A 57,671-nucleotide genomic window follows, 5' to 3' on the forward strand; every position below is an offset into this window, starting at 1 on the left:
TGAAGGTGCGGTGGATTTCCCCGGGTTGATCCATCAGGCGGTGAATATTCTGGAAAAGGGGCGCTTTATTACCCCCTGGAAGCATATTCTGGTGGATGAGTTTCAGGATATTTCGCCACAACGTGCGCAATTGTTGGCGGCGTTGCGCAAGCAGAATAAGTGCACCAGTTTGTTTGCCGTAGGTGACGATTGGCAAGCGATTTATCGTTTCAGTGGCGCTGAGTTGTCGTTAACCACTGCGTTTGCAGAGAATTTTGGTGAGGGAACCCAATGCGCGTTAGATACCAGCTATCGCTTTAATGACCGCATTGGGGACGTTGCCAACACCTTTGTTCAGCAGAATCCTTATCAATTGAAAAAAGCACTGAATAGCCTGAGCAAAGGGAATAAAAAGTCGGTGGTTATTCTGCCGCAGGAACAACTGGAAGCCTTATTGGACAAACTCAGTGGCTATGCGCTACCCGATGCGCGTATTTTGCTGTTGGCCCGTTATCACCATCTCAAGCCTGAAATCTTGCAAAAAGCGGTGACACGCTGGCCCAAATTGAATATTGAGTTTATGACTATCCATGCCAGCAAAGGGCAGCAGGCAGACTACGTAATTATTACCGGTCTCTGTGATGGTTATGATGGTTTCCCGGCGGCGGCGCGTGAATCTATTCTTGAAGCGGTATTATTACCTCAACCTGAGAATTTCCCTGAGGCGGAAGAGCGGCGTTTGCTGTATGTCGCGTTGACCCGTGCCAGGCACCAGGTTTGGTTAATGCAAGATCCCGCTAACCCTTCAGTATTTGTTGAGCAGCTACAGGATATCGGTGTACCGGTACAGCGAAAACCTTAAATGACTGGTCTAGTGACCAGATAAATTCAAGCTGCAGCAACTGCAGCTTGAATGGTGATTGGCCTATTTCTGCAGGCGTGCTGCGAGGTACTTATCATAATCAGGTATGGCTATATCGACTTTGCTATTAAAGAAGGATGAGTCAATAAGAAAGTCAGCAGTTGAGCGGTTGGTGGCTACCGGAATGTTCCAGACTGTCGCCAAGCGCAGCAAGGCTTTTACATCAGGGTCGTGGGGTACTGCATTGAGCGGATCCCAGAAAAAGATCAAAATATCAATCTTGCCTTCGGAAATCAGTGCACCAACTTGTTGGTCTCCCCCCATTGGGCCACTCAACATGCTTTGCACTGGAATACCGCTGGCCCGCTGGATCAGACCGCCGGTGGTACCGGTGGCATAAAGTTTATGTTGCATGAGTTGAGCTTGGTGGTCTTCAACCCATTTCAGTAAGGCATGTTTGCAATGATCGTGTGCAACCAGCGCAATATGCTTGCATACAGCGAGTGTGCGAGTGGTTTGTTCCATGTTGGTTTCCTTGGCAAATCAGATGGTTTTCCACAGATTACTGAAACTGTATTTCACTGCCTAGCATTAACCGGGGCAAAACGAAAATAAACAGAGGGAGGCTGAGGAAAAGTCGAGTATCTGTGCGTAGCAAGCACCACCGCCCTTGCATGAACGGGATACAACAAATTTTAGCAGTTACAGTTCCTTCGGTTACACTGAATGGACAGCATTCTTATCAAAGTACCAGGAGCTAAACATGCAAGATCAAGAAATTGCAGATGTACTGAAACAAGTAAAGACCATTGCGTTGGTCGGGGCCAGTGATAACCCAAGCCGCCCAAGCTACCATGTGATGGCTTATCTGCAGGCTCAGGGTTATCAAATTACGCCAGTGAGCCCAAAATTGGCTGGGCAAATATTACTGGGTCAACAAGTTTATGCCACCTTGGCGGATATTCCCTATCCTGTTGATATGGTAGATGTGTTCCGTAATGGGGAAGCGGCTTACGGTGTGGCGCAAGACGCAATTGCCATTGGTACCAAGGTGTTGTGGTTACAGATTGGGGTGATCAACGAACAGGCTGCGGTACTGGCAAGAGCGGCGGGAATAAAAGTGATTATGGATCGTTGCCCGAAAATTGAGATCCCACGTTTAGGTCTGGAACATTGATTGAACAAATAATAAGGGCTTAACATCATTAAGCCCTTACGTTTGTATGTCAGGTTTTGGTGTTTAGTTGCGTAATCGCGGTGCCAGTAATTGACTGCGAATGGATGCCGCCAATTCGTCTAATGACGGTTGCTCTGGGTGGGCATCTTGCTCTTCACCGGCCAATTGCACCTCTGCCAGATAGGTATGAACGGGCATCCCTTCTTCATCTTCCATTACGACGTGATACCAAGGAGCAAAACGTAACTCATCATTAGCAGCGATCTCGTCTGCTTTGGGTTGTTCTAGCGAGTATTGTGGGTCGATATCAATAACGACACCTAAATACCCAAGCAGTTTATGACGAACCTGCTGTCCGATACCAAATTTGCTGGCAATCATGATGGCCCCCTGAGGAACAATGTTTTGCATTTTATACCTATGATAATTCAAACTGCCGGTCGCCGCCTTGCAGCATACAAAGCGGAGCACACCTGGCACAACTGAAAACTCATAAGTTATACATAAGGGCAAAACAACGTATTTCAAGTCACATCACCCGGCAAGCAAACCCTTTTAGGTATAACCCTTCAGGATAGGTCGCAATCACTGGGTGATCTGCAGCTTGTCGGAACTGCTCTATAAATTGTATATCACATCCGGCATCTAGAGCGGCGTCAGCCAAAATTTTCTGGAACAAGTCTGTTGGCATCAGGCCAGAGCAAGAGAAGCTGAGCAGGGTCCCGCCTGGGTTTAACAGCTGTAGTGCTAACATATTGATATCTTTATAACCACGACAAGCACCCGCCAACTGATTTTTGTTTTCCACAAATTTAGGTGGATCCATGATGATCAGATCAAATTTTTCGCCTTGCGCACGGTAATTACGCAGCAGTTGAAAAACATCATCACGTATAAACAGGGCTTTGTTGAGATCCAATTGGTTCAGTTCGACGTTCTGCTGGGCAATATCCAGTGCCGCCTGTGAGGTATCGACACTAATGACTTGCTTACAACCGCCCATCAGCGCAGCAACAGCAAATGCGCCGGTATAAGAAAAGCAGTTCAGTACACGGCGACCAGAAGAATAGTGACGTGCCGCTAAACGACTATCACGTTGGTCAAGATAAAAACCCGTTTTATGGCCTTGCTGAATATCAACCAATAGCTTAAGGCCATGTTCAGTAATCGGCAGCAGAGCAGGGGGGAGCTCACCCAAGATAGGGCCTTGTGCCAGTGGCAAGCCTTCTTTCTTACGCACGGCAACATCTGAACGATCATAGATGGCACAGTCCGGGTAGCAATGCTGTAGCGCAGAGATGAGAGTGGCTCGCTGGTATTCTGCTCCGGCGGAAAGTAACTGCAAAACCAGAAAGTTTTGGAAGCGATCAATGGTTATCCCTGGCATCCCGTCAGACTCACCGGCAATCAGACGATAACTGTCCAGCCCATCACGTTGGGCCAGCCAATCACGCCAATGTTGCGCTTGTTGCAAGCGGCGAACAAAGAACGCCATGTCGATGGCTTCATCCGGTTGAAAACTCCAGATACGAGCACGGATTTGCGATTGCGGTGAATAGGCCCCCCGAGCCAGCCATTTTCCTTGGTGATCGCAGATGTCGATGGTTTCACCAGAAAGCGGTTTGCCTTCAACACGCTCAACAGCGCCTGAGAAAATCCACGGGTGGTGGCGAAGTAAGGATTTTTCACGTCCTTTAGCAAGATACAGGCGCATAATTTTTGCTCTTTAAATTAAATTTTTCAAATAGATAGATTAACTACCACTGACGGAACCTGATGATAAAGTCAATCAATACCGTCAACAGCACGAAAGATGAGAAGGGCTAAAAACGGACACCGGAACCAACACCAATGGTGGCCGAACTACCGCCACTACCACCAGAAGCCGATACCCCCACCGAGGCACACCCCGTAAGCAGCATGGCTAAAACCGCACAGACTATGATTTTCATAAAATCCCCTTTGGTTGATGGCGGCCATACAGCAAGTAACTGGGGATTAAGCGCATATAACAGCAATAATCCTGCGATAGCCTACTATCTTCTATTTTAACTGCAATTATGCCCATACTCTAAATAATTCGAGTATGGGCATAAAAATCTAAAAATCGTCAGCTATAGAGTCGGCTATGCTGAGAGGGTCGCCTCTAGCGGCAAGCATTTTTGACGTCACAGTAGTCCTGCATTTTCTAAATGTTTTCATGGTAGGGAAAGGGGTTAACTGGCATAAATAATAGCCAGACGATAAATAGAAGACATTGAGTAGGAGCCGGTCATGCCACAAGTTTGTATCGCTGCTTATATCTACGGGGTCGTACAAGGGGTGGGATTTCGCTATCACACCCAGCACCAAGCCACCGCTTTAGGACTTACGGGTTACGCGCGTAATCTTGACGATGGTAGTGTAGAAGTCCTCGCCTGTGGTGATAGAGAGGCGGTTGATCATCTAATAGCCTGGTTAGAAAATGGTGGCCCCCGCAGCGCCCGGATAGAACGTGTGCTGGTGGAGCCGCGAGGGGTAACTGAATATAAGGGGTTTGGTATCCGCTATTAGCGTTTAGATGCATTTTACCGGTTTAGGTAACCCGGCAATTTTGGTTGCCTGTTTGGCTGGCCCCTTTGGGAACAGGCGATAAAGATAACGACTGCTGCCTTTCTCTTCGCCATATTTTTGCGCCATGGCTTTTACCAACATACGAATGGCGGGTGAGGTATTGAATTGCTGGTAGAAATCACGTACAAACCACACCACTTCCCAGTGTGCTTCGCTGAGTTCAATCTCTTCCTGTGCCGCCAGCAGAGGAGCAAGCCCTTCATGCCAGTCAGCGCTATTCTTTAGATAACCTTGGGCGTCAGTTTCAATAGCCTGACCTTCAAACACCAACATAATGCCTCAGCTAGGGATAATTTATCGCGGCCACCAGTTTAGCAAACTTTTGCGCAGGCAAAAATAAAGCCCCATATAGGGGCTTAGAGAAGTCGCTGATGGTGATCAGTTGCTGCGTGCAAAACCGAGGATGCTCAACAGGCTGATAAACATGTTATACAACGACACATACAGGCTTACTGTTGCGCGAATATAGTTGGTTTCGCCACCATGGATAATGTTACTGGTTTCCCACAGCATGGCACCAGCAGAGAACAGAATAAACAGGGCGCTGATTGCCAATTGCAGGGCAGGAATTTGCAGGAACAGGTTAGCGATAACCGCTACCAGTAACACCACAAAGCCAGCCATCAACATACCAGACAGGAACGACATATCTTTACGCGTCGTCAGTACATAGGCTGAACAGCAGAAGAAAACCAGTGCTGTACCACCGAGTGCCACCATAATCAGGTCGCCTGCACCTGCATTGAGGAACGAACTCAGAATCGGCCCAAGGGCATAACCCATAAAACCAGTAAAGGCGAAAGCAGCAACAATACCCGCTGGGCTATTGGCCAATTTATGGGTCAGGAACATCAAGCCATAAAAACCAGCCAGCATGAGTATCAGCCCAGGAGCAGGCAAGCCCAGCATGGTACTGGCGGTGGCGGTCAGCGCTGAAAAAGCCAGGGTCAGTGACAGTAGGAAATAGGTGTTACGCAGAACTTTATGCGTGCTTAGCAGCGAGTCGCGCGAGGAGGATGAGACGACAATACGGTCCATAATGATCTCTCTTATCAGGTCATCACAAAATTGTATATAATGATAGTCAGTGTTATCCGTTGATCATAGATTGTTTACTAATCTTTACCCTAAAGTAATCATAGAGTAAGTAATCAGCAATGGTTGGTGACTTCACCAGCAATCACTGACTAAAAGCGAGTTTTTCGTCTATTTGAGTGGTTTCAGGCTTTACAAGTGGATCAGCTCTGTTTATAGTTCGCTTCGTTGCGGAGGGGTGGCCGAGTGGCTGAAGGCAACGGTCTTGAAAACCGTCGACGGGAAACCGTTCCAGAGTTCGAATCTCTGCTCCTCCGCCATATTCTGACCCCAAGCTTTTAATGAGCTTGGGGTTTTTTGCTTTTATAGGTTTTAACTATTTCATTGGCTATTGGTTCTGGTTATTCTTGCTTGCTGTACATATGCTGACGAACTGGAGCACATTACGGCAAAAGCCTTTTGCGAAGGTAACCAGTCTGAGCCAGAGTCTCGGCACCGAATTCAGCAAAAATCCTCTCCGATATGGACAAGAAAATCCATACCTTGCATCCATCTCTGAAGAAAACACACCAACTAAACAGGGGATGAGGTAGGCGTTGTTAACCGGGAAAACCCGCCTAATATGAAAGGGAAATCTATGGCTTATGACTACAGTGCCAGCCTCAACCCAGGAAAAGCCTTGATCTGGCGCATTGTTCATCGGGACAATATCCCATGGATACTGGACAATGGCCTGCACTGCGGCAACAGCCCGGTGCAGGCAGAAAACTGGATCAATATCGGCAACCCGGAGCTTATCGGCAAACGCGCTGGACATCCAGTGCCTGCCGGGATGAGGGGAACTCTGCATGACTATGTGCCATTTTACTTTACCCCCTTCTCGCCGATGCTGATGAACATTAACAGTGGGCGTGGTGGCATTAAGCAACGCCCCAATGAAGAAATCGTCATTCTAGTCAGCGGTCTGCGGGACGTGGCGGCGCAAAACGTCCCCTTCGTGTTTACCGACAGTCACGCCTACTATAACTGGGTTAACTACTACACCAGTCTGGACGACCTGAACCAGATCGACTGGCCGATATTACAGGGGCGGGACTTCCGTCGCGATCCAGACGATCCCGCCAAGTTTGAACGCTATCAGGCCGAAGCATTGATCTGGCAACACTGTCCCATCACATTGCTGGGTGGGATGATTTGTTACAACGACAGCGTCAGGTTACAATTAGAGCAATGGCTGTCGCAACGTAATCTGACAATGCCCGTTCACGCGCGGGCCGGGTGGTACTTCTCATGATCACATTTACACAAGGTAATTTACTGGATGCGCCAGTGGAAGCATTGGTGAATACGGTTAATACCGTCGGTGTCATGGGTAAAGGAATTGCGCTGATGTTCAAAGAGCGTTTTCCTGACAATATGAAAGCCTATGCTCTTGCTTGCAAACAACAGCAGGTAATGACAGGCAAAATGTTTATTACCGAAAATGGTGATCTCATAGGGCCGCGCTGGATTGTTAACTTCCCTACCAAACAGCACTGGCGCGCCGGCTCCCGCATGGAGTGGATTGAAGACGGTTTACAGGACCTGCGCCGTTTTTTGCTCGAAGAGAAAGTGCAGTCCATCGCTATTCCCCCACTGGGTGCGGGCAATGGCGGCCTGAACTGGCTGGATGTACGGGCGCTTATTGAATCTGCGTTGGGTGACCTTCAAGGTGTTGACATTCTGATATACGAGCCCACTGAAAAATACCAGAACGTCACCAAGAGTATCGGTGTAAAAAAACTCACTCCCGCCAGAGCGATGATCGCTGAATTGGTGCGCCGCTACTGGGTATTGGGTATGGAGTGCAGCCTGCTGGAAATTCAGAAGCTGGCATGGTTATTACAACGCGCCATTGAACAGCACCAGATGGAAGATGTACTAAAACTGCAGTTTGAGGCGCACTATTATGGCCCCTTTGCTCCCAACCTAAACCACCTACTTAATGCACTGGATGGCACCTATCTGAAAGCCGAGAAACGCATCCCGGACAGCCAGCCGCTGGACGTGATCTGGTTTAACGATCAGGAAAAAGAGCACGTCAACCTCTGGCTAAACAACGAGGCCAAAGAATGGTTACCGGCGCTTGAGCAGGTCAGCCAGTTGATTGACGGCTTTGAATCCCCGTTTGGTCTGGAGTTGTTGGCAACCGTTGACTGGTTGCTTACCCGAGGAGAGTGCCAGCCGACGCTGAATTCTGTTAAAGAGGGGTTGGGCCAGTGGCCAGCGGGGGAACGCTGGGCTAACCGTAAGATGAGACTTTTTGACGATAAGAACCTGCAACTTGCCATTAACCGTGTCATGGAGTTCCATGGCTAAAGATTTAAAGATAGCGCTTTTTGAGCACAGTTGGCCGAGCGAACTCACCACATAGCAGCGTCTGGCTATGACTGAGATCATGTGGTCGAGGAGAATCACCCCAATATTATGCAGTGCGCAGAGCATCTGAATTTCACGCTACGCTGTTTTCTTCGTTAATTTCTTCGCTACCAAATAGGCGAGTGGCAAACTTTAAATTTTCTGTATTCCTATTTCCCCCCAGCCAAGTCGATAAAACTACCTGTTACGTATGATGCCTCATCAGACAATAACCATGATATCGCTTGAGCTACCTCGTCAGGTTGACCACCGCGTTTCATCGGTAAACTCTCTTTTACTCGGTCAACTCTGGTTGCTTCACCGCCATCAGCGTGCATTTCGGTATAAATGAAACCGGGGCGAACGGCATTAACGCGAATACCTTGGGCTGCCACTTCCAAAGATAAACCAATGGTTAAGGTATCAATGGCTCCTTTTGAAGCGGCATAATCGAGATATTCATGGGGGGAGCCTAGTCGAGCTGCCGCCGATGATACGTTAACAATGGCACCGCCTTGGCCACCATGACGCCACGCCATACGTTTAACCGCTTCGCGTGCACAGATAAAACTGCCTGTGACATTCGTGGCGAATAGTGTTGCCAGGCGCTGGGCATCTAATTGTTCAATTGATGCCTGGGGCATCAATATTGCGGCATTATTCACTAACCCGGAAATGGGGCCAAATGTTTTATCAATTTGTAAAAATAGCTCGACCACCTGTTCTTCTTGGGAGATATCAGCCTGAACTGCAATGGCTTCCCCACCGAGATAGCGAATCCTTTCAATAACCTCTTGTGCGCAGGCTTCTCGAGTATGGTAGCCAATGCAAACTTTATGTCCCTTACTGGCTAAGCATAGCGCTGTGGCTCGACCAATACCGCGATCGCCACCAGTGATCAAAGTGATTTTATTTTTCATACATTAACTTCCATTTGAAAATCTATTTTATAGTTTAACAAAAGTAAAGAAACAGCACCTAATCAGAATAACTGCATCAAGTTATTTTCCATGGTTTTTACTGTTCCAAGGGCTGCAGTGGTAAGTACTTTCTATACTCCGGGCATTGGTATCAGTGAGTTGTGGCATCACCGAAAAAGTTCTGCAACAATGTTATTTATTTTCCCAAACAGTGCCAGTCTCTTAAACATCAAATGAGCAGCCCCATACTGTCGAGGGCGAAAAATGTATTAGGTATCTCTGAAAGAAAAAGTTTGGCAACCCGTGTCCTCAGATTTAAACTCGCCAAAAAACTTGGAGCGGTTCACTCCCTTTTAAAGCGGGTTTTCATACCATCATGCATCGGGATCAAATACCATTACGCACACTTTGTGACCTTTTATTGGAGTACAAAGGATCGGCTTGTTACGCTGAAGTGCTTACGCCCTGGCTAGCGTCCAATCAGCAGGAAATTGCCTGGCTGCGCTCATTTGCCCAACGAGCTGGAAAACCCATCCCTCAGGCTAGTAACGAGGATCTGTGGCATCTTTATGCGTTAAGTCGTGTATTGGAACTTTTAGCGTTGCGTTTTCAGCAAGGGGAGGTGGATGGGGGGAATTGGTTAGGTCCTGATATTACTCGCCAGCAGTTTGATCTCTTCGCGAAGGCGCTGGGGCTTGATGTGGAATACACCACTCTCTATCATCCATTCTCGCATGAGGTCGTCCAACTTATTCCTGATGTAAACACCAGCCCACAAATTACTTATCATCATTGGTCCGGCTTGATGTTAGGGAATATGCGCCTACTGAGAGCAGGTGTGACAATCTCTGCGTCTTCACATGTATTGCGTCCAGGTGTTGCGGATACCTCAACGCTTTATTGGGCTTATCGCAGAAAAAACAGACCCTATCAGGACCTGTCCCAGGGGTGGGGAAGCAATTCCTCTTGGAGAACACACTTTCGGCGCGATTATAAAATTGGCGATACGCTGTATTTAAATGTGGATGGCGCTAAGGATCTGTTACTTGTTCCACCTGATTCACTTGATGATTCAGGCTTGAACAGAGCGGAAAGAGTCGAGTTGCTTCTTAATCGCTCATTCGTTACGACAGATAAGCCGCATCATGATCTGTGGCCGTATGATGATAAATTTATTATTGAGTGAGTGCGAGTTCAAACAACTGTTGCTTGAGGAAGGTACGCCAGTACCCGCGATGAGTGGGCGCAAACTGAAATATAATAAATCAAAGAATATGATTCAGATGACGATGGGTAAACTCCAAAAAGTCAAAATGGATGACTTCTTTGAAGATCTGAATGCGCATTGGCGTGGTGGTTCAGCGCGTTATCAACTGGCTTGCATGGACGAAGCAGCGGGTAAAAGCAGCAATAAGTGAAGTAATTCAAGTAGCCTGTAACCAGTCAGTCGGCAGAACATTGCAGGCTGACACTTGAGTTAATCAAGGTCGTTACGTTTCATACTTAAAATGGCTTGGGTGTCTAAATAATCGTACCTAAAGCCGCTTCACATTAGCATCTGGCTGGTGGGTATGATGCGGAACGCTGACACGCCGTAAACCCGTCCTTGGGGGCTCGTATCGCGCGTCCATGCGCTCAACGGTCAGCTAACCTGCATCATGCCCATCTGTAGCACAATTAGGCGCAGCTATTTAGTGAAACTATCACCCAAGCAACTTGAATAGCGTGTCACCACTTAAGATACCGGATAGGCTTTGAACCCCAATAATTTTGAAATAGCATAACTATTCGATTTTACTACTTGAATTAATTCAGTAATGGCCGTCCGCCCCATACGGCCACTTGGCCCGGATAATGCAATCCCGGCAATACATTGGCCATGGTTATTGAAAATTGGTGCGGCAACCGCCAACACCCCATGTTCATGAATACCATCGTTAATTGCCAAACCTTCCTGGCGAATTGTGGCGAGTTGTTCAGCGCTAATTTCAGTATATTCGGCGAGAATTGCTTGCCTGATGGGATAAGGCTGCCAAGCCAGAAACACATAACCGATGGCCCCCTGCGTCATGGGCAGAATCTCTCCTGTTTCGACAGTCCGGCGTAAAGCTTGCCAACTCTGCACACTTTCAATGCATACTCGCATATTATTATGAGCAGGAATATAAAGACTGGCGGTCTCATCAAACATGTCTCGCATGTTTTCCAAGAAGGGATAAACGATTTGGCGCAGATCCTTTCTTGAGTTTTGTAACTCCATCAACTTGCTGATTTGGAATCCTAGTGTATATTTTTTATCTGAGTCTTTATAAAGAAAACCTTGAGCAACCAGGGTCATGAGCAAGCGTGATACGGTTGAGTCACTCAGCCCTGTTGCGTCACAAATTTCGGTTAATGAAAAAATCTGTTGTGTTGGATTAAATAAAGACAATATTTGCAATCCACGCTCAAGTGCTCTAACCGATAATTCTTTCACAATAAAACCCCATCATTTTTTATTAATCAGCTTATTTTCCCATGCAGTGGAAGTTGAAATCCCGCGCAGTGGGAAAATGACATCTGTGCTATTTTAATGAATTAAAAATAACTTTTCTATTTAAATAAAATAATTAAGATGGAGTACATTATCGTGGTCATTTCTTAAAATTTCACTAGGAGGAAAAATGATAGAAGCTATCATCAGAAAGGGGGCATACTTCGACTCGGTAAAACTTATGCTGGTTACCCAGCAGGTAAAAAGCATGCCGGGGATCATTGAGGCGGGTGTGGTGATGGGCACCGATCTCAATAAGGACATTTTAGCGCGGGTGAATTTACTGAGTGAAACCGCGCGAGCCTGCTCGCCAGCAGATTTGATTATCGCCATCAATGCAGAAGATCAGAATGCATTTGATGCGGTCATTGCAAAACTTGACGGATTTTTAAACGCCAGTACCTCATCCGGCGACAGTGTGGCCTATAAACCTAAAACCTTGGTAGGCGCAATCACTGCTCAACCCACATCTAATTTGGTCATCATCTCTACACCAGGCAATTTTGCCAAAGTTGAAGCACGCAAGGCGCTGAATGCTGGCCTGCATGTCATGCTATTCAGTGACAACATGCCACTTGCCGACGAAAAAGAACTGAAAGAATTGGCGCAAAGTAAAAACCTGTTGGTGATGGGGCCTGACTGCGGAACATCGATTATTAATGGTGCTGCACTCTGTTTTGCCAATCAGGTTCGTCGCGGAAACATCGGCATTGTGGGGGCCAGTGGTACCGGTATGCAGGAGATCAGTACCCTGATTCATAAGCAAGGAGCGGGTATCTCTCATGCAATAGGCACTGGTGGGCGCGATCTGGTTGCAGAGATTGGCGGGATTACCATGCTGCAGGGGATCCAGGCACTTAATGAGGATGAGAGTACAGAAATCATCGTTCTCGTTTCTAAACCGCCAGCAGTCGAAGTGGTCGACAAAATTCTCTCTTATTTGCAGAAAAACGTCAGTAAACCTGTGGTCATCAATTTCCTCGGGGGGAAACCAGCGGAAAGCCATCCTGGTCGTTTAGAGTATGTCGCAACATTGGAAGAAGCCGCGCTAAAAGCCGTGCAGTTGGCCAAAAAAACCACGCTTTCACCACTGATGACGGCAGATGAAATCGACTCGTTAGTCTTTGGCTTAAAGTCGAAAATAGGTTCTAACGGTAAATACCTTCGCGGCTTGTTCTGTGGTGGCACGCTTAACTATGAGGCCATTATCGCATTGGAGGAGCCTCTGGGTGGCGTTTACTCTAACAGCCCTCTCGATAAAAAATTGAAGTTGCAAGATCCCTATAAGTTAACGGGAAATGCCTGTATTGACCTGGGGGATGATGTGTTTACTCAGGGTCGAGCACACCCAATGATTGATCCGACTTTGCGTTCGCAAATGCTAGCAGAACAAATCAACCAAGATGACGTCGGCGTTATTCTTTTTGATGTTGTATTGGGCTACGGAGCACATGACGCACCAGCAAATGATGTGGTCGATATCCTAAAACGTCATGCAGATAAGTTAGCGAACAAAGTATTGGTTGCATCTATCTGTGGAACGGATGAAGACCCACAAAATTATGAGCAAACCAAGGCAGCACTTGAGAATGCTGGGGTGATTATTGCGCCAAGCAACCGTTGTGCAGCGCTGATTGCAGGGAAACTTCTTGCTTAGCTCGAGACCCAGGTAACTTTATAAGTTAATACCTTTATAACTTTATAAATCTATACCTCTATAACTCGATACTTCTATAACAATAAGCGTCTTTGGATGAGGGAAACCCAATGCTAAAAAACAATATTTTGACTACTGATCTTCAGGTTGTGAACGTCGGTCTCGAGCAATTTTATACGGATTTGCAAAGGCAGAGCATCACCGCGTTACAAGTTGAATGGAGTCCACCTGCGCACGGGGACGAAACGGTTCTGGCCGCGCTAAATACCCTCTACGGTGTAGACAGTGAGCAACGAAATGCCGCTAATGCTGAAGTGCTGCGCCGTATGCAGGATTCTGAGGTGTTCCTTGAAGGTATGGGGCTGGCCGGCGAAGTGATCCCGGGAATGGCACCTAATATGATCTTGCACGCAGGCCCACCCATTGAATGGAGTCGCATGTGTGGCACGATGCAAGGTGCCATTATCGGCGCTCTGCTGTTTGAAGGCCTGGCCAAAAATGAAGATGAGGCGAAAAAGTTAGCTGCCAGCAGCGATATTATTTATTCACCGAATCATGACCACCACACCGTAGGGCCGATGGGGGGGATTATCTCCGCCCACATGCCGGTCTTTATTATGCACAATCGGACATTTGGTAATTATTCTTATTCAAATGTTAACGAAGGCCCAGGTAAAGCGTTGCGCTTTGGCTCCTATGGTCCTGAGGTGATTGAACGTTTGCATTGGATGACAGATTCGCTTTACCCGATCCTGAAGCAAGCTATCGAATTTTCTCCAGGGATTGACTGGAAAAACATTGTTACCCAAGCCTTACAAATGGGGGATGACAATCACAACCGCCATAAAGCTTCTACATCGTTGTTTGTGCGTGAATTAGCGAAATACATTGCGCAAATCGATGCAGATAAAGCAGCGATCCACAGAGTTTTTGAACACATTGAAAAGATCGATATGTTCAACGTCAATATCACCATGGCAATGTGCAAAGCGATGAGTGATGCCGCACTCGGTGTTGAGGGGAGCACTATCGTTACTGTGATGGCACGTAATGGTATCGATTTTGGTATCAGGCTCAGTAGTACCGGCAACCAGTGGTTTACTGCCCCCGCCAACGTTCCTGAAGGGCTCTATTTTACCGGTTATAGCAGTGCCGATGCCTGTGCCGATATTGGTGATAGTGCCATTACCGAAACTTTCGGTATGGGGGGCTTTGCTTTGGCCTGTGCACCTGCAATGGTTCAGTTTATTGGTGGTACCTATGATGATGGGGTAAAAATCACCAATAGCATGTATGAGATCACCGCCACCGAAAACAAGAACTTCAAAATCCCGACAATGGGCTTTAAAGGGACACCCACCGGCATTGATATTATCAAAGTGCTGGAAGCCAATATGACGCCAGTGATCACCACTGGAATATCGCACCGGGATCCTGGTGTGGGTCAAATAGGTGCGGGCATCGTTAATGCGCCTATGGAGTGCTTCACCAAAGCGGCCATTTATCTCGCGGCTGATAAGTGAGTCAGGAGAGTACCATGCGAATGTTGTTGAACTGGAAGTTACACCTTTTTGCCGCAATCATTATTTTTATTGCTGAGCTGATTGGTGTGCGTAAGATTAGCATTTTAGTTTTTATGCCAATCTTGTACGCAATTATTATTGGTGGCTTTATTAGCTATCCGAAATTTAAAATTCTGTCCATAAAGGATATGGATGATGCCAGCAGCATCTTCCCCATCGCGCTAAGTCTGCTTTTGGTCAAGATTGGGCTTGGGGTAGGGCCGAACTTGTCCATGCTGATGGAGTCTGGGGGAACGCTGTTTTTCCAAACTATTGGTCACTTCTTGGGGATCGTTCTTCTGGCTTTACCGGTCGCCATGTTATTGGGGCTAGGGCGGGAATCTATAGGTGGAAGCTATTCGCTAGGCAGGGAAATCCACGTCGCGATTATTGCTGAGAAATATGGCTTGAACTCCGCAGAAGGGCGAGGCGTCATGGGGGTATTTATCTGCGGAACCATGTTGGGGGCCATGTTCTGTGGCATCTTCATGAGTGTTTTTGTCAAGATGGATATATTCCACCCATTCGCTTTGGCGCTAGGGGCGGGTACCGGCTCTATCAGTATGTCTGCAGCAATGATGTCTGTCATTCTGGATACATACCCTCAGTATTCGAAACAAATCGAAATGTATACCGGTGCGTCCAATATTCTGGTCAACGTGCTTAACGTCTATGCGGCACTGTTTGTCACGCTTCCTCTGGCCCGCGTCATGTACAAGTTTTTAGATAAGTTTAGACCCTCATCAAAAAACGCAGACGACATGGTTGAAAGCATAGAAGGTGAAAAATGAAATCATTTGCTTGGGACAAGCTGGCAACCATGAGTGCCGTCCTTATCATTACCGCCATCTTAACGGTTATTGGTAATGTTACCGCTGGCAAGGCCGCGATAGGTCCTTCGGTGGCGGGGATTGTGGTGATTTATGCGATCGCGGTTTTTGCCCTGTTCGTGTGTCACTTGCCAGGGTTCAATAAGTTACCGGTGGTTTTTTGGGTCTGTATCATTGCTGTACTGTTTTCTGCACCGTTCTTTCCTGGTAATGAGTTTATTACACGGACGACGAGTGCGATCTCATTCGTACAAATGGGCCCGCCGACACTGGCTTACGCTGGCTTGGCATTAGGTAAAGATTTGGACCTCTTTAAAAAGTTGTCATGGCGCATCGTTGTTGTATCCTTTGCGGTTTTCTTGGGAACCTTTTTGTTAGGTGCAGTCTTTGCCCAGATTGGTTTAAAAGTAGAAGGTATAATTTGAGGATCGGCACTCTAAATAGCTGCGCGTAAAATGCTACACCGACCAAAAGCGTAAAGTGTAGCGGTATTAGGAACACTTATTTAGGAGCGCAGTGGTGATTCTCTGATGTTGATTTTTATATACCCGTCGTCAATCAAACGGTAGCTTGTATGGGGACGGGTATATTTATCAAGGAAGTAACCATGGAGCGTACGCAAGAGCAGCAACTGACCATTTTCAAAGATCGTGGATATAGCGATGACCTGTTACCAAAAGGGGAAAAGCAACGTAATTGGCGGGCCTTTAACTATTTTGCCTTGTGGATGGGGGCAATTCATAATGTGCCAAACTATATTGCGGTAGGTGGCTTTTTGATGTTAGGGCTATCAACAGTATCAGTGATGATGGCTATCTCTTTTAGTGCACTGTTTATTGCGTTTGTCATGATCATGAATGGCGCTGCTGGCTCTAAGTATGGTATCCCTGGCGTGATGTTGTTACGTGCCTCTTATGGTGTCCGTGGCGCATTAGTACCTGGAGTATTGCGTGGCTGTATCGCTGCTATTATGTGGTTTGGTTTGCAGAACTATGCTGGATCTTTAGCCTTACTTATCTTGATTGCTAAGGTCTGGCCTGGCTTTTTGCAGATAGGAAACGGCACTGTTTGGCTGGGTATATCGATTCCTGGTTTGATCTGCTTTCTTATTTTCTGGCTGTTGAATACGTTGCTTGGCTTTGGCGGGGGTAATGCGCTAAAAAAATTCACCACCCTACTTAACCCCTGTGTTTATATCGTTTTTGGTAGCATGGCGGTGTGGGCAGCTTCACTGGCTGGCATTGACAATATTATTCATTATGCCCCCCAGCATGTTGAACAAAGTGGTAGTGGCATCTTTCTTTTTTTTGTGATCATCAATGCTATCTTGGGGGTGTGGGCCGCACCGGCAATCACCGCTGCCGATTTTACGCAAAATGCGGTCAGCTTCAAACAGCAGGCAATCGGCCAGGCTGCGAGCTATTTTGTGGGTTACACGCTGTTCGCTATTTTAAGCGTGATAATATTGGTCGGTGCCACTATTCATTATGGTGTCAATACTTGGAATGTGATGGATATCATTCAAAAATGGGATAGCACGTTTGCTACACTGTTTGCTGGGCTGGTTATATTGATGACTACCGTCTCCATCAATGCGGCCTGTAATCTGATTCCAGCGGGTTATCAGATAGCCGCCTTAGCGCCTCGGCATCTTAATTACAAAAATGGTATCGTGATTGCCAGTATTATCAGTGTCATTATTTGCCCTTGGAAGTTAATGGAGAGCCAGGATAGCATCTACTTCTTTCTAGACATTATTGGCGGGATGTTAGGCCCGGTGGTGGGGGTTATGCTCGCGCATTATTTTATTGTGATGCAGGGTAGGATTGATTTAAATACCCTTTATTCTAGCCCGGGTGAGACTGGCGAGTATAACAATGGCATTAATTCCAAAGCATTTTATGCAACAATTATTGCGATTGTTATCTCTTTAGGGAGTAAGTTTGTCCCTTATTTTGAAACCTTATCTCGCTTATCTTGGTTTGTTGGGGTTATCTCTGCTGTTATGATTTATTTGTTCATGCAAAGCAGAAGTAAAAAAGGTTCTCTGGGTCAGACTGCAAACAGCTGATCGTTTTTATTATTGATTTTTTGCACCTTGGTTTCAGTTTAGAAACCATTAATAACTATTTATTGTAATAGTGAATAGCCTATTCCCGTAATGGGATTTAAATAAATATCGTAACTCGAAACGTGGTTAATCGCGTTTCCTTTAATGGATTAAATAAATGAAAGAACTTGTTGTGGTTGCCATTGGTGGCAACAGTATCATTAAAGACAATGCCAGCCAGTCGATTGAACATCAGACCGAAGCAGTAAAAACGGTCGCTCACTCGGTGCTGGAGATGCTGGCATCGGATTATAATATTGTGCTTACTCATGGCAATGGTCCTCAGGTCGGGTTGGATTTACGTCGTTCAGAGATTGCACACGAACAAGAAGGGTTACCGCTGACCCCTCTGGCCAATTGTGTGGCAGATACCCAAGGGGGGATCGGTTATCTTATTCAGCAGGCACTGAATAACCGCTTGGCATTGCGTGGTGAACAGCAGGCAGTGACCGTGATTACCCAGGTTGAAGTCGACCGGAATGACCCCGGCTTCACCCATCCAACCAAGCCGATTGGTGCTTTTTTCAGTGCGGAACAGCGTGATAGATTATTGCAGCAGCATCCTACCTGGCATTTTATCGAAGACTCAGGGCGCGGTTATCGCCGAGTCGTCGCGTCTCCTGAACCAAAGCGCATTTTAGAATCCGGTGCAATTAATGCATTGATTAACCAAGGCTTTGTGGTTATTGCAGCCGGTGGCGGTGGGATCCCGGTGATACGTGACCAGCAAGGCGATTATCAAAGCATTGACGCAGTTATTGATAAAGATTTATCCACTGCGCTACTGGCTCAAGAGATCGGTGCTGATGTGTTGGTCATTACCACGGGGGTAGAGAAAGTCTGTATCCACTTTGGCAAACCTGAACAGCGAGCGCTAAACAAGGTTAGTGTGGCAGAAATGACTCGCTATCAGGAAGAAGGGCACTTTCCTGCGGGGAGTATGTTGCCGAAAATTATCGCCAGTTTGGATTTTTTACGCCATGGTGGGAAACGCGTCATAATCACTTCGCCGGACTGTCTGCCTGCGGCGCTGCGCGGTGAAACCGGTACCCACATCGTTAACCAGTAAGAAACCCGTAGCGGCTGTAAGTTGCTCACCGCAAGCAGCGGCAATCAATTATTATCGGGTAACGGGCCTGCATCGCAGGCCCAATTTTTGGCTAGCGTAAAATAACAAATGTTGTGGTGAGTAGATTGAATTGTATTGCTAGGGCCTTGCCACACGCGTAGATGCGTCACCCAAGGTCAGGGGGTTTCAGTTGTGCCGGTGACCAAGGTGGTGACCTCTTGGCTATCCCAAATAAACTGGCCTTGATAGACTGAGCCTGCAGTATGAATAGAGTTAAGGGATTCAGTGAGTTGTAGCTGACAACGCCCTTGCAGCGGTGCAAATTCGATTACTCTGGCGGCATGGCAATCAAAGAATTTATTCACTTGTGGATAGAGTGCCTTATACAAGCTCTCTTTCAGCGAAAATATCAGTGTCAGCGCCAGATTAAAAGGCATGCCACTGTGTGCCAGCAGCTGGTTTTCCTGCTCATTAATAATCATTTCTCGCAGATTCGCCGCCACGTCAGCTTTCATAATCAGCTCAGTATCAATCCCTAAGAATCCATTATCCTGAGCCTGAGAAGTGACAACAATCGCTGAACGGTGATGGTGTGAAATCGAACCAATAACCTGAGCTGGCCAGATCGGGGCACGATCTTCCCCTTGGCGTAACTCAAAGCCGTGGATACCGAGAGCGTCCAGTTGTTGCTGGGCACAATATCGCCCAGCCAAATATTCCGCCTTACGCTTGATGATTGCCTGGCAGAATTGTTCAGGCAACGGAATGTTCCATTGGTTGAACAAGGTATCGTGATAATAGCGGGGGTCGAATCGGATTTGATGAAACCTGACGCTGGGCCGATCACCTAGGTAGCCTTGTACTTCCGCCGTAATAAAACCCGCTGAGTGACTGAGGTTCAAACTAGCTGTGTGGGTTAAGGTAAACATAAAATCGTTCCAACCAGCGATAGCGGCAATATGCCTCTGCCATCTTTTAATAAGAGAGATCTAAGAGCAACTTTATCCGGGCAGCCTCGCCGCACTTACCACCTGATGGCTATCCAACGTGGGGCTAAAACCAGGCCTCACGACCTCTGTTCAGAAGACTTACACCACAGCATTAGTCAGCGTGTTTAGCTGTTGCACTATACCGACATGATAGCACTGTGACAAAAAAGTAAAACAGACGGTCGATGGGAAATTGTTGGCAATTCAATAAGTAGAAAGCAAGATGCTGGATAGTAAAAAAAGATCTTGCGCAATTTTTGCTATCCGGCCCATAGCCCGTGTTGATGGTTGGGCGTAATATGCTGATACCTTGGCTATTTTAAGTTATAGAGAACAGTCATTGCTGGCACTGCTGCTTATACTTTGCAAAGTGAAGCACCAGGGATAAGTGAATGATATGCAGGTGGAGTGCGCTCTTCTCTGCCGCTGAGGGAGTTTTCAAGGAAATACTTTCTTACTAATAACAATGAGGATGGTTATGTATAAAGTGACGATGTTGGCAGTATTGCTTGCAGGGGCGCTCAATGCGCAGGCAGCTATGGTCTATACCGGGGATAAAATTGATGGTCATCCGGTGATCAGCAAGTTGGATGTCGATGACCTACAGGCAGGTAAGGTTTACCGTTTTATGTTCCAAGGGGCGAGTAACGGCATTGGCCAGCATTGGTATGTGCCAGTTTTAGTGGCGAAAGGGGCGACGCCGGGTCCTAAACTGGGTCTGCAAGCGGCGGTGCATGGTGATGAACTGAATGGTATCCGAGTCATACAACAGGTGTTTGAACAGTTAAACCCGGCAGAACTGAAAGGGACTGTTGTTGGGGCGCTGGGTGCCAACCCAACGGGTATGCTGGCGAATAATCGTAATTGGCAGGTACCAACAGATGGCGGTTATACGGTTGATTTTAACCGCATCTGGCCGGGTAAAGAGAAAGGTAACCCAGCTGAACAGCAAGCTTGGTTGTTGTGGAATAATTTGTGGGCCGGTAATGCAAATCTATTTGTCGATATGCATACTCAGAGCACCGGTACCGAATATCCCCTGTTTATCTATGCCGATTACCGTAACCCGCAAGTGAAGAAAATGGCTGAACTGTTCCCGGCGGATCAGATTAAAGCCGATCCCGGTGAAAAAGGCACGGTAGAAACCACGTTTGTCGAACAGAAAATTCCTGCTATTACCCTCGAAATTGGCCAGCCAAAACTTTATCAGCCAGAACTTATTGCACGCAGCCTTACTGGGGTGCGTAACCTGATGGTTGATCAAGGGATGACTCCAGGCAAATTAGGGGCGACTGCGAAAGAGCAAAAAACCTATATCGGCAATGAGATGACTTCAATTAGAGCTGAGATGGGTGGGTTTGCTGAAGTTCTGGTGAAAGTCGGGGATTCCGTGGTTAAAGGGCAGAAAGTTGCGGTGCAACGTAATGCTTTTGGCGATATTCTTCGTGAATATACGGCAACTCAAACTGGCAAGGTATTGGCCATTGGCAATGATCCGCTGCGTGAGTCTGGTGCTTTGCTGGTGCGTATCCTGTTTACCAACCCAGATGCCAAGTGTGCAGACGGTTGCTAATAACTGATTGATAGCGCACAGGTTTAAAACAACTGAACCTCATCCCTGAGGTTCAGTTAGAGTGGCATCACTTCGTTAGCCAGCCGCCGCCTCCCGTAGGCGCTGCTTGATTTTGCTGTACTCCTGCTGAACAAAATATTCCGCTTGCTCCTGATCCTTGATCGTTTCGATCTGCACCGCACAATATTTATATTCCGGTGTTTTGGTAATCGGGCTCAGGTTTTCTGCCACCAGTTCGTTACAGGCACCAATCCACCATTGGTAGGTCATATAAATGGCCCCCCGGTTTGGACGGTCACTGACATTGGCACGGGTGATGACCTTACCTTGACGTGAGCGCACCCACACCAGTGCCTGATCTTCAACCCCCAGGCGTGCGGCGTCTTCAGTGTTGATCTGCGCGTATCCTGGTTCATCAGCCAATGCCACCAGTGCCTTACAGTTACCGGTCATCGAACGGCAAGAGTAATGGCCCACCTCACGCACGGTAGAGAGCACCAATGGGTACTCGTCACTGACCTGATCGATGGGGGGGGCCCAGTCACAGGTAAAAAACTCGGCTTTGCCACTGGGGCGTGAGAATTTCCCTCCCTGATACAGGTAAGAGGTTCCCAGATGTTCCAAGGTAGGGCAAGGCCATTGAATGTAGCCTAAGTCCCCCATTTTCTCGTAGGTGGCACCGTAATAGATTGGGCACAGTTCACGCAGCTCGTCCCAGATTTCCTGCGTGTCGTTGTAGTGCATGGGGTAACCCATAGCGGTAGACATCAGGCTGATAATCTGCCAGTCGGTCTTCACATCACCTACGGGTTCAACGGCTTTATAGAAGCGCTGGAAGCCACGGTCTGCAGCGGTATACACCCCTTCATGTTCCCCCCAGGAGGTTGCTGGGAAGATAACATCCGCAATGGATGCGGTTTTGGTCATAAAGATATCTTGCACGATCAACAGTTCCAGTTTTTCAAAGGTTCTGCGGATAGTGGCAAGATCAGGCTCCGTCTGTAGTGGGTCTTCCCCCATAATGTAGTGGGCTTTGAGTTTGCCATGGTCAATATTGTGTGGCACTTCACTCAGGGCATAGCCAATTTCGGCAGGCATGGCGGCGATACCCCAGGCCTTGGCGAATCTTTCCCGCGCTTGTGCATCTGTGACCTGGGCATAACCCGGCAGGGTATTGGGTAATGCCCCCATATCACAGGCACCTTGCACGTTATTCTGCCCACGTACCGGGTTGACCCCCACATTGGGTTTACCCAGATTACCCGTCAGCATCGCCAGGCTGGTGAGTGACCGCACGGTTTCCACACCCTGATAGAACTGCGTGACACCCATGCCCCACAAGATAGTTGCCGTAGGTGAGGTGGCATACATCCGCGCAGTATCACGGATCTGCTGGGCGCTAAGCCCGGTAGTTTTCTCAACCGACTCTGGCGGGTACTTGGCGACGATAGCGCGATACTCATCAAACTGTTCGGTATGATTTTCAACAAATGACTGATCGTACAGATTCTCTTCAATGATCACATAGGCGAGGGCATTGAGCAGGGCAATATTGGAGCCGTTTTTCAGCGGCAAATGAATATCTGCAATACGCGTCGTTTCAATATAGCGTGGATCGCAAACAATAATTTTTGCCCCTTTATCTTTCGCCTTAAGAATACGGCGAGCGACAATAGGGTGAGAGTCTGCGGCGTTATAGCCGAAGACAAAAATACATTGTGTGTCCTCAATCTCAACGATTGAGTTACTCATGGCGCCGTTACCGACCGAACGCTGCAGACCTGCAACCGAAGGGCCGTGTCAGACACGCGCGCAACAGTCGATATTGTTAGTACCGACCGTAGCGCGCGCAAATTTTTGCATGATGTAGTTGGCTTCGTTACCTGGTCCACGTGAAGAGCCGGTGGTCATAATGGCATCAGGACCGTACTTTTCTTTGATGGCGAGCAAACGTGAACTGGCGAACTCAATAGCCTCTTCCCAAGAGACCGACTCCAATTTTCCGCCACGTTGCCGACGGATCATCGGCGTTTTCAGGCGCGGAGTCAGGATCTTGGTATCGTGAACGAAGTCCCAGCCGTAATATCCTTTTAGGCATAACTCGCCCTGATTGGTCACACCATTTGCACCTTCGGCTTTGATGATTCTGCCGTTGTCTACTACCAGATTGATTTTGCAACCTGAGGCGCAATAAGGGCAGACCGTGATGACTTTCTTCATCTACAGCACTCCTTTTTTATTGCCATTGGGAAGTACAGTATTCGCCTTCCCGACCCATCACTACGGCGGAGAAACCGCCAGTGATAAAAAAATCTTCACACTTATTTAGCATAATCAGCACCCGCATAATTTGATATGGATTGGTCTCTGGGCTGAATTTTGGCTAAAACTCACTCAAAGTAACTCAAAACTGTCAACGTTACCCGACGCGGATAACTGGCGATAAACCTGTTGGACTGCTTGCGATACCTTTTCGGTGATTGGAAAATAAAACGCCACAACATCCGGTTGAATACCAAGAAAAATCACTTCTTCAACAACCGACTTGCTGGTGGTAAATGGCTGTTGGCAGCAACGGCAATTCACCAAGGTAAACGTAGCGCGTGTATAGAGGTCGGCTTTCTGCATCACCGCCATTTCAAACTCTTCGCTCAGCGTCTGGGGCTTAAGCGCACGACCTTGTTGTCGCGTATGAAGAAATGGGGGATCTCGGTGAATTAATAATAAAGTGGCAAATTTCGGTCGCCTTACGTTTTCCATCTTATGGATTTATGGTGCCTGCGACCGAATCAGGGGCCAAAGGCGTGGCCCCTATTATCAGGTTTAGGTCCTCAGGTTTAGCTTAGAGTTTGGCTATCTCCACCAGATTGGTATGTTGTGGATTACCCTTGGCCAGGGGAGAAGGGCGCTGATTGGTCAGGATATTCACACTGCCACCGTGATCGACCTTGTCGCCAAACATATCCGCTGTCAGCCAGGCTCCTTGGCCCATGGCGGTGACGCCGGGCATGATCCTGGGTGTGACCTTCGCTTGTATCTGCGTTTCTCCACGGTCATTAAACACCCTGACGCGTTCGCCATGTTTGATACCGCGCGCTTTAGCATCAATGGGGTTGATCCAGACTTCCTGCGGGCAGGATTGTTGCAATACATCGATATTGCCATAGCTGGAGTGGGTTCTGGCCTTGTAATGGTAGCCAAAGAGTTGTAGCGGATATTTGCTACGTATAGGGTCTTGCCAACTTTCGAAACCGGCTGCATATACTGGCAAGGGATGGATCACATCCTCTTTCGCCAGTTCCCAGGTGGCGGCAATTTCCGCCAGCCGTTCGGAGTAAATCTCAATCTTGCCAGACGGTGTTTTCAGTGGGTTTGCCTGTGGATTTTCCCAGAACGCTTTAAAGGCCACAATATGTCCTTCCGGTGCTTTACGCTTATAGATACCGACCGTTTTCATCTCTTGATAAGTGGGCATTTCTGGATTGCGTTCACGGGTTTTCTCACACAGATACTCGATCCACTGCTGCTGGCTGCGCCCTTCGGTGAAGAGGGACTCGGGCTCTTTACCCAGTCGTTTAGCCACTTCGGAAAGAATTTCGTAAATAGGGCGGCGTTCAAACTTAGGTGAGGTGGCGGGCTGACCCAGGATCACATAGCCCATATTGCCGGCAGACTCATGAGAGATCAGGTCTTCCTGTTCGGTAGGCATCAAGTCTGGTAGCAAAATATCGCAATATTTGGCGGAAGAGGTCATAAAATGCTCAATGCCGACAATCATCTCGCATTTACTGTCGTCCTGCAGGATCTGGTGGGTGCGGCTGATATCACCATGCTGATTGATCAGGGTATTACTGGCATAACACCAGATAAATTTGATCGGCACATCCAGTTTATCTTTGCCACGGATACCATCACGCTTGGCGGTCATCTCCGGGCCACGAATAATCGCATCGGTCCAGGTATAAACAGAGATTTTGGTTTTTACCGGGTTGGTGAGCATGTCGAACCATTCCACACCAAGATCAAACGTGCCTTCACGGCAGCCAGTATTACCGCCGTTAATCCCTACGTTACCGGTTAAAATCGGCAGCATAGCGATTGCCCGGGCGGTTTGCTCCCCGTTGGCGTGGCGCTGTGGTCCCCAACCCTGGCAGATATAAGCCGGTTTGGTCATGCCGATTTCACGGGCCAATTTGATGATGTCCGTGGCAGGAATACCGGTGATCTGCGCTGCCCATTCGGGGGTTTTGGCGGTGCCATCTTCACCTTGGCCAACAATATAGGCTTTGTAGTGGCCATTCTTGGGGGCGCTGGCCGGCAGCGTTTTTTCATCATAGCCGATGCAATAGTTATCCAGAAATTCTTGGTCCACCAGATTTTCGGTGATCAGTACATAGGCCATACCCGCCACCAAGGCCGCATCAGTACCCGGGCGGATTGGCACCCATTGGTCTTCACGGCCAGCGGCGGTATCGGTATAACGTGGGTCGATCACAATCATCTTGGCGTTGGAGACGGCTCGGGCCTGCTCCAGATAATAGGTTACGCTAGCACCACTCATGCGGGTTTCAGCCGGGTTATTGCCGAACAAAACCACCAGTTTGCTATTGGCGATATCATCCGGGCTATTACCCTCTTGCGCGCCGTACAAATAAGGCATGGCAGCGGTGATTTGCGCGGTGCTGTAACTGCCGTAGCGGCTGAGGAAGCCACCACAGGAATTCATCAGGCGGTAGGGCACATTGGAGTTGGTGATATTGCCACCATCTACCCCGGTGCCATACAACACATGTACCGCCTCATTACCGTATTGCGCCAAGGTTTGCTTCAGTTTGCCGCTGATGGTATCCAGCGCTTCATCCCAACTGATAGGTTTAAATTTACCTTCACCCCGTTTGCCGACGCGTTTCATCGGGTATTTCAATCGGTCCGGATGGTTCATCCGGCGGCGAATAGAGCGCCCACGCAAGCAGGCACGTAATTGATGATCGCCATATTCATCGTTACCGGTGTTGTCACTTTCAACCCAGTAGACTTCATCATCGCGTACATGCAAGCGTAGTGCGCAGCGGCTACCGCAGTTGACGGTGCAAGAGCTCCAGACCACTTTATCTTGCGGAGCCGTGGCATTGGCGGTGGATTCGGCCGCCACCGTTTTACGGAAAGGTAACACCATGCCTGAGGTGGCGGCGAGCAAACAGCCAGTGGCACTGCCTGCTTTAATTAACTGACGGCGGGTAACGGTGTGATGTAACAAGTCTGGGACTTTGTTCTCGTTCATATTGGTTATCCCTGCGGTAATTATCTTATTTTTGAAGGGGACTTATTTTTCTAGTAACAGATTTTTCTAATAACAGACTCTAACTCGAAGCTACTGACAAATTGTTGACCCAAACGAGCATTAGATAAAAAACCGGTTATTCCGCGCTGGAAATCAGTTTGGTCAACAGCGGTAATCCTGAGTGATAAGCAAGCTAAATATTTTTTGCTGAAGCGATCTTACTCATGTTACCGGAAATATTAATTTTTACCGCACTAAAGGTTGATAAAGATCAACCTGCTCCCGGCAGTAAACGACCAAAAATTGTCCACCTGCTTATACCCAGATTGATTCAGGTTGCAACCAACATCCCGGTAGCGTGAATACCGGCGGGTATAGGGATTTTTGTGGTATTGCAGTTATTGACAGGGGATAGACAATGACCAGGGAAAACGAAACATTTTTCCGTAATGGCGTGAATCGCCGTGACTTTATGAAACTGTGTGCGGCGCTCGCTGCCACCATGGGGCTAAGTAGCAAAGCCGCCGCCGAAATTGCCCACTCGGTATCCTCACCGCAACGACCGCCCGTTATCTGGATTGGCGCCCAGGAGTGCACGGGATGTACTGAATCATTATTACGTGCCACTCACCCAACCATTGAAAACCTGTTGCTGGATGTTGTTTCAATGGAATATCACGAAGTCCTGTCAGCAGCGTTTGGCGAACAGGCGGAAGAAAACAAACACCGAGCCATTGAACAGTATCAGGGCAAATATGTGCTGGTGGTTGATGGCTCAATCCCGATTAAGGACGGGGGGATTTACTGCATGGTGGCCGGCAAACCGATTGTCGAGCATATCAAGCAGGCGGCGGAACATGCTGCGGCGATTATCGCCATTGGTTCCTGTGCGGCTTGGGGAGGCGTCCCTTCTACTGGGGGGAACCCCACGGGAGCGGTTAGTTTGCAGGAGGTATTACCCGGTAAAACGGTGATCAATATCCCCGGCTGCCCACCTAACCCGCATAATTTCCTGGCGACAGTGGCACATGTTATTACCTTTCGACGACCTCCGGCGCTGGATGCCAAAAATCGACCCGAGTTTGCCTATGGCCGCTTGATCCACGAGAACTGCGAACGCCGCCCACACTTTGATGCTGGGCGCTTTGCCAAACAATTTGGTGATGAGGGTCACCGACAGGGCTGGTGCTTATTCCATCTTGGCTGTAAAGGGCCAGAAACTTACGGTAACTGTTCGACGCTGGAGTTTTGCGACATTGGCGGCGGTATTTGGCCGGTCGGCATTGGTCACCCCTGCTATGGCTGTAACGAGCAGGGGGTGGGCTTTACTAAAGGAATTGCGCAGTTGGCCAATGTGGAAAATCCAACGCCACGCAATGCTAAACCCGCGGTACTGGCCAGAGAGGGCGGGCATGTCAGCCCTACCGCCGTTGGGTTGTTAGGGGGCGTCGTCGGTTTGGCTGCTGGAGTGAGCCTGATGACAGTGAGAGAACTGGGGCGGCAACAGAAGGCGCAGCGTAAAGACGATGAGCCGCCGCGCAAGGAGTAAATAGTGAACCGACGTCACTTTTTAAAACTGGCCTCAGGCGGTGCGATGCTGGCAGGCGTTGTGCCTCGCGTACAGGCAGGGGCGGAAAATAAGGCCCCGATCCCCAATGTATTAGGGATGTTGTATGACTCAACCTTATGCGTAGGGTGCCAGGCTTGTGTCAGCCAGTGTCAACGACTCAATCATAGCGATGAACCGCATGGTGAAACCTATGCCTATGCCGGTACCGCGGCAACCTGGTCGAATAACGATAAACTCAGCCCCTATACCAACAATATTATTCAGGTATGGACCAGTGGCGATGGGCAGCATAAAGACCAGGTGGACAATGGTTATGCCTATATCAAAAAACAGTGCATGCATTGTGTCGATGCCAACTGCGTTTCCGTCTGCCCGGTGCAGGCGTTACGGAAAGACCCAAAAACCGGCATTGTGCACTATAACCCCGATGTCTGCACCGGTTGCCGTTACTGCATGGTGGGCTGTCCATTCAATGTGCCGAAGTATGACTACGACAATCCGTTTGGTCAGATCCACAAGTGTGAACTGTGCAACCAGAAAGGGCTGGAACGGCTGGATAAGGGCGGCCTGCCGGGATGCGTTGAGGTCTGCCCAACCGGGGCGGTGATTTTTGGTACCCGTGAACAGCTGATGGCTGAGGCCAAGCAGCGTCTGGCCGCCACACCAGGAGAGAATTACCGCTTCCCACGGCAAACCTTACAGACTGGTGACAACTATGAGCGCCCATTGGCCCATTACCAGCCGCATCTGTATGGCGAACACGAAGGGGGAGGCACCCAGGTATTGGTACTGACCGGGGTGCCTTTCGAAAATCTGGGCCTGCCGCCACTGGATGATCTGGCCACCGGTGCGCGTTCTGAGCATGTACAGCACTCGTTGTATAAAGGCATGGTGCTGCCGTTTGCCGCATTGGCAGGGATCACCTTCCTGGTTCAACGCAATACGCGTCATGAATCTCAGAAGAAGAAGGAGGATGAGCATGACGACGTATAAAATGCAGCCCCTTGGCGGGCGGTTGGTCAGTTGGCCGGTGATGTTGCTGGCACCTTTTGTGGTGTTGTGCCTGCTGTTGATCCTCAAACGTCTGGTATTCGGGTTGGGAGCGGTATCTGACCTGAATGGCGGTTTTCCCTGGGGGGTCTGGATTGCCTTTGATCTGTTGGTGGGGACCGGATTGGCGTGTGGCGGTTGGGCTTTAGCCTGGGCGGTGTATGTCTTCAACCGGGGTGAGTACCATCCGTTGGTGCGGCCTGCGCTGTTAGCCAGCTTGTTTGGCTATGCGCTCGGGGGGCTCTCCATCACCATTGATGTCGGCCGTTATTGGAACTTGCCTTACTTCTATATTCCTGGCCATTTCAATACATCGTCGGTGCTGTTTGAAACCGCCGTCTGTATGACTATCTACATCGGCGTGGTGGCACTGGAGTTTGCTCCGGCACTGTTTGAGCGCCTGGGCTGGAAGGTTTCGCTCAAGTGGCTTAATAAGGTGATGTTCTTTGTTATCGCGCTGGGAGCGTTGTTGCCAGCTATGCACCAGTCGTCAATGGGTTCATTGATGATTGCGGCAGGTATCAAGGTGCATCCACTGTGGCAAAGCTATGAAATGTTGCCGCTGTTTTCGCTGCTGACCGCCGCTATTCTCGGTTTTTCGATTGTGATTTTCGAAGGGTCATTGGTGCAAGCCGGGTTACGGGGCAAAGGAGCCAATGAAACCCCACTCTTTAGCCGTTTGACTTACACCATCGACATCATCCTGCTGTTATTTATTGTCTTGCGCTTTGGCGAGCTGATTTGGCGTAATAAAACGGGCTATCTGTGGCATCTCGATCGCTTCGCCATCTCGTTTTGGCTAGAGATTTTACTGATGTTACTGCCACTGTTGCTGTTCCGTTGGCAACGCAATCGTAGCGACTCACGCCTGCTGTTTATTGGTGCGTTGAGTATGGTCTGCGGGGCCTCGTTCTGGCGGTTAAATTACTCGCTACTGGCTTATGACCCCGGCAGTGGTTATGGCTACTTCCCGACCGCCAGTGAACTGTTGATCTCCATTGGCTTTGTGGCAATTGAAGTGTGTGCGTACATCCTGTTGATCCGGCTATTGCCGGTGCTACCTGCACGCCAACACCCGCATAAAAACAATCATGAAAACAATCATGAAAACAAACCATTAGAGTTAGAGGTGGAACATGAGCCAACGCATCACCATTGATCCCGTTACCCGCATTGAGGGACACCTGCGTATTGATTGCGAAATTGAAAATGGCCTGGTAACCAAAGCCTGGTCTTCCGGCACCATGTGGCGGGGTATGGAAGAGATTGTTCAGGGCAATGACCCGCGGGATGCCTGGATGATCGTGCAACGGATTTGTGGTGTTTGCACCACCATTCATGCTTTGGCTTCGGTCCGTGCGGTAGAGAATGCGCTGGGTATGGAAGTCCCGGTCAATGCCCAGTACATCCGCAATATCATTATGGCTGCCCACAGTATTCATGACCATATTGTGCACTTCTATCAATTGTCGGCCCTGGATTGGGTCGACATCACCTCTGCGTTGCAGGCCGACCCACAAAAGGCGGCTGATTTGCTCAATGGCGTGTCAAGCTGGTCATTGAACAGTGCGGCCGAATTTAGCCGGGTGCAGCAGAAGATTAAAGATCTGGTGGACAGTGGCCAGTTAGGTATCTTCGCCAACGGTTACTGGGGCCATCCGGCGATGGTGTTACCACCAGAGATTAACCTGATTGCGGTGGCCCACTATCTGCAAGCCTTGGAGTGCCAGCGCGATGCTAACCGCGTGGTGGCGCTATTGGGCGGCAAAACCCCGCATATTCAAAACCTGGCGGTAGGCGGGGTAGCTAACCCGATTAATCTCGATGCCCCCAGCGTTTTGAACCTCGAGCGCCTGATGTACCTGAAAAGTTTTATTGATCGCCTGGGCGACTTTATCGAACAGGTTTATCTGGTGGATAGCGCGGTGATTGCAGCACATTACCCCCATTGGTTAACCATTGGCAAAGGGGCAGATTGTTATCTGTGCGTACCGGAAATGCCCACCGACCGTAAGGGGCAGCAATTTCTGTTACCGGGGGGATATCTGGAAAATGGCCAGTTCCGCCCAATAGCTAACCAGTATGATGATTATCTGATTAAAGGGATTGAGGAGAGTGGCAAGCACGCCTGGTATCAGGATGATAAACCACTAGCGCCGTGGGAAGGGTTGACCCGGCCGAATTACACCGGCTGGCAAGAGGATGGTAAGTACTCCTGGGTGAAATCCCCCACCTTCTACGGCAAGGCGGTGGAAATGGGGCCTCTGGCCTGGTTGTTGTGTAGCCTGGAAGCGAAACATCAACCGACGCAGAACTATTTTGCCCAGGTTAGCCGGACCTACCAAACCCTGGCTGGCAAGCCATTAACCGCAGAGCAATTACCTTCTACGCTGGGGCGGATTGTCGGACGAGCAATACATGCCTGTGTATTACATGGTACCTTGAATCAGCAGTGGCATGCGCTGGTGAGTAATATTGGCAGTGGTGACCATCAAACCTTTATCCCGCCGCAGATCCCGTTAACCGGTGAAGTGCGCGGTGTCGGCTTTATTGAAGCCCCCCGGGGCGCACTTTCACACTGGGTGGTGATTAAGGATGGCAAAATTGCCAACTACCAAGCGGTGGTGCCTTCAACCTGGAACGCCGGGCCGCGTAATTACAATGACGAGCCTGGCCCTTATGAACGTGCGTTGGTGGGAACACCAGTAGCGGATGTCGCTAAACCGCTCGAGGTGATCCGTACCATTCACTCCTTTGACCCTTGCATGTCATGTGCTGTGCATATTGTCGACACCACCGGCAATGAAGTGACGAAAGTCAAGGTGTTGTAATGAGAATATTGGTATTAGGAATAGGCAACCTGTTGTTAAGCGATGAAGCGGTGGGGGTGCGCATCGTTGAAGCATTGGAGCAGCGCTACTGTTTACCGGCCTATGTCGAGGTGCTGGACGGTGGCACCTCGGGAATGGAGTTGATGGAGGCGATGGCCGATCGCGATCACCTGATTGTGGCGGATGCGGTGCTGACCGGCAGTGCGCCAGGCAGTGTTGAAGTGCTGCATGATGAGGAGATCCCGGCGATGTTTACGCGCAAGGTTTCACCCCATCAACTGGGGCTTTCTGACGTGTTGATGGCATTGCGGTTGACGGATGAATTCCCCCAGCGGTTAACGCTGGTGGGCGTGGTACCCGAATCATTACAACCGGGTATTGGCCTGACCACCGTGGTCAGCCAGGCAATTGAACCGGCATTGGCACAGGTTCTGGTGGCGCTACAACACAGTGGGGTGGTAGTGCAACCCAGAGAGGTGGCTGATGCAATCAGCGAATAGTGGTTTTCAACTTAATCCTGCTGCACAGTTGGAATGTGCCTTTCAGCAAGTTGGTGATGGGGAAATGGCTCAGTTGCCCTTTTTCCAACCCCAGATTCCGGTGCGTGCCTGTGGTTTTCAGCTCTTTGAACAACAATGGATTGGTAGCTTGTTGACCCCGTGGATGCTTAGCTTACTGGTGCTGCCTGGCCCTGAGCAAACCTGGCAGCAGCGGGCAGTAGGGGATAAATTGGCCTTGGTCCTGCCTTGTGGCAACGTGAATTTTACCGTGGGGCAAATTGAGGGCTGCGGGCAGTATCTGGCCTCGTCGTTAATGTCACCCCTGGCTCCCCATCTGAGTGCGCAACAGGCAGTGACCTTGGCGGAACACACCGCGCGCATGGCACTGGCGTTACCGGTGGTAAATAGCACCATTCCCAGCAATCCGAAGCGCCGGGCGTTGTTACGTTTACCATTAGGGAAGGGTGTTAATGCATGAAATCAGCTTGTGCTTGAGTACCATGGAGTTGATAGAGCAACAAGCCCGACAGCACGGTGCCAAACGGGTGACTGCGGTCTGGCTGGAAATTGGCGCACTTTCCTGTATTGAGGAACAGGCTTTGCGTTTCAGCTTTGCCAGTGCCAGCCGCTATACGCTGGCTGAGGGGTGCCACCTGCGGTTGAGTTATCAACCCGCTCAAGCCTGGTGCTGGGATTGCAGCGCCAGTGTGTATATAGAACAACATGATGCCGGCTGCCCACAGTGTGGTGGCCATACACTGCGTGTTGAGAGTGGCGAAAGCCTGCGACTCAAGCAGATAGAAGTAGAATCATTTTGAGGAGTGAACCAAACCATGTGTACAACTTGCGGTTGCGGCTTGGGAGAGAAAAGCATCGAGGGTGATGAACATCATCATCACGATCATCCTGAAGATCACCATCACGACCACCACCATCACGACCACGGCCACCATCATCACGGCCACCACCATGGCGAAGCACATCAGCATCAAGGGCCTGCGGCGGTGGTGATCAATCATCATCACTATTATTACCATCAAGGTGATGTCCACCACCATTATTCAGGCGTGCCTGCAGCGGAGCCTTTTACACCTGAAGTTCAGCCCGATACGCAAGATCTGCACTATGGACAGGGTGCTGCCGGGAACCATGCGCCGGGTATGACACAACGCCGCCTGGTGCAGATTGAGCAGGATGTTTTGAGTAAAAATAACCAGTTGGCGGCGCATAATCGTGAACATTTCAGTGCCCAGCACATTCTGGTGCTGAATCTGGTTTCCAGCCCTGGGTCCGGTAAAACCACCTTGCTGACGGCCACGCTGCAACGCTTGGCAAGCAAAGTACCTTGCGCCGTGATTGAGGGTGATCAGCAAACCAGCAATGATGCAGAGCGCATTCGTGCCACTGGTGTCCCGGCGATTCAGGTGAATACCGGTAAAGGTTGCCATCTTGATGCACAAATGGTGCATGATGCGGCCCATCGCCTGAAATTGCAGCATAACAGCCTGCTGTTTATTGAGAATGTCGGCAATCTGGTGTGCCCTGCCAGCTTCGATTTGGGGGAGCGGCATAAAATTGCTGTGCTGTCCGTCACCGAAGGGGAAGACAAACCACTCAAGTACCCGCATATGTTTGCGGCTTCGAGCTTGATGATCATCAACAAGATTGATCTCCTGCCTTATGTGAATTTTTCTGTTGAAAAATGTATTGAATTTGCCCGTCAGGTGAATCCAGACATCCAGGTGATCACGCTTTCAGCCGTTAGTGGTGAAGGGATGGAACTTTGGTTGAACTGGTTGGAGGCACAGTAATGTGCATTGGCATACCCGGTAAAGTGACCGCCGTGGGTGAGGATATTCACCAATTGGCTTGGGTGGATGTATGCGGGGTGACGGTGCGCGTGAATATTGCGCTGGTTTGTGAAGGGTCTCCGCAGGTATTAATCGGCCAGTGGGTACTGATTCATGCCGGTTGTGCCATGAGCCTGCTTGATGAACAGGAGGCGCAGGAAACCTTGGCGGCGTTGCAGCAGATGCAGCTCGTCGGCTTTGAACCCCTGGCAGGAGAGACTGATGTAGGAGAGACTGATGCGCTACATTGATGAGTTTCGTGACCCGACCTTATGCCACTCACTGTTGCGGCGCATCGAGCAATTAATGTTGTCGTTACCACCGGGGCAACACTTGCCGCTACAAATCATGGAAGTGTGTGGCGGGCATACCCATGCGATTTTCAGATTTGGCCTTGATCAGTTGCTGCCGGATAACCTGGAGTTTGTACACGGGCCGGGTTGCCCGGTGTGTGTATTGCCGATGGGCAGAATTGATAGCTGCCGGGAAATTGCCGCCCATCCAGAGGTGATTTTCTGCACCTACGGCGATGCGATGCGTGTTCCCGGCCGTAATGGCTCATTACTGGATGCCCGCCGCCATGGTGCGGATATCCGCGTGGTCTATTCCCCACTGGATGCCCTGCAACTGGCGAGTGAAAACCCACAACGCGAAGTGGTGTTTTTTGGTATCGGGTTTGAAACCACCATGCCAGCCAGTGCCTTGACCTTGCAGCAGGCTCGGCAGCGTAACTTGCGCAATTTCAGCCTGTTTTGCCAACATATTATTTTGATCCCGGCGTTGCGTTGCCTGCTGGAGCAACCGGATGTGCGTATTGACGGCTTTTTGGCACCGGGCCATGTCAGCATGGTATTGGGCATCGCCCCTTATCAGTTTATTGCTACCGATCATCATAAACCGTTAGTGGTCACTGGGTTTGAACCGCTGGATATACTGCAAGGGCTGGTGATGTTACTGGAACAATTCCGTGATGGCCGTTGCGTGGTGGAAAACCAATACCGGCGTATTGTGCCGGATCAAGGCAACCTGTTGGCTCGGCGGGCGATAGACGAGGTATTTTGCCCGAAAGAGAACAGTGAATGGCGTGGCCTGGGTGAGATACCGCACTCAGGTATGCAAATTAAAGCGGAGTATGCGGATTTTGATGCCGAACTACGCTTTAAACCGCAAGCCCAACGTGTTGCCGATGATCCCCGAGCCCGTTGCGGCGAGGTGTTGACTGGCCGTTGTAAACCCGATGCGTGCCCGCTATTTGGTCAGCAATGCACACCAGAGAATGCTTTTGGTGCCTTGATGGTGTCATCCGAAGGGGCCTGTTCCGCTTATTACCAGTATCGAAGAGAGAACGCATAATGCGCCAAGAAAACAGAGAGCGGGAAATTACCCTAGCCCATGGCAATGGGGGGCGTGCCATGCAGTCCCTGATTGAGGAGCTGTTTTTATCGGCGTTTGCCAACCCGGCGTTGAATGCGCGGGAAGATCAGGCGCGTATTGCATTAAGTGAGCTCTGTGCCGGTGGTGATCGCCTGGCGGTGTCCACCGACAGCTATGTGATTGACCCGATTTTTTTTCCAGGTGGTGATATTGGCAAACTGGCGGTGTGTGGCACCGCGAATGATGTGGCGGTCAGTGGTGCGCAACCGCGTTATTTAAGTTGTGGCATGATCCTGGAAGAGGGGCTGGCCTATAGCACCTTGCAACGTATCGTTCAATCGATGGCCAGCACAGCACAACAGGCGGGTATAGAAATTGTTACCGGTGATACCAAGGTGGTCCCTCGTGGCGCGGTAGATAAAATTTTTATCAATACCACCGGGTTTGGTGTGATCCCAACAGATGTTCACTGGGGAACCGAGCAGATCCGCCAGGGGGACAGCATTATTGTCAGCGGTACCTTGGGCGACCATGGGGCGACCATTCTCAATCTGCGCGAGGGGTTGGGGCTGGAAAGTGATCTGGTTAGCGATTGTGCCTTGTTAGCCCCGCTGATTGCCCCTTTGCTGCCGATTGCCGGTGTGCGTGCGTTGCGTGATGCCACTCGTGGCGGCGTCACAGCGGTATTGCATGAGTTTGCGGCAGCCAGCGGTTGCGGTATGGCAATTAATGAAAGCGCCTTGCCGGTAAAACCGACAGTGAGAGGCATTTGCGAGTTACTGGGGTTGGATGTACTTAACTTTGCCAACGAAGGCAAGTTGGTGCTGGTGGTGGCACCGGAAGCCGAGGCCGAAGTACTGGCCGCGTTGCATCAGCACCCTCTGGGGCGAGAGGCCGCCGTGATTGGCCATACCACAGAAAAGCGGCGGGTTTGCCTGACCGGGTTGTTTGGGGTGACCCGCACGCTGGACCTCCCGTTGGATGAACCTTTACCGAGAATTTGCTAGTTGGCGTAGTTGGCGTAGTTGGCGTAGTTGGTTTAGATGGCGTAGTTGGTTTAGCTGGCTAGGGCATTTTGCTGAGCTTGAATGATAACGGGGACGACAAGAAGGGTAGGATGGTCCATAGCGAAGCGCTGGAACAAGATACCATGCTTGGTGATAACGGCCTGCGCCTGCGAGTCAAAGGCAAAGTGCAAGGCGTGGGGTTTCGCCCTTATATCTGGTTATTAGCCCAGCGGTTTAATCTGCGTGGTGAAGTCAGTAATGATGGTGCTGGTGTGGTGATCTGTTTGTGGTCATCCCCTGACATTGCGGAGTTTTTACGTATTTTGCCGCTAGAGTGTCCCCCGTTAGCCCGTGTTGACAGCATTATCTCGCAACCTTTTTGCTGGCAGCAGGAGCCAAAGGACTTTGCCATTGTCAGTAGTGGGGCCGGGCCATTGGGTACTCATATTGTGGCAGATGCCGCCACGTGTGCCTGCTGCTTGCAGGAATTGAACTCACCCAGTAACCGGCGTTATCACTATCCCTTTATTAACTGCACGCATTGTGGCCCACGTTTTACCATCATTTATCGTATGCCCTATGATCGCCCCAATACTTCCATGCATGCTTTCCAGCTGTGCGCGCAATGTCAGGCCGAGTACCAGAACCCGGCGGACCGCCGATTTCATGCGCAACCCAACGCTTGCCCAGTTTGCGGCCCACAGCTTTGGCTGAGTGACGGGCAAGGTGAGGTGATGGCAACCGCAGATCAAGCGGTGCAAATGGCGGCACAAGCGCTGCTGGCGGGGAAGATTGTCGCGGTGAAAGGGATTGGTGGTTTTCATCTGGCTTGTGATGCCACCAACCCGCAAGCGGTGCAGTGCCTGCGTTTGCGTAAATATCGCCCAGCCAAACCGTTGGCGGTGATGGTACCTGATACCAACTGGTTGCAAGCCTGTGTTCAGGTGGCAGAAATCAGCGAGTTACTTCAGGTGCTGCAGAGCCCGGCAGCACCAATAGTTTTGCTGCCAGAACACCCACAGAGTCCGTTGTGTGCAGAGATAGCTCCCGGGTTAGGTGAGATTGGCGTCATGTTGCCTGCCAACCCCCTGCAACACCTATTGTTGCAACAAGTTGCTCGCCCATTGGTGATGACCTCGGGCAATCCTGCGGGGAAACCCCCGGCATTAACCAATCAACAAGCGTTGTCACAGCTTGCCGGGATTGCCGACCTTTGGTTGCTGCATAACCGCGAGATCGTTCAGCGGGCAGATGACTCTTTGTTGCGGCTCACTGAGCAGGGCACCGAGATGCTACGCCGGGCGCGGGGTTATGTGCCAGATGCCATCACCTTGCCCCCTGGCTTTACTGCTCAGCCGGCTGTTTTGGCCTTGGGTGCCGATAACAAAAATACCTTCTGTTTGTTATGGGATGACCAGGCGGTAGTAAGCCAGCACTTGGGATCATTAGGTGATGAAGCGACCCAACAACAGCAGCAACAATTGATCGCGCTATTTGGTGAGATGTATGGCGTTACCCCTCAGGTTGTGGCGGTTGACGCCCACCCTGGCTATCTTAGCCATCAACAGGGGAAAGCCTTGGCTAAGCAGCAGGGGATCCCCTGTGTGGAAACCTTTCATCATCATGCGCATTTGGTCGCCTGCCTGGCGGAACATGCCTGGCCGCGTCATGGTGGCAAAGTGATTGGTTTGGCACTGGATGGATTGGGTTATGGCATGGCGGGTCAACTGTGGGGCGGCGAGTGCTTGCTGGTGGATTATCAACACTGTGAACATCTCGGCGGCTTGCCAGCGGTGGCATTACCGGGGGGAGACTTGGCAGCACATCAACCCTGGCGCAATTTGTTGGCGCAGTTTTTACGCTTTGTGCCAGATTGGCAACAGTTGCCGGAAGCCAGTGCGCTGCCGCAACCGCAAGCGACCACCTTGGCTCGGGTGATTGAGCGGCGCATCAATTCACCTTTAGCCTCTTCTGCCGGGCGCTTGTTTGATGCAGTGGCCGCGGCGTTGCGGATTGTTCCAGCGCAAATATCCTGGGAAGGGGAAGCCGCCTGCCAACTCGAGGCCTTGGCACACCAGGGCCATCATGCTAACCCACCGGTGACGTTGCCTTTGCTTGGTAACCAGTTGGACTTGGCCACTTTCTGGCGGCAATGGCTGGGTTATCGTGCCTCGCCTGCCCTGCGTGCTTACGCTTTTCATTGGGCACTAGCACAGGGTTTTGCGCAACTGGCACGGAGTGCGGCAGATAAGCAGGGTATTGATACCGTCGTCTTGTCTGGTGGGGTATTACATAACATCTTGTTGCGGCGGTTATTAGTGCAACAGTTGGCGGGGTTACAGGTTTTGCTGCCATCACGTTTGCCTGCGGGCGATGGCGGGGTGGCGTTAGGGCAGGCGCTGATTACAGCAGCCGGCTATCACTTATTATCGGATGATAAGAAGGAGTCTATACCTGAGTTTAATCAGTAATCATGGATTTTAACGTTAACCTATCCAATCAACCTCTGGTTGCAAGGGTAAAACTATTTTGGTGATCACAATGCGTATTATTGTCAAAACTATGGCTGTATCTCTATTGGCGCTATTCCCGATGTTGGCTTTGGCTCATGTAGGGCATGATGGTGGTACTCATCATGTGTTGAGTTTTACTGAAGGTTTTATCCACCCACTGACCGGGATGGACCATCTGGTTGCCATGATCCTGGTAGGGATCTGGAGTGCCATGAATACTCGGCAATGGTGGTTGGCACCGCTGGCCTTTGCCGCTTTATTATTGATGGGGGCGTTGGTGGGGATGGCCGGAGTGACGCTACCGGGCACTGAACTGATCGTGGCGGGGTCACTACTGGGTATCGGCCTGATGGTAGCCCTGCAACTGAAATTGTCGGCGATCAGTGGCGCGTTGAGCATTGGTGCTTTTGCGGTTTTCCATGGTTTGGCACATGGCGCCGAGCTTTCTCACTCTGCCGCTGCACTTTCTGGTATGGTGATTGCCACGGTATTACTTCATCTGTGCGGTTTGGCGATCGGTTATCTGTTGGCCTCTTCGCGTAGCCACATCCTGTGGCCCCGTTTGATTGGCGGTGGTTCATCATTACTGGGCATTGGCTTGCTAAGCGGTTTGTTTTAATAGCGGTAATCGCGTTATGGATAGAGGGAATGGGGCCTAGTCAGAGCCCCATTTTTGTTGTCTTTATTTAAGGACGGCAAATTGAGCGCGCAATAGTTAAAAACAGATGAAACAATAGGTTAAGATGCTGCCTGGGTGAAGTGGAGAGAGATGATGAAGCGATGTGTCATGGTGCAAGGAACGGCTTCCGATGTGGGTAAAAGCCTCTTGGTTGCCGGTTTATGTCGGGTTTTTGCCCAGGATGGCTATCGTGTCGCCCCGTTCAAAGCACAGAATATGGCGTTGAATTCCGGTATTACTGCCCGTGGTGAAGAGATGGGGCGGGCGCAGATTTTTCAGGCAGAGGCCGCAGGTATTGAACCCGATGTGCGGATGAACCCGATATTATTGAAACCCACCGGCTCCCATCAGACTCAGATGGTGCTAATGGGCAAAGTCGTTGGTAATAGGGACGCGGTGACCTATCACCAAGACAAACACCAACTGCAACAACAAATTAGTCAGGCCTACCACAGTCTGGCCAGTGAATATGAGTTGATGGTGCTGGAGGGGGCGGGTAGCCCGGCAGAGATCAACTTGCGTGAGCGGGACATGGTTAATATGGCCATGGCAGCGATGGCACAGGCGCCGGTATTGTTGGTAGCAGATATTGATCGTGGCGGGGTGTTCGCCGCTATTTATGGCACCTTGGCTTTGTTGCAGCCTGAAGAAAAAGCCCGGGTAAAAGGGGTCATCATCAACAAGTTTCGGGGTGATATCAGGTTACTGCAGTCGGGATTGGAACAGATTGAAGCCTTGACGGGGGTGCCGGTATTGGGGGTTATCCCTTGGATGAATATTGATCTGGAAGATGAGGATGGCGTGGCGTTGCAAAATGGCCAATATGCCCCTGCTGTGGCTGAGCAAGTGCTGAATATCGTGGTGATCCAATTACCTCATATTGCCAACTTTACCGATTTTAATGCGCTTTCAGTGCAACCTGATGTGCAGCTACGTTATGTATCACACCCTGCGCAACTGGCTGGGGCTGATCTGATTATCCTGCCGGGTAGCAAAAATACCCTGGGGGATTTGCAATGGTTGCAGCAAAACGGATTGGCGACGGCGTTATTGGCGCAGCATCAGGCTGGGGTGCCGATTGTCGGTATCTGTGGGGGGTATCAGATGCTGGGTAAACAGATTATCGATGGGATAGAGTCTGGCGTAGCGCAAATGGTGGGTTTGGGGTTGCTGGATGTGGAAACTCAGTTTGCACCACAAAAAGTGACCACACAGGTGGCAGCCGTTAGCCAGGCGGTTTTACCCGGTCTATGGCGCGATTGTGCTGGACAGCCCCTGGCGGGTTATGAAGTTCATCAAGGCGTTACACAACTTGGCAATCAAGCCCTGCCTTTTGCTGAGTTAACTCAACGTAATGGCCAGCCAGAGCACACCCCAGAAGGGGCGGTAAGCCGCGATGGCAAGGTGTTGGGCAGCTATATCCACGGTTTATTCAACAATGACGCCTTTTGCCGTGCGCTACTTAATGGGTTACGCCAGCGTAAAGGGTTAGCGAATTATGCTGGCCCAGAATTGAATTATGCCGCCTATAAACAACAGCAGTTTGATATTTTAGCGGATACCCTGCGCGCACATCTCGATATTGCCAGGCTTTATCAGATAATTAATGAGCATCGTGAAGAGGTTGTCCAATGATCCTGATTACTGGCGGCGCACGGAGTGGCAAGAGCTCTCTGGCAGAAAGATTGGCAGCAGAGGCCAGCAACCAGGTGTTGTATATCGCGACCTCAGTGGTGACTGATGATGAAATGGCGGAACGGGTTAAGCAGCATCGTCAGGCCCGCCCCGCCCATTGGCGGACTTGGGAAGGAACACAGCCCTTAGCACCGGTCATTGATGCCCAGGTGGCCGGCGAGGCGGTGATCCTGGAGTGTATTACCACCTGGATTGCCAACCTGATGTTTGAGCTTACTGCTGAGACGGCCATTGAAGCGATCGACTTCGACGCAGTAGAAACAGAGATTCAACAGCAGGTGACTGAATTGCTCGGTGCCTGTGCTCGCAGCCCAGCGACGATTTATCTGGTGACTAATGAGCTAGGGATGGGGATCGTGCCTGAAAACCGTTTGGCGCGGCATTTTCGTGATATTGCCGGGCGGGTCAACCAACGTTTGGCAGCGGCGGCTGAGTCAGTATTTTTAATGGTTGCGGGTATTGAGGTGAAAATTAAATGAGTTTGCGCCTGTTTCTGGCTACCCTCCAATTTATGACGCGTATTCCGTTGCCTGAGCGTTACACCCAAGGGGTAGCTCTGCATCAGTATCACCGGGGTATTGTGGTTTTTCCGTTAATTGGCTTGATTGTCGGTGCTATTGGTGGGGGCGTTTTTACTGTATTAGCCCCCTGGTGTGGTGTCCCACTGGCGGCACTCGGTTATGTACTGGCATTGGCGCTGGTCACCGGTGCTTTTCATCTGGATGGTTTGGCAGATACCTGTGATGGCGTTTTCTCTGCTCGTAGCCGTGACAAGATGCTGCTCATCATGCGCGATAGCCGCCTTGGCACCAACGGTGGGTTGGCGCTGATTTTTATTGTGTTGGCGAAGGTCTTGCTGGTGAGTGAACTGGCATTGCGTGATTTGCCAATGTTGTCAATGTTAGCCGCCGCAGGGGTCGCCAGCCGCACGGTATTGGTATTACAGATGTACCGCCAACGTTATGCCCGTGAAGGCGAGGGCTTGGGCAACCTCTATATTGGCCAGATCAGCCTGGGACAAACCTTATCCACGCTGATTATAGGGGCGATACTGATCATGCTGTTAGGGCATGGCAAGGCGTTGTTCGCTTTGGGCTGTGCATTGCTGGTGCAACTATTATTGCGTGCTTATTTGAATCATCGCTTGGGTGGGCAGACTGGCGATACCTTGGGGGCTGGGGTCGAAGTGGCTGAGCTGGCCTTTTTAATCGCGCTGTTATAAGTGGTTGTTATAAGTGGTTGTTATAAGTGGTTGTTATAAGTGAGCCTGATGCGTTTATTTTTGGTTCGACATGGGCAAACCTTGGCAAATCAGCAAGGGGTGTTCTGTGGCGTAACGGATGTACCGTTGACCCCACAAGGTGAGTTGCAGGCGCAGCAGGTGGCGCAATGGTTGGCTGCCGTGCCCTTTACCCAGGCGTTGAGCAGTGAACTATTGCGTGCGCGTCAGACCGCAACCACAGTGCTTGGGCAACGTCCGTTGGTGCTGCAAACCGATCCTGGTTTTAACGAAATGAATTTTGGTGACTGGGAAATGCGCCATCACCGCGAGTTACAGCAGCAAGATACCCAGGCTTGGGATGCCTGGTTGGCAGATTGGCAACAAGCTTGCCCCACTGCGGGTGAATCTTTCCCACTCTTTTCCCAGCGTATTAGTCAGCAGGTGCAACGGTTGTTAAGCCAGACTAATGATGGTGATTGCCTGCTGGTAGCACATCAAGGTTCGCTGAGCTTGCTGATGGCTGGATTATTGAATATGCCTGCCGCCGGGATGTGGCATTTCCATTTTGAACAGGGGAGTTACAGCGTGCTGGAGATCAACCAGGGATTTGTCACGCTACGGGTGTTTAACAGCCGTACCCACTGGCAACCTGCAATATAAGAGAATACAACGATGCAAACCTTATCTTCGATAATCGAGATGATCACCCCGCTAGATGCTGGCGCGATGCAACAAGCGGCGGCAAGAATTGATGGTTTACTTAAACCTCCTGGTAGTCTCGGTCGCCTTGAGCAGTTGGCTATTCAATTGGCTGGGATGCGTGGCTTCGACAAGATGCTTGCCACGCGTAAGCAGATTATGGTTATGGTGGCTGACCACGGCGTTTATGCCGAAGGCGTCGCGGTTTCTCCACGTGAAGTTACCGTGATCCAGGCATTGAATATGCTAAAAGGCAATACTGGCGTTTGCGTGTTGGCGGCTAATGCTGGAGCAGAAGTGAAGGTGATTGATGTCGGTATCGACAGCGAACCACTACCGGGGTTAATCAATATGAAGGTGGCCCGTGGCAGTGGCAATATTGCCCGTGAAGCCGCCATGACACGGCAGCAGGCGGAGGCATTGTTGCTGGCCAGTGCCCAGTTGACACTTGAGCAAGCGGCGCAAGGTGTGAAGTTGTTTGGGGTGGGTGAATTAGGAATGGCCAATACCACCTCTGCTGCCGCGCTAGTGAGCGTGTTTACTGGCAGTGACCCGCAAGATGTGGTCGGTATGGGGGCTAATTTCCCCAGTGATCGCCTGTACCATAAGGTTAATATCGTGCGTCAGGCCATTGCGGTTAACCAGCCCGATAGCTCAGATGCTTTAGCGGTGTTGGCCAAACTCGGCGGCTACGATTTGGTGGGTATGGCAGGGGTGATGCTGGGTGCAGCAGCAGCAGGGATACCGGTGTTACTGGATGGTTTTCTTTCCTATGCTTCGGCATTGGCCGCCTGCGCTATTGCGCCTGAGGTTCGTCACTACCTGCTGCCATCGCACTTTTCCGCCGAGAAAGGTGCGACCATCGCCCTCAACCACCTGCAGTTGGCACCCTATTTATACTTGGATATGCGCTTGGGTGAAGGGAGTGGCGCGGCTATTGCCATGCACATTGTGGATGCCGCTTGTGCCATGTATCACAATATGGGGTTATTGGCAGACAGCAATATCTCTATTCCTGGCAGTGCGAGCTGATTATTTCCTGAGGTTTGATCAATCAGGTATCTCCTAGCAAATCTGCCTGTCTGTTCGGGGCATCTGAAGAGAGACGCCTTGGCTATTTGGCGGCTGTCAGCGTTGCGTGATTTGTTGTATCTTTAAAAGAGACATAGGAATCGGCATGAGAAAGCTATTGAACAAACGATGAAAAGTCTTAAGCCACGCCGCCCACAGGGGCGCTGGATCTATTACATTCTATATGAAGATATTCTGTGGCCATGCCCGGTAAAATGGGAGTGGGAGAATAATTTCGGCATGTGGCTGCCTTTTTACTATTCACCCACACTCGAATTTGTTGCTGGTGATCCGGCCAAGGCGGTTAAAGTGACCAAGTCTTTGCTAACCAGTACACAGTCAAAACGCAGTTAACCTTCAATATACCCGATATTTAAGGCACCACCAGATAGCGAGAGCACCACGCCGCACAGACTGGCGGCGTGGTGCTAATCAACTCAGACGATTTTCTTACGGCGGCAAAATTGATACCCGATCGCCAAAATAACAAACCACACCGGGGTGACGACCAAGGCTTGGCGGGTATCGTCACGCAGTGATAGCAGCACCAAGACGAAGGCGAAGAAGGCCATACATACCCAGCACATCAGTTTACCGGCTGGCATCTTGTAGATTGATTTCTGGTGTAATGCCGGGCGCTGTTTGCGATAGACCAGATACGAGCAAAGAATAATGGTCCAGACAAACATAAACAGGATGGCGGAGACGGTAGTCACCAGTGTAAAGACGGTCATCACATCGGGGATCAGATAGATCAAGACCACGCCACTTAACAGGCAGATGCAAGAGAAGGTCAGGCCGTTGGCGGGGACTGAGCGCTTAGAGAGAGTAGCAAAGGATTTTGGCGCATCTCCTTCTTGTGCTAGTCCGAACAACATGCGGCTGGTGGAGAATACGCCACTGTTTGCAGAAGAGGCCGCAGAGGTCAGTACCACAAAATTGATGACGCTGGCAGCGGCAGGCAAGCCAATCAGCACGAACAATTCAACAAAGGGGCTTTTGTCGGCAACCACTGAATTCCACGGTGTGACGGCCATGATCACGATCAGCGAGCAGACGTAAAACATGATGATGCGAATAGGGATCGAGTTGATGGCACGTGGCAGGACTTTTTCAGGGTCTTTGGTTTCTGCGGCGGTGGTGCCCACCAGTTCGATGCCGACAAAAGCGAAGACGGCAATCTGAAAGCCGGCAAAGAAGCCGCTGATCCCTTTCGGGAACATGCCACCATCATTCCACAGGTGCGAGAAGGAGGCCACGCTGCCATTGGGAGCCTGGAATTGCATGGCAATCATCACCAGCCCAATCACGATCAAACCGACGATGGCGACAATTTTGATCATCGCAAACCAGAACTCCATTTCGCCGAACATTTTCACCGTTGCCAGGTTAAGGCTGAGCAGTAGCAGCACGCACAGCAAAGAGGCAATCCACTGTGACAGCTCAGGGAACCAGAACTGTGCATAGGCAGTAATGGCCACTACGTCGGCAATACCGGTCACCACCCAACAAAACCAATAGGTCCAGCCGGTAAAAAAACCGGCCCAGGGCCCTAGTAGGTCGGCAGCAAAATCGCTAAAGGACTTGTATTGCAAATTAGATAACAGCAGTTCGCCCATCGCACGCATTACGAAGAACAACATAAAGCCGATGATCATATAGACGAAAATGATAGAGGGCCCGGCCAGGCTGATGGTCTTGCCGGATCCCATAAACAAACCTGTACCAATGGCTCCGCCAATGGCGATTAGCTGAATATGTCGGTTGGTCAGATTCCGTCGCAGATGATCTGTTGTGCCACTGGGCGTGTCCGTTGTTGTTTTAGAATGATCTACCATCTGGTGATGTCCTGTTTTACCTGTCATGAGAGAGATACCTGTTGCCTTCAAGCCATCGGCTATTGGCTGAGTTCCTTGCAACTGGAATTAACTTGTGGAGCAAGAGTGAGCTCTGTAGTGGCCCTTTAATTTTTTACTGCACACCTTAGCGAAGTGGTTTTTTATTCACTTTTGCTTAACATTTTTACAGCATTTTAAGGTGGGATAACAACCGATTATTCTTATTCGAGGGAGGCAAATCGGACACTCGGCGAGAGAAAGGTTACTCTTTGCCATGATAAATGAACAGATTTTAGTATTATTATCTTATTGATTAGTCAGGTTTTGTTATTTTGGCATGAAAAAAACTAATGCGAAAAAAATAGTCCGTTGAATTATTTGACCGGTGCTCGGTATCGGGGGACGGGCGCATTCCTGCAGGGAATAATTGAGTTTTAACCAGTTATTGCGGTGTTTAATCAACTTTTTTGGTGACTCGCTCACTAAGTGGCACTGCTTTCTTTACTTTTGCGGTCTTAGTCACAAAAATATAAATCATTAATCCAGGCACGGTTGTTAGCGTATTGATGTCACGGCGTGCGCGCCGCTGATCACAAAAGCGGCATAAATGAGTACCTGCACTGCCTTACCCACGATAAGCTATGATTATTACGGTAAATTGAGAAGGGATTGGATATGTACAAGACCATTTTAGTACCGATAGATATTGCGGAAGATGTATTAACCGAGCATGCCCTGAAAAATGTCGAGTATTTAGCCAAGATGTCTGGTGCTCAAGTGCATTTCTTTCATGCACTGCCGGATGCATCAGCGTTTGTTACTGCTTATTCGTTTGGCATAAAAGAGTTTGAAAATCAGGCGGAAGTGAAAGCAGTTGAAGGGCTGAAGAAAATCATGGAGCAGATCGATCTGCCACAAGATCGTCTTGCTTATACCATCAGCTTTGGTTCACCGCGGGATGAAGTGCTGTTATTGGCTGAAGAGATAGGCGCGGATCTGATCGTTATTGGCTCTCGTCGCCCCAGTGTTAAAACCTACTTACTGGGTTCCAACGCCGCCGCGATTGTTCGCCATGCCAAAATATCGGTGATGGTAGTCAGATGATCATGAAAGAAAGCAGCTCCGCTCTACCCTCGGCGGGGCTGCTGCGTAATTGCCATCCGATGTTTTAAAAGGCTCACCAAGGGGCAGACCGGCAGTCTGCCCATCACAATAGATGATTATTGGCGGTAGCCGTGCTTAATCTGTTGAATACTGTTTTGGAAGATTTCAGCTTGAGCGGGATCTTCAATTTGCGCTGCAAAACGCTCCAGATTGATGATGACCTTACCCGCATCGGCTTGACCAATCGCTTTTAAAATCAGTGTCAATGTGGCTTTAAGGCAGGCAACTTCTGTTGCCAGTGCTTCTGGGGTGCTAGAGGTGGTGAAATCAATATAGCTCATTTTATCTCCTGATTTTAAGGTTTTCGGCAGCAGTTAGCTGTATAGTCAAATTTATTCAAATTGCAGCCAGAAGGCAACGCAGTAACGCATCTCAAGTCAACAACTGGTCGCCGCTGGCTGAGGATAGGAGTTTTTGAGACTGGCTCAAGGCCGAAGGATTCATTGTAGTGATACAAGTGCTGGCTATCTATCAGCAACCTATTAGCAACATAAGCGGGGCTGCATGTAAATATTAATGGTTTACTTTTAAGTCATTGAATAAATATTCAGTTCATAATTATTGATATTTTAGCTGTTTTTTTAATCAAATCTCAGATTCCCATGAGGTAGACCAAAAATTTTGGCTGAAAGTTAAACCTGGTCATGAATATGCACCAAATAATTTGATGAACTTGTTCGACACTAGTGAGAGAGTCGTCAGTAGCATAGATAATTATTGCGATTGGCACTGCCGTGTTTGGTTGGTTTTTAGGCGGCTTTTGGTGTGCTAAATGCCATTATTTTTATTTCAAATACCTGGTTAATGCTTTTTTGATGGGCGGTTAATGTTGTAGCAAAACAGCCCTGAGTGGTGCGTGGTTTGAACGGTTCTGTATGATATTGGTTGAATTAATTGTACCCTAACTGGTTAAAGGGTAAGATTTTCGACTGATTTTGCAAGGTAACTCGAGAGTTCGCGTTAATCTGTATTCATTATTTGCCGAAAATCAAGTAATATTCATTTATACATGTCGTCATTCAAGTTGCTGAATGGGAGTGTCCTCTGACCAGACCCAAAGGTGGCGAAGGTAATCATCCAAGGTTATCGGAGTTTTTGCCGAATAATGCAGCAAACGAGTCAGCTGCTGAGACAGAGCTGGTTATGTGACTGGGTGAGGGTTCAACCAATATTCCAGCAGCTGAGTGCTGTTGGATATAATGACAAAGGTTGATTGATTACGTTACTCCCTTATTTGGAGATTTTTCCTTGATTAGCGTTCTTCTTGTTGATGACCACGAATTGGTGCGCGCAGGGATACGACGCATTCTTGATGATATCAAAGGCATCAAAGTAGTTGGGGAAGCTCAATGCGGTGAAGACGCCGTTAAATGGTGCCGCAGCAACTCCGTTGATATCGTTTTGATGGATATGAATATGCCGGGGATCGGGGGGCTGGAAGCTACCCGTAAAATTGTTCGTTATTCGCCTGATATCAAGGTTATCATGTTGACCATCCACACTGAGAATCCTTTGCCAGCGAAAGTGATGCAGGCGGGTGCCGCAGGTTACTTGAGTAAAGGGGCTGCGCCGCAAGAGGTCGTTAATGCTATTCGTTCGGTACATGCCGGTCAGCGTTATATTGCCTCTGATATTGCGCAAAAAATGGCGTTAAGCCAGTTGGAGCCTCAGGCAGAAAATCCGTTCAGCACCTTATCTGAGCGTGAATTGCAAATTATGTTGATGATTACCAAAGGGAAGAAGGTGAATGAGATATCAGAACAACTGAATCTCAGCCCCAAAACGGTAAATAGCTACCGGTACCGTATGTTTAGCAAGCTAAATATAAGTGGAGACGTTGAATTAACACATTTAGCCATCAAACATGGGTTATTCAATGCGGAGAGATTGTCAAACAGTGAATAGCTGTTTTGATGCTCAGGCATTTCTTAAAACCGTCACCAGCCAGCCAGGCGTCTATCGGATGTATGATATGGCTGGTACGGTTATCTATGTGGGTAAAGCCAAAGATCTGAAAAAGCGTCTCGCGAGCTATTTCCGTATTCAGGTCAACAGCCGTAAAACTGAAAACTTAGTTAAAAACATTGCTCAAATAGACGTTACTGTTACGCATACCGAAACTGAAGCGCTATTGCTGGAACATAATTATATTAAACTGTACCAGCCACGATATAACGTTCTATTGCGTGATGATAAATCTTATCCATTGATCTTTCTGAGTGCAGATACTCATCCTCGGCTTTCAGTACACCGTGGGGCTAAGCATGCCAAAGGTGAATACTTTGGCCCATTTCCTAATTCCCATGCGGTGCGAGAAACGTTGGCGCTATTGCAAAAACTGTTTCCTATTCGCCAATGTGAAAACAGTGTTTACCGTAATCGCTCACGCCCATGCCTGCAGTACCAGATAGGGCGTTGTTTGGCCCCCTGTGTGACCGGGTTAGTGAGTGAAGAGGAGTACCAGCAACAGGTGGGTTATGTGCGCCTGTTTTTATCCGGTAAAGATCAGCAGGTCTTGCATCAACTGATTGAACGCATGGAGAACGCCAGCAAACAGCTTAATTTTGAAGAAGCGGCGCGTATTCGTGATCAAATTCAAGCGGTTCATCGTGTCACAGAGAAACAGTTTGTTTCCGGTAATAGTGATGACCTGGATGTAATTGGTGTCGCTTTTGATTCAGGTATGGCTTGTGTACATGTCCTGTTCATCCGCCAGGGCAAAGTGCTTGGCAGCCGCAGCTATTTCCCGAGAGTGCCGGGGGGGACCGAGTTAAGTGAAGTGGTACAAACCTTTGTCGGGCAGTTTTACTTACAAGGAAGCCAAATGCGGACTCTACCGGCGGAGATCTTGTTGGACTTTACCTTGCCGGAAAAAGAGTTGCTGGCGGCTTCATTGAGTGAATTGGCCGGCCGCAAGATCCAGATTCAGAGCAAACCGCGTGGTGATCGTGCGCGTTATCTAAAATTGGCGCGAACCAATGCTTCAACGGCGTTGGTGACCAAGCTCTCTCAGCAATCTACTATCCACCAACGGTTAGCTGAGTTGGCAAAAACCCTCAATCTTGCTGAAATTAATCGCATGGAATGTTTTGATATCAGCCATACCATGGGGGAACAAACCATAGCCTCTTGTGTGGTGTTTGACAGTAATGGTCCACTGCGTGCGGAATATCGCCGTTACAATATTACTGGCATCACGCCGGGTGATGATTATGCGGCAATGGCGCAAGTGTTGAAACGGCGTTATGGTAAGGCGTTAGAAGAGAAAAAAATCCCTGATGTGATCTTTATTGATGGTGGTAAAGGGCAGTTGGGCATGGCGGTTGATCTTTTTAATTCGTTGAGTGTTCCCTGGGATAAAAACAAACCATTGTTAATTGGCATCGCCAAGGGAAGTGACCGTAAAGCTGGGTTGGAAACGTTGTTCTTCAAACCGGAAGGAGAGGGGGTTTCGTTGCCACCGGATTCTCCTGCTTTGCATATTATCCAGCATATCCGTGATGACTCGCATCACCATGCCATCACCGGGCATCGCCAGAAGCGAGCGAAAGTTAAAAATACCAGTTCATTGGAGTTGATTGAGGGCGTTGGTTCAAAACGGCGTCAAGCATTGTTAAAATTTATGGGCGGTCTGCAACCATTATTGAACGCCAGCGTTGAGGAAATTGCAAAAGTGCCAGGTATTTCACAAGCATTAGCAGAAAAGATCTACAATGCATTGAAACACTGAGGGCAATGTAGCAACATACTCTTAAATCTCACTCTTGCCAGATAGCTATAGTAGCATTATGCAATTGAATATACCGACTTGGCTTACCCTGTTTCGCGTAGTACTGATCCCATTCTTCGTTTTGGCATTTTATTTGCCATTCGCTTGGGCCCCGATGCTGTGCGCTATCATTTTTGTGGTTGCGGCTGTTACCGACTGGTTCGACGGCTTTTTAGCCCGACGCTGGAAGCAGACAACACGCTTTGGTGCTTTCCTTGATCCGGTGGCAGACAAAGTGATGGTCGCGGTAGCACTGGTATTAGTCACGGAGCACTATAATGTATGGTGGATGACTTTACCGGCGGCCACCATGATCGCGCGTGAGATTATTATCTCTTCACTACGTGAATGGATGGCTGAAATTGGCAAGCGCAGTAGTGTGGCGGTTTCCTGGATTGGCAAAGTGAAAACGACAGCACAGATGATGGCGTTGGTGGGGCTATTATGGCGACCCAGTTCCGTCATGCTGCATTGGTCGTTTGTGTTGTTGTTCTATATCGCTACGGTGCTGACATTCTGGTCGATGTTCCAGTATTTGAATGCGGCGCGTAAAGATTTGCGCGCTCCATGATAGAAGCGCTGCAAAAATCGGCAAACGAACGTGATGATTCAATAATTGTATTGACTCATCACGTCAGGTAAGTAGAATGCATCGCATCGGACGGCAGTGGTGAATTGCTGAAAGATTGAAACTATCAGTCAGTTCTGATTAATGCGGGAATAGCTCAGTTGGTAGAGCACGACCTTGCCAAGGTCGGGGTCGCGAGTTCGAGTCTCGTTTCCCGCTCCAAATTTCCTTCCAGTAGTTGCTTTGTTAGTTGCATAACACACTGAAATCAAAGTGTAAATTCCTCAGAAAACTCATTCAGTTATATCGAAATAACCTAAAATTCAGGCCATTTAGGTCCACTGATAAGTCCATCACCGTTGGTCCGCAAATCCAGCGAACCCTACCTATGTATTGAAGAGCTCCTAGCATTCCACCGGCACATTCAGCACTACCAAAGGCGAGCTAAACTCAACTGGATACCTGACGACGCCGTAATGTGACATAACCAGTGATATTCATTCGGTATGGTATAACATCCCTTGGCTCGGTTATGGTAATTAATCACCGAGGGATGCCGTGTATCGGTATGTCTTTGTGATGTCGGCGACGGGTTTTTCTGCTGAGCCTACTCGTCCTGAAGTGGCTGAGTATGTTAAGGCGTGGGAGGGCAATCAGGGTATTCAAGTGTGGACGCTGCGCTATGGCAAGCGCTCCGAAAATAAATCATTAGTGCAGATCACAAATGCAGACCATGAATGGGATAAGAAAATTCAGTTGATGGATGTTGAGAATAAGGGGGAGCGTAGCGACTATAGCGTCAAGGTGGATGGCAAGAAATTTGTGGTGCTGATCATTAACAACAATAATTCGGGCGAATTGTATCTGCCTGGCGAGAAGACAGCACAGTATATCTCTTACAGCAAATCGCTTTCTGATGAAGGGAATGCACAGTTTTTCTTGACCGATTTTCTTAAGCAAGAAGGCAAACTGCCAAACAGCGGGCAAAATTGATCAGATTGCTAAAGTAATGTGAGACCGGGATTGAGGTTTTGCGTACTGATTATGCTGAGGGTCGGCGATAATTTATGTACTAACTCTGTTGCCGGTTCTTCATCCTTAACTGAGGCGAATAAGGGTGACCCTATGCACGGCTCCTGTTAAGCCTCCATTGCCAATGCTGTAGATTTAGAACTAGTTTAAATAACACCATCATCTTCAGCATTGGCTACCATGACACTTCTTTAAAGCAACTTTACTCTTTCGGAATCGTATACCCTTCCGATTTGGCTAATTTGTCTAGCACGTTCAAATCTACGATCAGGTCATTCACATCGTTATCCAGCAGGCGCTGATTCATATCGCTGAAAACATGGCTCATGTCGCTAAATGCCTGCCAGGTTTGCTGGCGTATTTTAGCAAATTCGGGGGATGAGGAACTCTGAGCGGAAAGGCGGATAAAGCGATCAAGACTGGTACGGATAATCGGCAGGTAGCGGTTTAAAAACTGCGTGCCGCGAGCGGTATCGCGCTCATCACTTTTCATACTTTGCAAGATGGCCTGGGTTTTGAGGCTGATGGTATCGATCAGGGGGATGAAATCCGCCGGCAGGGCTTTTTTGAGCCGCTGGATTTCCTGCAGTGTAGTCAGGTAAGTCTGCATATCAAAAGAGTAAGGGTTGGGGGGAGCAACAGGGGGCGGGGTATTCTCCACCACGGTCTGTTTCATAGGAACGGATGGTGAGCGTTTTTTAGTAACACGTTCTATCATCAATGTGATGGCATCGTGATAGATGATACCGGCAGTAATGATGCCGCCCAGCAAAATGTAATACCACAGCGGAGCGGAGGTGATTAAAAGAGGGTTATCCGCTATAGCGATAATGATGATCAAGAGCGGGAATATGCTGCCAAGGCTTATTTTACGACGGTTAATCGTATAGATGATGAAAGCGGTCAGCCCGCCGAAGATCAGCCCCATAAGGCCGTAACCAGTAAAAATAGAGACAACGGTGGCAATAATTCCTAATAAAGTGGCGGCTGGGTTTGGCTGAAAGGGGAACAGTAGCAGCATATTAAAATAGACCAGCGCGCTGATAGGTCCATTCAAGTCTTGTGGTTCCTTATCCGGGAAAGCATCCACGATATTCAGGTTAGTCAGGATTGTTTTTCCGTCAGTTATTGCGCCCGTTAAGAGGGCAACAAAGTGGAAGCCAATACGCCGGGCAACCCGTTTGATTTTACTTTTGGTCGACGTTAAAACGTTGACGACGGGATTATTTTGGGGGTTGTCTGACATCAGGTGCTCCGTATGGTCCTTAGTGAATGCTGCGATAACTGGGCAGAGGATAAGGTTTTAGCCCACACCTCATGTCAGTACGGCGGAAGCCGCACTAACATGAGGTGCTATATACCCGCTTATTAGTAGCGTGAAGTGGCCTCTGTGAGTCGCAGACGCAGATTCTCTTCCATGGTGGCGAGTTCTTTTTCCGCTTCGGCACGGCGTGTACGTGCATTATCGGCGATTTTCATTGTCTCTTCGATGGTATTGATCAGTTTGTTTTGTACCTCACGCAGCGTACCCACATCGACGATCGAACGTTCTACCTCGTTGGCGGTGGCAATGCTGCTTTGCTGCAGGATCTCGGCATTTTTCAGCAGAAGCTGATTCGTGGTGTCCGAGACCTCTTTCTGCAGGCGTGCCGCTTTGCTCTGCGCATTCAGCGTCATCGAGAGCACCATTTGGCTTTTCCAAATGGGTAGGGTAGCCAGAATACTGCTTTGTATTTTTTCAGCAAGTTGCTGGTTGGTACTCTGTACCATACGAATCTGCGGTGCAGTCTGAATAGCAATGGTTCTTGACAGATCAAGGTCATGCAAGCGACGTTCAAAGCGGTTGATGTTCTCGATCATGTCTTTGACCTGCTGTGCCATCATCAGGTTTTTAGAGGTATCAGCCTCCTGTTTGAGTGCAGGGAGTTCGATTTCGCTGACGTGTTGCAGCTTTTGCTTGCCCGCATCAATGTAAAGCGTCACTTCGTTGTAAAAATTGAAATTCCGCAGATAAAGCTGCTCGAGTGTTTCGATATCCCGCATCAGGGTGATCATCGATTGGTCGAGGTGGTTTGCAATGTTGTCGACCTGCTCAGTCAATACTTGATTGTTGACTTTGAATTGCTCAGCCTGCTTGAACAGTTTGCCCACAATAGGCAGGCTGGCGAGAAAGTTGCTGCGCTTCTCTTCCTTGGTGAACGGGTCATTTTGACGGATACGTAGAACCAGATCGGACAGCAACTGGCCGACTTCACCACCGTCTCTGGCTTTGATCTTGTGGAGCAGGGTATCGGCAAACTGGGCAATTTCAGCCATCGGTTTTGCCCCATATCCCATTACCATACCGGTTTCGGCAATATTAATTTGCGAAGCCAGTGCGGTGACTTGCACAGGGTCAGGATGGTAGGTTTCAGGGAGCCCTTCCTGGGGATTCTGGATGGCGGTAGAGCTGACAAGTTGTTGGTTATTATCCATGAACATCACTTCCTGGGGATCTGTTTTTGAGGTCAGCAGTAGAGTAAAAAACTGCCCGGATGTTTTGCTGAAAATTTATATAAAAATCAGTGTGATGTCAATCGGTTGCTTTTAGCAGAAAAAGAAGACTCAAGGGTGACTTATCCCGGCTTTTTTTTGGGGAAATACCAGGAAAAGCATTTTATCTAAGACGCGCACAACAATATGATTGTTTGATGTTTTCACCCTGCTTGAGCTGAACAAATTCAGGTTGATTCCAATTTTTGAAGGCAGCACAAATTCAGGTGAGCTGATGGTACAGCCGATTAAACGATGCCCAACAATTCCCGTCAGGTTTAATCAATCACAGCATTGATGCATTTGGCATTGATTATTTTTAGCCAAGCGACAATATAATTGGCAGACAAGGTGGTTATATTCTCACTGCAGATTTTGGTAAATCTCCTCTTCCTGAGCAAAGTGCAAACGTAAAATGGCATCCAAACTATAGAGAACACGCTGTAATTCGGTGATGGTTTCGCTGTTAGTGCTGCCGTCAGCTGGCATGCTATCAATAAGGCGTTTGAGTCGTCGGCCTAATTCAAAGATTTCTCGGTGAGTTCGACTCATGGCTGCCATGGGGTCGTCTCCACCCAAGAGGTCAGCAAGCACCGGATACACATCGCTATCATCGGAGCGTTCATGGGGGAATAATTTTTCTTGTAGCATCGCTTCCAATGCCACCGCAGCTTGCCTGACTTGAGCGGGTGCTGTCATATTCAGCCGATTAGTGAAGTCAGTCAGGTGGTCGAGCACCGGAGTGAGAGCAAGGTGATCACCGCGCAGAGCTTGTAGTTGGTTGGCGGATAATGTGTGGTGGCTGACGCGCAGCGGGGCAATCTGCAGCGCGCGCAATGCGTTCAAGATAACCGCAACGTCAATCAATTCCTGGAGTAGTGCACCGTAGAGCGGCGGCAGATAACCGAAGGCGGCAACCAGCATAGCGACGGCGGAGAGGCTCATACCGGCAATAACACTTTGTACTGCAATTGAACGCGTCAGGCGTGCGGTATGCAGTGCTTCGGCCAGGCGGTCGAGTCTGTCCACCAAAAGCACTACATCTGCGGCTTCGGACGATGCCGCCGCGCCGCGCACCCCCATGGCGATGCCCACATCAGCAGCAGCCAGCGCTGGTGCGTCATTCACGCCATCACCCACCATCATCGTGGTACCCAAGGAACGGCCTGATTCAATCGCCGCTTGTTTCCCTGCCGGCGTCTGCTCAGCCAGTACCTCATCAACCCCCACGGCGGCACCAATGGTTTCGGCAATTTGTCGATTGTCGCCGGTCAGCATCACGATGCGTTTGATACCCGCTTTGCGCAGCAATCGCAAAGCGCGCGGAGTTTCAACCCGGATCTGGTCCGCTAAATGCAACGCGCCAGCGATTTTCCCATCCAGGGCGACAAAGACCGCAGAGCCACCATCCTCGGCGACTTGCTGAAGAAACTCCGGGGTCCACTCAGGGGATGACGCCAGTGTAGAAACGAATTCGTAAGAGCCGATGGCTACGGGTTGCCCATCCAGTATCCCGCTCAGGCCTGCGCCGCCTTGTTCCTGAACGGCGGAGGGGAGCGATAAGGGAAGGCCTCTTTCCCGTGCGGCAGCGACCACGGCGTTGGCAATCACATGCCCGGACATCTGGTCCATTGATGCAGCGACACCCAGAATGACGTTAGGGTTAATATTGCGACTGGTTCTAATGGAAACCAGGCGCGCCTGTCCACTGGTCAATGTGCCAGTCTTGTCAAAAAACAATACTTTGGCTTGTGCCAGTTGCTCCAAGGTACCGCCGCCCTTGATCAGAATACCGCGCTTAGCACATATTGACATACCCGACACAATGGCGATCGGGACCGAGAGGATAAGGGGACAAGGGGTGGCGACCACCAGCACCGCCAGTGCTCGCACCGGGTCACCGCTCAAAAGCCAGGCTGCACCAGCGACCCCCAGCGACAAGGGGACAAACCACAGCGCATAGCGGTCAGCAAGGCGAGATGCAGGCGCTTTCGAACTTTGAGCGGCAGAAACCAGCCGAATAATACCGGCGAAAGTGCTTTCATCTGCATTGGCCGTCGCCAGCATTTCAAATGGTGCACCCGCATTGAGTACGCCACTGCGCAGCGCGTCCCCTTTTT

General features: G+C 49.6%; 54 protein-coding genes, 2 tRNA genes and 1 pseudogene (2 of these 57 cut by a window edge). 40 read left to right on the forward strand and 17 right to left on the reverse strand.

Going from position 1 to position 57,671, the window contains the following annotated elements; genetic code table 11:
* A protein-coding gene (gene helD / locus IO95_RS10075) for a DNA helicase IV (RefSeq protein ID WP_023490464.1) crosses the window boundary here: on the forward strand, window positions 1-841 show its 3' end. The gene continues 1,214 nt to the left of window position 1, outside the view; only the last 841 of its 2,055 coding nucleotides appear in the window; the start codon falls outside the window, past its left edge; it ends in the stop codon at window positions 839-841.
* Window positions 842-904: 63 nt separating this feature from the next.
* Here helD and IO95_RS10080 read toward each other — a convergent pair whose 3' ends face one another.
* Window positions 905-1,366, reverse strand: a complete 462-nt coding sequence (locus IO95_RS10080) for a methylglyoxal synthase (RefSeq protein WP_023490463.1) — start codon at window positions 1,364-1,366, stop codon at window positions 905-907.
* Between the two features lie 238 nt (window positions 1,367-1,604).
* Between IO95_RS10080 and IO95_RS10085 the strand changes: the two genes are divergently transcribed.
* Complete coding sequence (locus IO95_RS10085; protein WP_023490462.1) at window positions 1,605-2,018, forward strand: CoA-binding protein; 414 nt, start codon at window positions 1,605-1,607, stop codon at window positions 2,016-2,018.
* Window positions 2,019-2,081: 63 nt separating this feature from the next.
* On the opposite strand, the gene hspQ is transcribed toward IO95_RS10085, so the two are convergent.
* The 3 genes from hspQ to IO95_RS26320 all read right to left on the reverse strand — a co-directional run bounded on the left by hspQ (window position 2,082) and on the right by IO95_RS26320 (window position 3,970).
* Entirely contained in the window at window positions 2,082-2,399 is a 318-nt protein-coding gene (gene hspQ, locus IO95_RS10090) for a heat shock protein HspQ (RefSeq protein ID WP_037385159.1), read from the reverse strand.
* 148 nt (window positions 2,400-2,547) lie between these two features.
* Window positions 2,548-3,732, reverse strand: a complete 1,185-nt coding sequence (gene rlmI, locus IO95_RS10095; protein WP_023490460.1) for a 23S rRNA (cytosine(1962)-C(5))-methyltransferase RlmI — start codon at window positions 3,730-3,732, stop codon at window positions 2,548-2,550.
* A 109-nt stretch (window positions 3,733-3,841) separates the two neighbouring features.
* Complete coding sequence (locus IO95_RS26320; protein ID WP_255351358.1) at window positions 3,842-3,970, reverse strand: hypothetical protein; 129 nt, start codon at window positions 3,968-3,970, stop codon at window positions 3,842-3,844.
* 322 nt (window positions 3,971-4,292) lie between these two features.
* Here IO95_RS26320 and yccX point away from each other — a divergent pair, with 322 nt between their 5' ends.
* Window positions 4,293-4,571 carry an acylphosphatase gene (gene yccX, locus IO95_RS10100; protein ID WP_023490458.1) on the forward strand — a complete coding sequence of 93 codons (279 nt, stop codon included), beginning with the start codon at window positions 4,293-4,295 and terminating at the stop codon, window positions 4,569-4,571.
* A gap of 3 nt (window positions 4,572-4,574) precedes the next feature.
* Here the strand turns inward: yccX and tusE are convergent, their stop codons facing one another.
* A complete protein-coding gene (gene tusE, locus IO95_RS10105; RefSeq protein ID WP_023490457.1) occupies window positions 4,575-4,904 on the reverse strand; it encodes a sulfurtransferase TusE in 330 nt (109 codons plus the stop codon).
* Window positions 4,905-5,009: 105 nt separating this feature from the next.
* Window positions 5,010-5,669, reverse strand: coding sequence for an FtsH protease modulator YccA (gene yccA / locus IO95_RS10110; protein ID WP_023490456.1), 660 nt, complete (start codon window positions 5,667-5,669; stop codon window positions 5,010-5,012).
* A gap of 229 nt (window positions 5,670-5,898) precedes the next feature.
* Here yccA and IO95_RS10115 point away from each other — a divergent pair.
* The 3 genes from IO95_RS10115 to IO95_RS10130 all read left to right on the forward strand — a co-directional run bounded on the left by IO95_RS10115 (window position 5,899) and on the right by IO95_RS10130 (window position 8,024).
* Window positions 5,899-5,986 (forward strand) — tRNA-Ser (locus tag IO95_RS10115).
* A 317-nt stretch (window positions 5,987-6,303) separates the two neighbouring features.
* Window positions 6,304-6,960 (forward strand): DUF4433 domain-containing protein, encoded by a 657-nt coding sequence (locus IO95_RS10125; RefSeq protein WP_023490455.1) that lies wholly within the window; start codon window positions 6,304-6,306, stop codon window positions 6,958-6,960.
* Window positions 6,957-8,024, forward strand: a complete 1,068-nt coding sequence (locus IO95_RS10130) for a macro domain-containing protein (protein WP_023490454.1) — start codon at window positions 6,957-6,959, stop codon at window positions 8,022-8,024. Before IO95_RS10125 ends, IO95_RS10130 begins: the two co-directional genes overlap by 4 nt.
* A 209-nt stretch (window positions 8,025-8,233) precedes the next feature.
* On the opposite strand, the gene IO95_RS10135 is transcribed toward IO95_RS10130, so the two are convergent.
* On the reverse strand, window positions 8,234-8,983 hold the full coding sequence (locus IO95_RS10135; protein ID WP_023490453.1) for an SDR family oxidoreductase: 750 nt from the start codon (window positions 8,981-8,983) through the stop codon (window positions 8,234-8,236).
* Between the two features lie 376 nt (window positions 8,984-9,359).
* On the opposite strand from IO95_RS10135, the gene IO95_RS10140 reads away from it, so the two are divergent.
* Window positions 9,360-10,169 (forward strand): hypothetical protein, encoded by an 810-nt coding sequence (locus tag IO95_RS10140; protein ID WP_023490452.1) that lies wholly within the window; start codon window positions 9,360-9,362, stop codon window positions 10,167-10,169.
* The gene (locus IO95_RS10145; RefSeq protein WP_037385132.1) at window positions 10,144-10,401 is read left to right on the forward strand and encodes a hypothetical protein; all 258 of its coding nucleotides are present in this window, start codon (window positions 10,144-10,146) and stop codon (window positions 10,399-10,401) included. Before IO95_RS10140 ends, IO95_RS10145 begins: the two co-directional genes overlap by 26 nt.
* Window positions 10,402-10,718: 317 nt before the next feature.
* Here the strand turns inward: IO95_RS10145 and IO95_RS10150 are convergent, their stop codons facing one another.
* On the reverse strand, window positions 10,719-11,459 hold the full coding sequence (locus IO95_RS10150; protein ID WP_023490450.1) for an IclR family transcriptional regulator: 741 nt from the start codon (window positions 11,457-11,459) through the stop codon (window positions 10,719-10,721).
* A 187-nt stretch (window positions 11,460-11,646) separates the two neighbouring features.
* Between IO95_RS10150 and fdrA the strand changes: the two genes are divergently transcribed.
* The 6 genes from fdrA (at window position 11,647) to IO95_RS10180 (ending at window position 18,744) form a co-directional block, all read left to right on the forward strand.
* The gene (fdrA, locus tag IO95_RS10155) at window positions 11,647-13,173 is read left to right on the forward strand and encodes an acyl-CoA synthetase FdrA (RefSeq protein ID WP_023490449.1); all 1,527 of its coding nucleotides are present in this window, start codon (window positions 11,647-11,649) and stop codon (window positions 13,171-13,173) included.
* Between the two features lie 110 nt (window positions 13,174-13,283).
* Window positions 13,284-14,696: a DUF1116 domain-containing protein gene (locus IO95_RS10160; RefSeq protein ID WP_023490448.1), complete on the forward strand. Its 1,413-nt coding sequence runs from the start codon at window positions 13,284-13,286 to the stop codon at window positions 14,694-14,696.
* Window positions 14,697-14,716: 20 nt separating this feature from the next.
* Window positions 14,717-15,526 (forward strand): DUF3100 domain-containing protein, encoded by an 810-nt coding sequence (locus tag IO95_RS10165; protein ID WP_200874167.1) that lies wholly within the window; start codon window positions 14,717-14,719, stop codon window positions 15,524-15,526.
* Window positions 15,523-15,990, forward strand: a complete 468-nt coding sequence (locus tag IO95_RS10170; protein ID WP_023490446.1) for a hypothetical protein — start codon at window positions 15,523-15,525, stop codon at window positions 15,988-15,990. Before IO95_RS10165 ends, IO95_RS10170 begins: the two co-directional genes overlap by 4 nt.
* Window positions 15,991-16,172: 182 nt before the next feature.
* Complete coding sequence (locus IO95_RS10175) at window positions 16,173-17,636, forward strand: putative allantoin permease (protein ID WP_023490445.1); 1,464 nt, start codon at window positions 16,173-16,175, stop codon at window positions 17,634-17,636.
* Window positions 17,637-17,793: 157 nt separating this feature from the next.
* The gene (locus IO95_RS10180) at window positions 17,794-18,744 is read left to right on the forward strand and encodes a carbamate kinase family protein (RefSeq protein WP_023490444.1); all 951 of its coding nucleotides are present in this window, start codon (window positions 17,794-17,796) and stop codon (window positions 18,742-18,744) included.
* 176 nt (window positions 18,745-18,920) lie between these two features.
* Here IO95_RS10180 and IO95_RS10185 read toward each other — a convergent pair whose 3' ends face one another.
* Window positions 18,921-19,673, reverse strand: coding sequence for a 4'-phosphopantetheinyl transferase (locus IO95_RS10185; protein WP_023490443.1), 753 nt, complete (start codon window positions 19,671-19,673; stop codon window positions 18,921-18,923).
* A 538-nt stretch (window positions 19,674-20,211) separates the two neighbouring features.
* Here IO95_RS10185 and IO95_RS10190 point away from each other — a divergent pair.
* Window positions 20,212-21,306: a succinylglutamate desuccinylase/aspartoacylase family protein gene (locus IO95_RS10190; protein ID WP_023490442.1), complete on the forward strand. Its 1,095-nt coding sequence runs from the start codon at window positions 20,212-20,214 to the stop codon at window positions 21,304-21,306.
* Between the two features lie 75 nt (window positions 21,307-21,381).
* Here the strand turns inward: IO95_RS10190 and fdhF are convergent, their stop codons facing one another.
* The 3 genes and pseudogenes from fdhF to ynfF all read right to left on the reverse strand — a co-directional run bounded on the left by fdhF (window position 21,382) and on the right by ynfF (window position 26,587).
* Window positions 21,382-23,526 (reverse strand): formate dehydrogenase subunit alpha, encoded by a 2,145-nt coding sequence (gene fdhF, locus IO95_RS10195; protein ID WP_081878550.1) that lies wholly within the window; start codon window positions 23,524-23,526, stop codon window positions 21,382-21,384.
* Between the two features lie 174 nt (window positions 23,527-23,700).
* Window positions 23,701-23,961 (reverse strand): annotated as a pseudogene (locus IO95_RS26455) (hypothetical protein); the annotation flags it as partial.
* Between the two features lie 187 nt (window positions 23,962-24,148).
* Window positions 24,149-26,587: a selenate/tellurate reductase subunit YnfF gene (gene ynfF, locus IO95_RS10210; RefSeq protein WP_023490438.1), complete on the reverse strand. Its 2,439-nt coding sequence runs from the start codon at window positions 26,585-26,587 to the stop codon at window positions 24,149-24,151.
* A gap of 418 nt (window positions 26,588-27,005) precedes the next feature.
* Here ynfF and hybO point away from each other — a divergent pair, with 418 nt between their 5' ends.
* The 19 genes from hybO (at window position 27,006) to IO95_RS10310 (ending at window position 45,002) form a co-directional block, all read left to right on the forward strand.
* The gene (gene hybO / locus IO95_RS10215; protein ID WP_023490437.1) at window positions 27,006-28,136 is read left to right on the forward strand and encodes a hydrogenase 2 small subunit; all 1,131 of its coding nucleotides are present in this window, start codon (window positions 27,006-27,008) and stop codon (window positions 28,134-28,136) included.
* A gap of 3 nt (window positions 28,137-28,139) precedes the next feature.
* Window positions 28,140-29,150, forward strand: a complete 1,011-nt coding sequence (gene hybA / locus IO95_RS10220; RefSeq protein WP_037385137.1) for a hydrogenase 2 operon protein HybA — start codon at window positions 28,140-28,142, stop codon at window positions 29,148-29,150.
* Window positions 29,137-30,366 carry a Ni/Fe-hydrogenase cytochrome b subunit gene (hybB, locus tag IO95_RS10225; protein WP_023490435.1) on the forward strand — a complete coding sequence of 410 codons (1,230 nt, stop codon included), beginning with the start codon at window positions 29,137-29,139 and terminating at the stop codon, window positions 30,364-30,366. Before hybA ends, hybB begins: the two co-directional genes overlap by 14 nt.
* Window positions 30,344-32,038: a hydrogenase 2 large subunit gene (gene hybC, locus IO95_RS10230; protein ID WP_023490434.1), complete on the forward strand. Its 1,695-nt coding sequence runs from the start codon at window positions 30,344-30,346 to the stop codon at window positions 32,036-32,038. The genes hybB and hybC overlap by 23 nt, the downstream gene beginning before the upstream one ends.
* Window positions 32,038-32,538, forward strand: coding sequence for a HyaD/HybD family hydrogenase maturation endopeptidase (locus IO95_RS10235; RefSeq protein WP_023490433.1), 501 nt, complete (start codon window positions 32,038-32,040; stop codon window positions 32,536-32,538). The genes hybC and IO95_RS10235 overlap by 1 nt, the downstream gene beginning before the upstream one ends.
* Window positions 32,522-33,016 (forward strand): hydrogenase-2 assembly chaperone, encoded by a 495-nt coding sequence (hybE, locus tag IO95_RS10240; RefSeq protein ID WP_023490432.1) that lies wholly within the window; start codon window positions 32,522-32,524, stop codon window positions 33,014-33,016. The genes IO95_RS10235 and hybE overlap by 17 nt, the downstream gene beginning before the upstream one ends.
* Window positions 33,009-33,356, forward strand: coding sequence for a hydrogenase maturation nickel metallochaperone HypA (gene hypA / locus IO95_RS10245; RefSeq protein ID WP_023490431.1), 348 nt, complete (start codon window positions 33,009-33,011; stop codon window positions 33,354-33,356). The genes hybE and hypA overlap by 8 nt, the downstream gene beginning before the upstream one ends.
* Window positions 33,357-33,371: 15 nt before the next feature.
* Complete coding sequence (gene hypB, locus IO95_RS10255; RefSeq protein WP_023490430.1) at window positions 33,372-34,349, forward strand: hydrogenase nickel incorporation protein HypB; 978 nt, start codon at window positions 33,372-33,374, stop codon at window positions 34,347-34,349.
* On the forward strand, window positions 34,349-34,639 hold the full coding sequence (gene hybG / locus IO95_RS10260; protein ID WP_023490429.1) for a hydrogenase maturation factor HybG: 291 nt from the start codon (window positions 34,349-34,351) through the stop codon (window positions 34,637-34,639). The genes hypB and hybG overlap by 1 nt, the downstream gene beginning before the upstream one ends.
* A complete protein-coding gene (gene hypD / locus IO95_RS10265; RefSeq protein WP_023490428.1) occupies window positions 34,626-35,741 on the forward strand; it encodes a hydrogenase formation protein HypD in 1,116 nt (371 codons plus the stop codon). Before hybG ends, hypD begins: the two co-directional genes overlap by 14 nt.
* Window positions 35,741-36,769 carry a hydrogenase expression/formation protein HypE gene (gene hypE, locus IO95_RS10270; RefSeq protein ID WP_023490427.1) on the forward strand — a complete coding sequence of 343 codons (1,029 nt, stop codon included), beginning with the start codon at window positions 35,741-35,743 and terminating at the stop codon, window positions 36,767-36,769. Before hypD ends, hypE begins: the two co-directional genes overlap by 1 nt.
* A gap of 110 nt (window positions 36,770-36,879) precedes the next feature.
* Complete coding sequence (hypF, locus tag IO95_RS10275) at window positions 36,880-39,240, forward strand: carbamoyltransferase HypF (protein WP_023490426.1); 2,361 nt, start codon at window positions 36,880-36,882, stop codon at window positions 39,238-39,240.
* A 70-nt stretch (window positions 39,241-39,310) separates the two neighbouring features.
* On the forward strand, window positions 39,311-39,901 hold the full coding sequence (locus tag IO95_RS10280; RefSeq protein WP_023490425.1) for a HupE/UreJ family protein: 591 nt from the start codon (window positions 39,311-39,313) through the stop codon (window positions 39,899-39,901).
* Between the two features lie 153 nt (window positions 39,902-40,054).
* Window positions 40,055-41,596, forward strand: coding sequence for a cobyric acid synthase (locus IO95_RS10285; protein ID WP_023490424.1), 1,542 nt, complete (start codon window positions 40,055-40,057; stop codon window positions 41,594-41,596).
* Entirely contained in the window at window positions 41,593-42,135 is a 543-nt protein-coding gene (gene cobU / locus IO95_RS10290; protein ID WP_023490423.1) for a bifunctional adenosylcobinamide kinase/adenosylcobinamide-phosphate guanylyltransferase, read from the forward strand. Before IO95_RS10285 ends, cobU begins: the two co-directional genes overlap by 4 nt.
* Window positions 42,132-42,878: an adenosylcobinamide-GDP ribazoletransferase gene (gene cobS / locus IO95_RS10295; RefSeq protein ID WP_023490422.1), complete on the forward strand. Its 747-nt coding sequence runs from the start codon at window positions 42,132-42,134 to the stop codon at window positions 42,876-42,878. The genes cobU and cobS overlap by 4 nt, the downstream gene beginning before the upstream one ends.
* 48 nt (window positions 42,879-42,926) lie before the next feature.
* The gene (locus IO95_RS10300) at window positions 42,927-43,538 is read left to right on the forward strand and encodes an adenosylcobalamin/alpha-ribazole phosphatase (RefSeq protein ID WP_023490421.1); all 612 of its coding nucleotides are present in this window, start codon (window positions 42,927-42,929) and stop codon (window positions 43,536-43,538) included.
* 12 nt (window positions 43,539-43,550) lie between these two features.
* Window positions 43,551-44,609, forward strand: coding sequence for a nicotinate-nucleotide--dimethylbenzimidazole phosphoribosyltransferase (gene cobT / locus IO95_RS10305; RefSeq protein ID WP_023490420.1), 1,059 nt, complete (start codon window positions 43,551-43,553; stop codon window positions 44,607-44,609).
* A gap of 168 nt (window positions 44,610-44,777) precedes the next feature.
* A complete protein-coding gene (locus tag IO95_RS10310) occupies window positions 44,778-45,002 on the forward strand; it encodes a hypothetical protein (protein WP_023490419.1) in 225 nt (74 codons plus the stop codon).
* Window positions 45,003-45,085: 83 nt separating this feature from the next.
* Here IO95_RS10310 and cycA read toward each other — a convergent pair whose 3' ends face one another.
* Window positions 45,086-46,486 (reverse strand): D-serine/D-alanine/glycine transporter, encoded by a 1,401-nt coding sequence (gene cycA, locus IO95_RS10315; protein ID WP_023490417.1) that lies wholly within the window; start codon window positions 46,484-46,486, stop codon window positions 45,086-45,088.
* 675 nt (window positions 46,487-47,161) lie between these two features.
* On the opposite strand from cycA, the gene IO95_RS10320 reads away from it, so the two are divergent.
* Entirely contained in the window at window positions 47,162-47,590 is a 429-nt protein-coding gene (locus tag IO95_RS10320) for a universal stress protein (protein ID WP_023490415.1), read from the forward strand.
* Window positions 47,591-47,706: 116 nt separating this feature from the next.
* On the opposite strand, the gene IO95_RS10325 is transcribed toward IO95_RS10320, so the two are convergent.
* Window positions 47,707-47,931, reverse strand: coding sequence for a DUF2594 family protein (locus IO95_RS10325; protein ID WP_023490414.1), 225 nt, complete (start codon window positions 47,929-47,931; stop codon window positions 47,707-47,709).
* 967 nt (window positions 47,932-48,898) lie between these two features.
* Between IO95_RS10325 and uvrY the strand changes: the two genes are divergently transcribed.
* From uvrY to IO95_RS10350, 5 genes are all read left to right on the forward strand, one after another.
* Window positions 48,899-49,555: a UvrY/SirA/GacA family response regulator transcription factor gene (gene uvrY, locus IO95_RS10330; protein WP_023490413.1), complete on the forward strand. Its 657-nt coding sequence runs from the start codon at window positions 48,899-48,901 to the stop codon at window positions 49,553-49,555.
* Window positions 49,548-51,380: an excinuclease ABC subunit UvrC gene (gene uvrC, locus IO95_RS10335; RefSeq protein ID WP_072011664.1), complete on the forward strand. Its 1,833-nt coding sequence runs from the start codon at window positions 49,548-49,550 to the stop codon at window positions 51,378-51,380. The genes uvrY and uvrC overlap by 8 nt, the downstream gene beginning before the upstream one ends.
* A gap of 58 nt (window positions 51,381-51,438) precedes the next feature.
* Window positions 51,439-51,990: a CDP-diacylglycerol--glycerol-3-phosphate 3-phosphatidyltransferase gene (gene pgsA / locus IO95_RS10340; RefSeq protein ID WP_023490411.1), complete on the forward strand. Its 552-nt coding sequence runs from the start codon at window positions 51,439-51,441 to the stop codon at window positions 51,988-51,990.
* 143 nt (window positions 51,991-52,133) lie between these two features.
* Window positions 52,134-52,209, forward strand: a tRNA-Gly gene (locus IO95_RS10345).
* Window positions 52,210-52,545: 336 nt separating this feature from the next.
* On the forward strand, window positions 52,546-52,980 hold the full coding sequence (locus IO95_RS10350) for a hypothetical protein (protein ID WP_023490410.1): 435 nt from the start codon (window positions 52,546-52,548) through the stop codon (window positions 52,978-52,980).
* A 241-nt stretch (window positions 52,981-53,221) separates the two neighbouring features.
* Here IO95_RS10350 and IO95_RS10355 read toward each other — a convergent pair whose 3' ends face one another.
* From IO95_RS10355 to IO95_RS10365, 3 genes are all read right to left on the reverse strand, one after another.
* Window positions 53,222-54,265: a 5-bromo-4-chloroindolyl phosphate hydrolysis family protein gene (locus IO95_RS10355; protein ID WP_023490408.1), complete on the reverse strand. Its 1,044-nt coding sequence runs from the start codon at window positions 54,263-54,265 to the stop codon at window positions 53,222-53,224.
* A 122-nt stretch (window positions 54,266-54,387) separates the two neighbouring features.
* Complete coding sequence (locus IO95_RS10360) at window positions 54,388-55,494, reverse strand: toxic anion resistance protein (RefSeq protein ID WP_023490406.1); 1,107 nt, start codon at window positions 55,492-55,494, stop codon at window positions 54,388-54,390.
* Between the two features lie 420 nt (window positions 55,495-55,914).
* Window positions 55,915-57,671, reverse strand: the 3' portion of a protein-coding gene (locus IO95_RS10365; protein ID WP_023490405.1) for a heavy metal translocating P-type ATPase. It continues 547 nt past the right edge of the window; only the last 1,757 of its 2,304 coding nucleotides appear in the window; its start codon lies off the right edge, out of view; its stop codon occupies window positions 55,915-55,917.

This window comes from Serratia sp. DD3, from assembly GCF_000496755.2.

Bases quoted from the DNA above. Each gene is read 5' to 3' on its own strand.
- IO95_RS10080 (WP_023490463.1), bottom strand. From the start codon at position 1,366: ATGGAACAAACCACTCGCACACTCGCTGTATGCAAGCATATTGCGCTG.
- IO95_RS10085 (WP_023490462.1), top strand. From the start codon at position 1,605: ATGCAAGATCAAGAAATTGCAGATGTACTGAAACAAGTAAAGACCATT.
- hspQ (WP_037385159.1), bottom strand. From the start codon at position 2,399: ATGATTGCCAGCAAATTTGGTATCGGACAGCAGGTTCGTCATAAACTG.
- rlmI (WP_023490460.1), bottom strand. From the start codon at position 3,732: ATGCGCCTGTATCTTGCTAAAGGACGTGAAAAATCCTTACTTCGCCAC.
- IO95_RS26320 (WP_255351358.1), bottom strand. From the start codon at position 3,970: ATGAAAATCATAGTCTGTGCGGTTTTAGCCATGCTGCTTACGGGGTGT.
- yccX (WP_023490458.1), top strand. From the start codon at position 4,293: ATGCCACAAGTTTGTATCGCTGCTTATATCTACGGGGTCGTACAAGGG.
- tusE (WP_023490457.1), bottom strand. From the start codon at position 4,904: ATGTTGGTGTTTGAAGGTCAGGCTATTGAAACTGACGCCCAAGGTTAT.
- yccA (WP_023490456.1), bottom strand. From the start codon at position 5,669: ATGGACCGTATTGTCGTCTCATCCTCCTCGCGCGACTCGCTGCTAAGC.
- IO95_RS10125 (WP_023490455.1), top strand. From the start codon at position 6,304: ATGGCTTATGACTACAGTGCCAGCCTCAACCCAGGAAAAGCCTTGATC.
- IO95_RS10130 (WP_023490454.1), top strand. From the start codon at position 6,957: ATGATCACATTTACACAAGGTAATTTACTGGATGCGCCAGTGGAAGCA.
- IO95_RS10135 (WP_023490453.1), bottom strand. From the start codon at position 8,983: ATGAAAAATAAAATCACTTTGATCACTGGTGGCGATCGCGGTATTGGT.
- IO95_RS10140 (WP_023490452.1), top strand. From the start codon at position 9,360: ATGCATCGGGATCAAATACCATTACGCACACTTTGTGACCTTTTATTG.
- IO95_RS10145 (WP_037385132.1), top strand. From the start codon at position 10,144: ATGATGATAAATTTATTATTGAGTGAGTGCGAGTTCAAACAACTGTTG.
- fdrA (WP_023490449.1), top strand. From the start codon at position 11,647: ATGATAGAAGCTATCATCAGAAAGGGGGCATACTTCGACTCGGTAAAA.
- IO95_RS10160 (WP_023490448.1), top strand. From the start codon at position 13,284: ATGCTAAAAAACAATATTTTGACTACTGATCTTCAGGTTGTGAACGTC.
- IO95_RS10165 (WP_200874167.1), top strand. From the start codon at position 14,717: ATGTTGTTGAACTGGAAGTTACACCTTTTTGCCGCAATCATTATTTTT.
- IO95_RS10170 (WP_023490446.1), top strand. From the start codon at position 15,523: ATGAAATCATTTGCTTGGGACAAGCTGGCAACCATGAGTGCCGTCCTT.
- IO95_RS10175 (WP_023490445.1), top strand. From the start codon at position 16,173: ATGGAGCGTACGCAAGAGCAGCAACTGACCATTTTCAAAGATCGTGGA.
- IO95_RS10180 (WP_023490444.1), top strand. From the start codon at position 17,794: ATGAAAGAACTTGTTGTGGTTGCCATTGGTGGCAACAGTATCATTAAA.
- IO95_RS10185 (WP_023490443.1), bottom strand. From the start codon at position 19,673: ATGTTTACCTTAACCCACACAGCTAGTTTGAACCTCAGTCACTCAGCG.
- IO95_RS10190 (WP_023490442.1), top strand. From the start codon at position 20,212: ATGTATAAAGTGACGATGTTGGCAGTATTGCTTGCAGGGGCGCTCAAT.
- ynfF (WP_023490438.1), bottom strand. From the start codon at position 26,587: ATGAACGAGAACAAAGTCCCAGACTTGTTACATCACACCGTTACCCGC.
- hybO (WP_023490437.1), top strand. From the start codon at position 27,006: ATGACCAGGGAAAACGAAACATTTTTCCGTAATGGCGTGAATCGCCGT.
- hybB (WP_023490435.1), top strand. From the start codon at position 29,137: ATGACGACGTATAAAATGCAGCCCCTTGGCGGGCGGTTGGTCAGTTGG.
- hybC (WP_023490434.1), top strand. From the start codon at position 30,344: ATGAGCCAACGCATCACCATTGATCCCGTTACCCGCATTGAGGGACAC.
- IO95_RS10235 (WP_023490433.1), top strand. From the start codon at position 32,038: ATGAGAATATTGGTATTAGGAATAGGCAACCTGTTGTTAAGCGATGAA.
- hybE (WP_023490432.1), top strand. From the start codon at position 32,522: ATGCAATCAGCGAATAGTGGTTTTCAACTTAATCCTGCTGCACAGTTG.
- hypA (WP_023490431.1), top strand. From the start codon at position 33,009: ATGCATGAAATCAGCTTGTGCTTGAGTACCATGGAGTTGATAGAGCAA.
- hypB (WP_023490430.1), top strand. From the start codon at position 33,372: ATGTGTACAACTTGCGGTTGCGGCTTGGGAGAGAAAAGCATCGAGGGT.
- hybG (WP_023490429.1), top strand. From the start codon at position 34,349: ATGTGCATTGGCATACCCGGTAAAGTGACCGCCGTGGGTGAGGATATT.
- hypD (WP_023490428.1), top strand. From the start codon at position 34,626: ATGCGCTACATTGATGAGTTTCGTGACCCGACCTTATGCCACTCACTG.
- hypE (WP_023490427.1), top strand. From the start codon at position 35,741: ATGCGCCAAGAAAACAGAGAGCGGGAAATTACCCTAGCCCATGGCAAT.
- hypF (WP_023490426.1), top strand. From the start codon at position 36,880: ATGGTCCATAGCGAAGCGCTGGAACAAGATACCATGCTTGGTGATAAC.
- IO95_RS10280 (WP_023490425.1), top strand. From the start codon at position 39,311: ATGCGTATTATTGTCAAAACTATGGCTGTATCTCTATTGGCGCTATTC.
- IO95_RS10285 (WP_023490424.1), top strand. From the start codon at position 40,055: ATGAAGCGATGTGTCATGGTGCAAGGAACGGCTTCCGATGTGGGTAAA.
- cobU (WP_023490423.1), top strand. From the start codon at position 41,593: ATGATCCTGATTACTGGCGGCGCACGGAGTGGCAAGAGCTCTCTGGCA.
- cobS (WP_023490422.1), top strand. From the start codon at position 42,132: ATGAGTTTGCGCCTGTTTCTGGCTACCCTCCAATTTATGACGCGTATT.
- IO95_RS10300 (WP_023490421.1), top strand. From the start codon at position 42,927: ATGCGTTTATTTTTGGTTCGACATGGGCAAACCTTGGCAAATCAGCAA.
- cobT (WP_023490420.1), top strand. From the start codon at position 43,551: ATGCAAACCTTATCTTCGATAATCGAGATGATCACCCCGCTAGATGCT.
- IO95_RS10310 (WP_023490419.1), top strand. From the start codon at position 44,778: ATGAAAAGTCTTAAGCCACGCCGCCCACAGGGGCGCTGGATCTATTAC.
- cycA (WP_023490417.1), bottom strand. From the start codon at position 46,486: ATGGTAGATCATTCTAAAACAACAACGGACACGCCCAGTGGCACAACA.
- IO95_RS10320 (WP_023490415.1), top strand. From the start codon at position 47,162: ATGTACAAGACCATTTTAGTACCGATAGATATTGCGGAAGATGTATTA.
- IO95_RS10325 (WP_023490414.1), bottom strand. From the start codon at position 47,931: ATGAGCTATATTGATTTCACCACCTCTAGCACCCCAGAAGCACTGGCA.
- pgsA (WP_023490411.1), top strand. From the start codon at position 51,439: ATGCAATTGAATATACCGACTTGGCTTACCCTGTTTCGCGTAGTACTG.
- IO95_RS10355 (WP_023490408.1), bottom strand. From the start codon at position 54,265: ATGTCAGACAACCCCCAAAATAATCCCGTCGTCAACGTTTTAACGTCG.
- IO95_RS10360 (WP_023490406.1), bottom strand. From the start codon at position 55,494: ATGGATAATAACCAACAACTTGTCAGCTCTACCGCCATCCAGAATCCC.